This window comes from Rhodoferax sp. U11-2br (assembly GCF_018619435.1).
In the GTDB taxonomy this organism is placed as follows: domain Bacteria; phylum Pseudomonadota; class Gammaproteobacteria; order Burkholderiales; family Burkholderiaceae_C; genus Rhodoferax.
On record NZ_JAHFZF010000034.1, the window covers coordinates 1 to 48,649 of the forward strand.

General features: G+C 60.6%; 38 protein-coding genes. 26 read left to right on the forward strand and 12 right to left on the reverse strand.

The genetic code is table 11. The annotated features are described in order from the left end of the window. Positions 1-372: mannonate dehydratase (locus KKO72_RS17690; RefSeq protein WP_214936525.1), on the forward strand; the 372-nt coding region annotated here is incomplete at its 5' end. Between the two features lie 117 nt (positions 373-489). Here KKO72_RS17690 and KKO72_RS17695 read toward each other — a convergent pair. The 5 genes from KKO72_RS17695 to glpD are packed head-to-tail and all read right to left on the reverse strand — an operon-like array spanning position 490 to position 7,349. Continuing rightward, positions 490-2,913, reverse strand: coding sequence for a TIM-barrel domain-containing protein (locus KKO72_RS17695; RefSeq protein WP_214942040.1), 2,424 nt, complete (start codon positions 2,911-2,913; stop codon positions 490-492). A gap of 13 nt (positions 2,914-2,926) precedes the next feature. Continuing rightward, positions 2,927-4,231 (reverse strand): TRAP transporter large permease, encoded by a 1,305-nt coding sequence (locus KKO72_RS17700; protein ID WP_078364239.1) that lies wholly within the window; start codon positions 4,229-4,231, stop codon positions 2,927-2,929. Continuing rightward, complete coding sequence (locus KKO72_RS17705) at positions 4,228-4,758, reverse strand: TRAP transporter small permease (protein ID WP_078364238.1); 531 nt, start codon at positions 4,756-4,758, stop codon at positions 4,228-4,230. The genes KKO72_RS17700 and KKO72_RS17705 overlap by 4 nt, the downstream gene beginning before the upstream one ends. An 18-nt stretch (positions 4,759-4,776) precedes the next feature. Then, positions 4,777-5,742, reverse strand: coding sequence for a TRAP transporter substrate-binding protein (locus KKO72_RS17710; protein ID WP_214942043.1), 966 nt, complete (start codon positions 5,740-5,742; stop codon positions 4,777-4,779). A 56-nt stretch (positions 5,743-5,798) separates the two neighbouring features. Continuing rightward, positions 5,799-7,349: a glycerol-3-phosphate dehydrogenase gene (gene glpD / locus KKO72_RS17715; protein WP_214942046.1), complete on the reverse strand. Its 1,551-nt coding sequence runs from the start codon at positions 7,347-7,349 to the stop codon at positions 5,799-5,801. Between the two features lie 133 nt (positions 7,350-7,482). Here glpD and KKO72_RS17720 point away from each other — a divergent pair, with 133 nt between their 5' ends. The 13 genes from KKO72_RS17720 to KKO72_RS17780 all read left to right on the forward strand — a co-directional run bounded on the left by KKO72_RS17720 (position 7,483) and on the right by KKO72_RS17780 (position 23,380). Next, positions 7,483-8,253 carry a DeoR/GlpR family DNA-binding transcription regulator gene (locus KKO72_RS17720; protein WP_214942049.1) on the forward strand — a complete coding sequence of 257 codons (771 nt, stop codon included), beginning with the start codon at positions 7,483-7,485 and terminating at the stop codon, positions 8,251-8,253. 24 nt (positions 8,254-8,277) lie between these two features. Further along, a complete protein-coding gene (gene glpK, locus KKO72_RS17725) occupies positions 8,278-9,771 on the forward strand; it encodes a glycerol kinase GlpK (protein WP_214942053.1) in 1,494 nt (497 codons plus the stop codon). Between the two features lie 374 nt (positions 9,772-10,145). After that, positions 10,146-11,363 (forward strand): multidrug effflux MFS transporter, encoded by a 1,218-nt coding sequence (locus KKO72_RS17730; protein ID WP_214942057.1) that lies wholly within the window; start codon positions 10,146-10,148, stop codon positions 11,361-11,363. Between the two features lie 27 nt (positions 11,364-11,390). Further along, the gene (locus tag KKO72_RS17735) at positions 11,391-11,762 is read left to right on the forward strand and encodes a hypothetical protein (protein WP_214942060.1); all 372 of its coding nucleotides are present in this window, start codon (positions 11,391-11,393) and stop codon (positions 11,760-11,762) included. A gap of 69 nt (positions 11,763-11,831) precedes the next feature. Further along, a complete protein-coding gene (locus tag KKO72_RS17740) occupies positions 11,832-13,691 on the forward strand; it encodes a hypothetical protein (RefSeq protein WP_214942063.1) in 1,860 nt (619 codons plus the stop codon). A gap of 255 nt (positions 13,692-13,946) precedes the next feature. After that, entirely contained in the window at positions 13,947-14,777 is an 831-nt protein-coding gene (gene imuA / locus KKO72_RS17745) for a translesion DNA synthesis-associated protein ImuA (RefSeq protein ID WP_214942065.1), read from the forward strand. Further along, positions 14,741-16,279 (forward strand): DNA polymerase Y family protein, encoded by a 1,539-nt coding sequence (locus KKO72_RS17750; RefSeq protein WP_251140750.1) that lies wholly within the window; start codon positions 14,741-14,743, stop codon positions 16,277-16,279. The genes imuA and KKO72_RS17750 overlap by 37 nt, the downstream gene beginning before the upstream one ends. Before the next feature lie 155 nt (positions 16,280-16,434). Next, on the forward strand, positions 16,435-17,637 hold the full coding sequence (locus tag KKO72_RS17755) for an ROK family protein (protein WP_251140751.1): 1,203 nt from the start codon (positions 16,435-16,437) through the stop codon (positions 17,635-17,637). After that, a complete protein-coding gene (locus KKO72_RS17760; protein ID WP_214942068.1) occupies positions 17,634-19,121 on the forward strand; it encodes a sugar ABC transporter ATP-binding protein in 1,488 nt (495 codons plus the stop codon). Before KKO72_RS17755 ends, KKO72_RS17760 begins: the two co-directional genes overlap by 4 nt. After that, positions 19,102-20,106: an ABC transporter permease gene (locus KKO72_RS17765; RefSeq protein ID WP_214942071.1), complete on the forward strand. Its 1,005-nt coding sequence runs from the start codon at positions 19,102-19,104 to the stop codon at positions 20,104-20,106. Before KKO72_RS17760 ends, KKO72_RS17765 begins: the two co-directional genes overlap by 20 nt. A 69-nt stretch (positions 20,107-20,175) precedes the next feature. Then, complete coding sequence (locus tag KKO72_RS17770) at positions 20,176-21,138, forward strand: substrate-binding domain-containing protein (protein WP_214942074.1); 963 nt, start codon at positions 20,176-20,178, stop codon at positions 21,136-21,138. An 80-nt stretch (positions 21,139-21,218) separates the two neighbouring features. Next, positions 21,219-22,226, forward strand: a complete 1,008-nt coding sequence (locus KKO72_RS17775; protein ID WP_214942076.1) for a sugar phosphate isomerase/epimerase — start codon at positions 21,219-21,221, stop codon at positions 22,224-22,226. After that, positions 22,223-23,380: a Gfo/Idh/MocA family protein gene (locus KKO72_RS17780; protein WP_251140752.1), complete on the forward strand. Its 1,158-nt coding sequence runs from the start codon at positions 22,223-22,225 to the stop codon at positions 23,378-23,380. The genes KKO72_RS17775 and KKO72_RS17780 overlap by 4 nt, the downstream gene beginning before the upstream one ends. Before the next feature lie 86 nt (positions 23,381-23,466). Here KKO72_RS17780 and xylB read toward each other — a convergent pair whose 3' ends face one another. Then, positions 23,467-24,912 carry a xylulokinase gene (gene xylB / locus KKO72_RS17785; RefSeq protein WP_214942080.1) on the reverse strand — a complete coding sequence of 482 codons (1,446 nt, stop codon included), beginning with the start codon at positions 24,910-24,912 and terminating at the stop codon, positions 23,467-23,469. Between the two features lie 24 nt (positions 24,913-24,936). Further along, positions 24,937-26,088 (reverse strand): ROK family transcriptional regulator, encoded by a 1,152-nt coding sequence (locus KKO72_RS17790; protein ID WP_214942083.1) that lies wholly within the window; start codon positions 26,086-26,088, stop codon positions 24,937-24,939. A gap of 679 nt (positions 26,089-26,767) precedes the next feature. On the opposite strand from KKO72_RS17790, the gene xylA reads away from it, so the two are divergent. The 6 genes from xylA to KKO72_RS17820 all read left to right on the forward strand — a co-directional run bounded on the left by xylA (position 26,768) and on the right by KKO72_RS17820 (position 38,489). Next, positions 26,768-28,081: a xylose isomerase gene (gene xylA, locus KKO72_RS17795; RefSeq protein ID WP_214942086.1), complete on the forward strand. Its 1,314-nt coding sequence runs from the start codon at positions 26,768-26,770 to the stop codon at positions 28,079-28,081. A gap of 187 nt (positions 28,082-28,268) precedes the next feature. Further along, positions 28,269-29,408 (forward strand): sugar-binding protein, encoded by a 1,140-nt coding sequence (locus tag KKO72_RS17800; RefSeq protein WP_214942089.1) that lies wholly within the window; start codon positions 28,269-28,271, stop codon positions 29,406-29,408. A 175-nt stretch (positions 29,409-29,583) separates the two neighbouring features. Beyond that, positions 29,584-31,101, forward strand: a complete 1,518-nt coding sequence (locus KKO72_RS17805; protein WP_214942091.1) for a sugar ABC transporter ATP-binding protein — start codon at positions 29,584-29,586, stop codon at positions 31,099-31,101. Between the two features lie 56 nt (positions 31,102-31,157). Then, positions 31,158-32,306, forward strand: a complete 1,149-nt coding sequence (gene mmsB, locus KKO72_RS17810) for a multiple monosaccharide ABC transporter permease (protein WP_214942094.1) — start codon at positions 31,158-31,160, stop codon at positions 32,304-32,306. Between the two features lie 50 nt (positions 32,307-32,356). Continuing rightward, entirely contained in the window at positions 32,357-35,566 is a 3,210-nt protein-coding gene (locus tag KKO72_RS17815; protein ID WP_214942097.1) for an error-prone DNA polymerase, read from the forward strand. Positions 35,567-35,657: 91 nt separating this feature from the next. Then, on the forward strand, positions 35,658-38,489 hold the full coding sequence (locus KKO72_RS17820) for a bifunctional diguanylate cyclase/phosphodiesterase (protein ID WP_214942100.1): 2,832 nt from the start codon (positions 35,658-35,660) through the stop codon (positions 38,487-38,489). Here the strand turns inward: KKO72_RS17820 and KKO72_RS17825 are convergent. Both KKO72_RS17825 and metK read right to left on the reverse strand, forming a co-directional pair. Further along, on the reverse strand, positions 38,486-39,076 hold the full coding sequence (locus KKO72_RS17825) for a lysophospholipid acyltransferase family protein (protein WP_214942103.1): 591 nt from the start codon (positions 39,074-39,076) through the stop codon (positions 38,486-38,488). The two genes, KKO72_RS17820 and KKO72_RS17825, sit on opposite strands and share 4 nt — an antisense overlap. A gap of 29 nt (positions 39,077-39,105) precedes the next feature. Then, entirely contained in the window at positions 39,106-40,287 is a 1,182-nt protein-coding gene (metK, locus tag KKO72_RS17830; protein WP_214942106.1) for a methionine adenosyltransferase, read from the reverse strand. Between the two features lie 194 nt (positions 40,288-40,481). On the opposite strand from metK, the gene KKO72_RS17835 reads away from it, so the two are divergent. Beyond that, positions 40,482-41,321, forward strand: coding sequence for a lysophospholipid acyltransferase family protein (locus tag KKO72_RS17835; protein WP_214942118.1), 840 nt, complete (start codon positions 40,482-40,484; stop codon positions 41,319-41,321). Positions 41,322-41,376: 55 nt separating this feature from the next. After that, positions 41,377-42,246, forward strand: a complete 870-nt coding sequence (locus KKO72_RS17840) for a lipid A biosynthesis acyltransferase (RefSeq protein ID WP_214942121.1) — start codon at positions 41,377-41,379, stop codon at positions 42,244-42,246. 50 nt (positions 42,247-42,296) lie between these two features. On the opposite strand, the gene yihA is transcribed toward KKO72_RS17840, so the two are convergent. Continuing rightward, positions 42,297-43,031 carry a ribosome biogenesis GTP-binding protein YihA/YsxC gene (gene yihA / locus KKO72_RS17845; RefSeq protein WP_251140753.1) on the reverse strand — a complete coding sequence of 245 codons (735 nt, stop codon included), beginning with the start codon at positions 43,029-43,031 and terminating at the stop codon, positions 42,297-42,299. Between the two features lie 72 nt (positions 43,032-43,103). On the opposite strand from yihA, the gene KKO72_RS17850 reads away from it, so the two are divergent. The 3 genes from KKO72_RS17850 to KKO72_RS17860 all read left to right on the forward strand — a co-directional run bounded on the left by KKO72_RS17850 (position 43,104) and on the right by KKO72_RS17860 (position 45,599). Next, on the forward strand, positions 43,104-43,730 hold the full coding sequence (locus KKO72_RS17850) for a cytochrome c (protein WP_214942124.1): 627 nt from the start codon (positions 43,104-43,106) through the stop codon (positions 43,728-43,730). Between the two features lie 211 nt (positions 43,731-43,941). Next, positions 43,942-44,940, forward strand: a complete 999-nt coding sequence (msrP, locus tag KKO72_RS17855) for a protein-methionine-sulfoxide reductase catalytic subunit MsrP (RefSeq protein ID WP_214942139.1) — start codon at positions 43,942-43,944, stop codon at positions 44,938-44,940. Continuing rightward, positions 44,940-45,599 carry a sulfite oxidase heme-binding subunit YedZ gene (locus KKO72_RS17860; RefSeq protein ID WP_214942142.1) on the forward strand — a complete coding sequence of 220 codons (660 nt, stop codon included), beginning with the start codon at positions 44,940-44,942 and terminating at the stop codon, positions 45,597-45,599. The genes msrP and KKO72_RS17860 overlap by 1 nt, the downstream gene beginning before the upstream one ends. A 65-nt stretch (positions 45,600-45,664) precedes the next feature. Here the strand turns inward: KKO72_RS17860 and KKO72_RS17865 are convergent, their stop codons facing one another. Next, complete coding sequence (locus KKO72_RS17865; protein WP_251140754.1) at positions 45,665-45,898, reverse strand: lipoprotein; 234 nt, start codon at positions 45,896-45,898, stop codon at positions 45,665-45,667. Positions 45,899-45,912: 14 nt separating this feature from the next. On the opposite strand from KKO72_RS17865, the gene cyaY reads away from it, so the two are divergent. After that, complete coding sequence (gene cyaY / locus KKO72_RS17870) at positions 45,913-46,245, forward strand: iron donor protein CyaY (protein ID WP_214942157.1); 333 nt, start codon at positions 45,913-45,915, stop codon at positions 46,243-46,245. A 27-nt stretch (positions 46,246-46,272) separates the two neighbouring features. Here the strand turns inward: cyaY and KKO72_RS17875 are convergent, their stop codons facing one another. Beyond that, positions 46,273-48,531: a penicillin-binding protein 1A gene (locus KKO72_RS17875; protein ID WP_214942176.1), complete on the reverse strand. Its 2,259-nt coding sequence runs from the start codon at positions 48,529-48,531 to the stop codon at positions 46,273-46,275. Positions 48,532-48,649: the final 118 nt, after the last annotated feature.

Here is a 48,649-nt window from a genome sequence, read left to right on the forward strand (position 1 = left end):
TCCTCCAACGGCCTGACCCTGTGCTCAGGCTCGCTGGGTGCGGACCTGTGCAACAACATCCCGTCGTTGGTCAAAGAGTTTGGTGGCCAGGGTCGTATCCACTTTGGTCACTTGCGCAACGTCAAGGTCGAACCCGATGGCACCTTCTACGAGTCCACCCACAACTCCTGTGATGGCTCGCTGGACATGGCGGCCATTGTCAAGGCCTACCACGATGTGGGTTTTGAGGGTTACTGGCGTCCTGACCATGGCCGCATGATCTGGGGTGAGACGGGCAAGCCCGGTTATGGCTTGTATGACCGCGCCTTGGGGGCGGTCTACCTCAATGGCTTGTGGGAAGCGGTGAGTAAATACACGCCGGCTAAGGTCTGACAACAGAAAGCCGCCACGCCGGGGTGAACCGGTGTGGCGGCTTCTTTAAAAGTGATAGCTGCTAGCCCTTTATGGATAAGGGCTAGCAGCTATTTTTATATCAAGGTCCCTGAAATTTCACGCACCGGTCGCTGCCAGACGCAGTGTGAGGTAACGCCAGGCTCCCTGACTGGTTTCCGACAGCAGCGTGGCGCCTTCGACCGCAACCGAGCGCGGGTCCGCTTGCGGTATCAGGAGCGTCACCTCATTGGATACGGGTGGTTTTTGCCCAGACTTGGCTATCTGGATACGTAGCGCCTCAGCATCACATTGGACGGCCAATGTCCACAAGCCGAACTGGCCTTGTTGATAAGCCTGGCTGTGGCCGTCGTCCTCAAAACATGTGGCTTCGAACGCCCCGGTCTCCAGAGGAAACACTTGGAAGCCTCGCACATCGGCCGTTTGCCCAAAATGCACCGGCGCCAGGTTCAGCGGGATGGCACAGCCTGCACGCGCCAGCAAAGGTGGTGTGCTGCTGTCCAGCGGTGCCGCCAGCGTGAGCCATTGGCCACCGTGGTGGCGTTGGCCGCTCCAGAAATCCAGCCAGTCGCTGCCAGCGGGCAGCCAGAGACGCCGGTCCGTGGCACCTGGCTCCACCACCGAGGCCACCAGCAGATTGGGTCCGAGCAACATGTCGTCGTTTTCGGCCCAGGTCTGCGCGTCCGCCGGAAAGTCGTGGAAGGTCGGGCGGATCATCGGCTCGTAAGCCGAGTGGGAGCGCCACAAGAGGTGGTACAGGTAGGGCGTCAGGCGCACCCGCAGGGCGATCAGTTCACGGATGCGTGCCGTGATCTCGGGGTACATCCAGGGCTCATTCACCGTGCCGTCGTCGTTCCAGGAATGGATGGAAAAACGCGGCAGGAAAATGCCGTTCTGTACCCAGCGCAGTAACAGTTCGGGTCCGGGTGCTGGCCCGGAGAATCCTCCAATGTCATGCCCGGTATTGGACACGCCAGAGAGCGCCAGACCCAGGCCCATTCGGATGTTGAAACGCAACGTGTCCCAGCTGGTGTAGTTGTCACCCGACCAAGTTTGCACATGGCGCTGCATGCCCGGCGTGCCCGAGCGCGAGATCAGCCAGGGCCGCTCCTCAGGCGCAAAAGCCTGCTGCGCCTGGTGGGAGGCCTGCATCATCAGCAGGGTTTGCAAGGACCTGGCCTCGACCGCCGGGCGTGGCTCACCGAAACCAAACATGCGGGCCTGGGTGCTCCAGATTTCGTACTCGTTGTTGTCGTTCCAGGTGGCGGCGATACCGGTCTCCAACAGGCTCTCGGTCACGCGTTCTTTCCACCAGCTGATGGTGGCCGGGTTGGTGAAGTCCAGGTAGGCACCAGTGTCGTCCCAGAACTGCACGGCTGTGGGTTGACCATCGGGGTCCTGGATCAGCAAGCCAGCTTCGGCTGCTTCGGCAAAACGCGGGTGGTCGTGCAAGAGCGCGGGTTTGATGTTGGCACACAGGCGAACACCTTTTGCCAGGTAACTGGCGGCAAACCCGGACGGGTCGGGAAACTTGTCGCGGTTCCAGTGGAAGACGTAACGTTTGCCACCAATCGAGGTGTAACCCGAGGACAGATGGAAAGACTCACAGGCGATGTCGTGTTCCTGGCAACGCGCCAGAAACTCACCCATGCGTTCCTGGGCGTTGGGCGCATCGGTGTAACTCATGGTCGAGCCCGAGTAGCCCAACGAAAATTTCGGCGCAAACACCGGTCTGCCGGTCAGCCAGGTGTAGCGCTGGGTGATAGCGGCCGGGCCGTCGCCTGCGATGAAATAGAGGTCCAGGTCGCCATGTTCGGCCACAAAGTAGCGGTAGTGGCCGTGGTAGTTGTCCATTTCCTTGCCCATGTCGAACACACACTCGGACAAGGTGTCGTAGAACAGGCCAAAACAAACACCGCTGCTTGGCTTGTGGGTCAGGTAAAACGGGATGTGTTTGTAGAGCGGGTCGGTGCTGCGGGCGTCGTAACCCATTGGGTCCAGGTTGCACATCTGGTAACGCTGACCGGCGCGGTTGGCCAGGCCGGTGCGCTCGCCCAGGCCAAAGTACATCTCACCGCGTTCGCGCTGCAGGTAGTGGTAAACACGCTGGTCCCACCAGCCAAAGTTGTAGGCCTGGGTCGGTCGGTCATTGGCCGCAGCTTGCCAGACACCACTCCGTTTGACCTCCCAGCGGCAGAACAGGCCTTTGAGCTGGATGCTCAGGCGCAGGTCGCGGGTGGTGACCGTCAGGGTGTCGGCATCCTGGGCCAGCTCAAAGTCTGGCAGCGCAAAACCCGAGAGGTCAAAGCGGTCACGGCCCTCGGCCGCAATGTCGTCCAGACCGGGCGCAATGGCCCAGGTGCGGGGAAAGTGCAGGGTGGCATCGGGCAACACCAGCAGACGGACGATGTCGTGTTCGAGCACAAACACATGGGCCAAGGCACCCTCGGCGCTACGCAGCACCAGATGGTTGCCGCTGCTGGCAGGATCGAGTGAAAAAAGAGGAATTTGGTCAAGTCTCATGAGGGGAGTCCAGTTAGCCAATCTTGCCCAGTACCACTTGAGGTAGCCACAGGGACAGTGCCGGGATGTAGGTGACCATGCACAAGGCCACGATCAGGAAGAAGAACATCGGCATCAATGGTTTGGTGAGTTGCGCCAGTGTCACATTGGCCATTCGGGCGGCCACAAACAGTGTGCTGCCCACCGGGGGGGTGGCCAGGCCGATGCACAGGTTGAACGTGATGATGATGCCGAAATGCACCGGCGAGATGCCGAGCTTCATCGCCACTGGCAAGAAGATCGGTGTAAAGATCAGCAAGCCCGGCGTGATGTCCAGGAAAGTTCCCAGCAGCAGCAACAACACGTTGAACAGTGTCAGCAGCACGTAGGGGTTGTCCGAGAAGTTGGTGATGGCGTCACTGAGTACGGTGATCGAGCCGGTGCTCGCCAGCAGCCACGACATCGTCATGGACACACCCACCATCAGCATCACCACAGCAGTGCCGACGGCAGCATTGAGCATCGCATCGAACAGCTTTTTCCAGGTCAGGCTGCGGTACAGCAGACTGAGGATCAGGGTGTAGGCTGCAGCGGCACCGGCGGCCTCCGTGGCGGTGAAGATGCCACCCACGATGCCTCCCATGATGATCAGCACCATCGTCAGCGCAGGCAGCGCGCGCCAGAATGTCAGCAGCGCTTCTTGACGGGTGTATCTGTGCACATCATTGGGCAGGTCGCCGCGTTTGGCCAGGATGTGTATCCAGACCATGATCGACAGAGCCATCAGGATGCCAGGGATGTACCCGGCCACAAACAGCACATCCACCGGTGTGCCGCCCGAAATCAGCGAATAAATGATCAAAGCGCCTGAAGGAGGAATCAGCAAACCACAGGGGGAGGCCGCCACATTGGCTGCGGCGCAGATCGGCATGTTGTAGCCCGCCTTGCGTTGCAGCGGCGACATGGTCGAGCCGACGCTGGCGGCACTGGCCACAGCCGAGCCCGAGATGGCGCCAAACAGTGCATTGGCCACCACCGAAATCTGTGCCAGAGAACCTGGTAACCAGCCCACCAGCACCTTGGCCAAGTCAATCAGTCGCAGCGCAATGCCACCAGTGTTCATGAGGCCCCCGGCCAGGATGAACAAGGGAATGGCCACCAGCGTGAAACTGTCCAGGCTGGACGCGACCCGCTGGGCCGACACGATCAAGGCGGTGTCAATCGACGGGGTCACGGTGAACAGCGCCAGCACCGTACCAATGCCGATGCAGAAACTCACCGGCACACCAAAGAACAACAACAGCGTGAACACCACGCCCAGAATCATCAGCGCGTTCATGCGGCCAACTCCTTGTTCACATGTTCAATCGCTTCTTCCACCTCATTGGCGCGCCTGAAGCTGGCGGGATTCACAAGAATCGCAATCTCGTAGAACACGATGCATGCCCCCGCGATCGGAATACAACTGTAGACGTAGCCCATCGGTACCTCCAGCGTGGCGGAGAACTGCTCCACCTGAAAGGCGCGCAGCACCAGTTTGAGCCCGCCATACAAGAACACCGTCGCCGAGAAGGCCAGCACCAGGGCTGCCACAGCACGCATGTGGGTCAACAGGGCCTGGCCCTGCAACTTTTCGGCCAGCATGTCGTAGGCCATGTGCTCCAGCCTGCCACAGGCGTAAGCCGTTCCGAGCAGGCTGAGCCAGATCACTGCAAACCGTGATACTTCCTCCGTGAAGATGGACGGGTTACCCAGCGCGTAGCGGCTGATCACCTGCCAGATCACACACAGCGCCAGCACGGTGAAGGAAATGATCAAACCCGCCTGCAACAGGCGGTCGATCACGGTTCGTAGCAATCTCATCATGATGTTTCTCTGAGTGGTTTACCGAGTGGCTGCAATCTGATCGAGCAAACCGGCGATACGTGCGTTCTTGCGCTCTTCATCCAGCATCGGCTTGACCTTGTCCACAAACGGTTGTTTGGCTGGGGTGCTGAACTTCACGCCCATTTTTTCTGCAGCAACCGCTTCGGTCTTTTCGGCTTCAGCCCACAGACCACGTTGGTACACAAACGATTCGTGGGCGGCGGAGCGCAGCGCATCTTGCAAAGGTTTCTTCAAGCTGTCCCACTTGGCGGTGGAGATCACCAGCACATCAGGCACCATTTGGTGTTCGGTCTGCGAGAAGAACTTGCTGACTTCACCGTGGCGGCCGGTGGTCAGGGCGGTGACGTTGTTCTCGGCGCCATCCACCACACCGGCTTGCAACGCGGGATACACCTCACCCCAGGCCATGGGGGTGGGGGATGCACCCAGCGCTTGGATCATTTTGATCGTGGTTGGGCTTTGTTGTACGCGGATCTTCATGCCTTTCAGATCATCAGGCGTGTTGATCGGCTTTTTGGCGTAGAAGCTGCGAGCACCCGAGTCATAAAAGGTCAGGCCGATGAAGCCACGGTTCTTGGATGCGTTCAGGATCGTTTCACCGACCTGGCCGTCGAGCACCTTGAAGAAGTGGTCCTTGTTGCGGAACACGAAGGGCAGGTTGAACACCTTGTATTCCGGGGCAAAGGTTTCCAGCGGCGAGGCGCTGGCCTTGGTCATCTCGAGAATGCCGTTTTGCACCTGTTCCAGCGTTTCACGTTCCTGGCCGAGGGTGCCGTTGGGGAAAATCTTGATCTCGAGTTCGCCGTTGGACTTTTGCTTGGCTAATTCGGCAAAACGCACCATGGCCAGATGCACCGGGTGTTTGTCATTGAGACCGTGTGCCAGCCGCAGTGTCTCGGCCCAGGCGCCGCTGGTGCCAAGTCCGACCAGCACCAGGGTGGCAGCAAGTTTTGTCAGTTTCATCGCAAAATCTCCTTCGTGATAAGCGCCCGTGGGCGGGGTTTGGGAAATGGTAAAAATCAATTGGGGCCGGATGTCGGCCAGTGTTGTTGGCACCAGCTCGCCACCTGCTGGCGCTCTGTCTCAGTCAGGTGCAGGCCCAGTTTGCTGCGTCGCCACAACACATCGTCAGCGCAACGCGCCCACTCGTGCTGGTGTAGATAGTGCAGTTCGGCCTCGAACAAGCCTGGAGCGACTTGCTGGCCCAAGGCACCGACCTTCAGGAAGGTCTGCAGCCGCGAACCATACGAGCGCAACCAGCGCTGCAATAACGCCGGGGGCAGTTCCGGGTGCTGGCGTACCAGCATCTCCAGCGCATGTGGCATGTCCTTTACGGAACCGGCCGGTAACTCAAGTCCTTTGCACAGGTCCGCACCCGGCAAACTGGCGTGCGCGGTCCAGGCTGCATTGCCTGCACCCAATGCCGCACACAGGCGGTCGGCAGCCTCTTCGGCGAGTTTGCGGAAGGTGGTGATCTTGCCGCCCCACACCGACATCAGAGGGGCGGCTTGGGTGTCGAGCTCTAGTTCGTAGTCGCGTGTGACGGCCGAAGCGTCGGTGCCTTCGGCCGCATCGAGTAGGGGCCTGACGCCGGAATAACTCCAGACCACATCTTGCTCGCGAATGGGCTTTTGGAAGTAGCGGCTGGCCTGCTCACACAGGTAGCTGACTTCGTCCTGGTTGATGTGCACCGCATCCAGACCACCGTGGTACTCAATGTCGGTGGTGCCGATCAGGGTGAAGTCACGCTCATAGGGAATGGCGAAGATGATGCGCCGGTCGGCGTTCTGAAAGATGTAGGCGTAGTCGTGCTCAAACACTCTGGGCACCACAATGTGGCTGCCCTTGACATGCCGCAACGAGCGCACCGCTTTGTGTTGTGCGCTGTCACGCAGAAACTGGCTGGCCCAGGGGCCTGTGGCGTTTACCACCGCGCGGGCCTGCACGGGCTCGATGTGTCCATCCCGATGACGCAAGTTCACCTGCCAGCCGGTGTCTCCAGTGCGTTGCACCTGGGTCACCTCGCAGCGGGTGCAGATGCGGGCGCCGTGTTCTGCCGCATCCATGGCCAGCAGCACCACCAGGCGCGCATCATCGACCCAGCCGTCGGAGTACTCAAAACCCTGTTTGAAACGGCTCTGCAGTGGTGCACCAGCCGGGTGTTGGCGCAAATTCAAGCCGCGCGAACCGGGCAGCAGCTCGCGCCGTGCCAGATGGTCATACAGGAACAGGCCGATGCGGATCATCCAGGCAGGGCGCATGGCGGGATCGTGTGGCATGACAAAACGCAGCGGCCACATGATGTGGGGGGCACTGCGCAGCAACACTTCACGCTCGGCCAGGGCCTTGCGCACCAGCCCGAACTCATAGTATTCGAGGTAGCGCAGGCCACCATGTATCAGTTTGGTTGAGGCTGACGAGGTGTGTGCGGCCAGATCATCTTTTTCGGCCAACAGCACCGACAGACCACGACCGGCCAGGTCGCGCGCGATGCCTGCGCCGTTGATGCCACCGCCAACCACCAGCACGTCATAACTGGCTGTGGGAGATGCCCTTGGGTGATCATTCATGGGTTCGTATCAAATTCGTTTACGTTCGTTATTGGAGTCATTTTTTAAAAATCGAACAATAGGGAAAACCCTAGAGCCTAAAACGAAGCTTTTCAACGATAGTACGTGCCATGGTCTGTGTTCTGGGCTGTTTATGAACTTCAATCCGAATCCTCGTCAGTTCTCCATGCTCAGCAAGGTGCAGGAGCTTGGTTCGGTCAGTGTCGAGGCGCTGGCCGAGCAGTTTGGGGTCACCCTGCAGACGGTTCGCCGTGACGTCAAGCTGCTCTCAGATGCGGGCTTGTTGTCACGGTTTCATGGCGGCGCCCGTCTGCCCAGTTCCACCACCGAGAACATCGCCTACCGTCAGCGCAAATTGCTCAACGATGCCGCCAAACACCGCATCGCCTGCGCCGTGGCTGACGCGGTGCCGGACGGCTGTTCGCTGATCATCAACATCGGCACCACCACCGAAGCGGTGGCCCGCGAGCTGCTGCGCCGCAAGGACCTGCGGGTGATCACCAACAACCTCAATGTGGCCACCATCCTGGCGGCCAACCCGGGTTTTGAGGTGATTGTGGCGGGGGGCGTGGTGCGCTCGCGTGACAACGGCATCGTGGGTGAGGCCACGGTGGATTTCATCCGCCAGTTCAAGGTCGACATCGGCCTGATCGGCATCTCCGGCATCGAGGCCGACGGCACATTGCGTGACTTTGACTACCGGGAGGTGTCGGTGGCGCGGGCCATCGTCGAGCGCGCGCGTGAGGTCTGGCTGGCTGCCGACCACAGCAAATTCAACCGCCCCGCCATGGCGGAGGTGGCGCGCATCGACCAGGTGGATGTGCTGTTTACCGACCTGGCTCCGCCATCACCTTTTGACACACTGCTTGACGAAGCCGGTGTGCGTTGTGTCATCACTCCCTGATCTACTTTTTCTTTTCACGTCACCATGACCTACCTTTTGGCCCTGGACCAGGGCACCTCCAGCTCACGCAGCATTGTTTTTGACCGCGCCGGTCGCGTGGTGGCCTCGGCCCAGCGTGAGTTGCGCCAGATTTACCCCCAGCCTGGCTGGGTGGAGCATGACCCGATGGAGATCTGGGCCAACCAGCTGGCCACCGCCAAAGACGCTTTGTTGCGCGCGGGCATCAGTGCCTCCCAGGTCAAAGCCATCGGCATCACCAACCAGCGCGAAACCACCGTGGTCTGGAACCGGCGTACCGGTGTGCCGCTGCACCAGGCCATCGTCTGGCAGGACCGCCGCACCGAGCCCGATTGCCAGCGTCTGCGCGACCAGGGCCAGGCGGCCAATATCCAGGAGCGTACCGGCCTGGTGCTGGACGCCTACTTTTCCGGCACCAAGGTGGGCTGGATCCTGGACCATGTGCCGGGTGCACGCGCCGCAGCCGAGTGTGGTGAACTGGCTTTTGGCACCATCGACAGCTGGCTGCTGTGGCAGTTGACCGGCGGGCGGGTGCACGCCACCGATGTCAGCAATGCTTCCCGCACCATGTTGTTCAACATCCGCACCGGCCAGTGGGACCCGGAGCTGCTGAACCTGCTGCAGGTGCCGCCTCAGTTGCTGCCGCAGGTGTTTCCTTCTTCGCATGTGTTTGGCGAAACCGATGCCAGCCTGTTTGGGCAGTCGATCCCGATTGCCGGTATCGCCGGTGACCAGCAAAGTGCGTTGTTTGGGCAGGCCTGTTTTCGAAAGGGTCTGGCCAAGAACACCTATGGCACGGGTTGTTTTTTGCTGATGCACACCGCAGACCAGTTACAAACCTCGGGCAACGGGTTGATCAGCACCCGCGCCGCGCAGGTGGGCGTTGGCCCGCAATACGCACTGGAGGGCAGTGTGTTTATCGGTGGTGCGGTGGTGCAGTGGCTGCGTGACGGCCTGCGTGCGATTGACTCCAGCACGGCGGTGCAAGCTCTGGCGCAAAGTGTGCCGGACTCGGGCGGGGTGGTGTTTGTGCCGGCCTTTACCGGTCTGGGCGCACCGTACTGGGAGCCTGAGGCGCGCGGTGCCATTGTGGGTCTGACACGCGGCACCGGCCTGGGGCACATTGCCCGCGCCGCGCTCGAGAGCATCGCTTTTCAAAGCGCCGCACTGCTGGGCGCCATGGGGCGCGATGCGGCGGCGGGGCAAAGTGCCCCGATCACCGAGTTGCGGGTGGACGGTGGCGCCTGCGTCAACGACCTGCTGATGCAGTTTCAGGCTGACCTGCTCGGTGTGCCGGTGGTCCGGCCCAAGGTGGTTGAGACCACCGCGCTGGGTGCGGCTTATCTGGCGGGCCTGGGCACCGGGGTGTACCAGACGCTGGAAGAGCTGGAGTCCCTGTGGCAGCCCGAGCGCACCTTTTTGCCCACCATGTCGCCCCAGCGCGCTGCTGAGTTGATGGCGCAGTGGGAGCACGCGGTGCGCCAAGCCACCCTGGCTTGAGTTGGCTCAGGTGGCGCAGCCCACGCGCCATTTCAAAATAAGTAGCTACAGGCCCTTTATTCATAAGGGCTGAAAGCCATTTTGAGTGCTATTTCAGCGGGTGTGGCGGTGTTGCTGGTGGTAGTGCTAAAGTCCGTGCTCCCCGTGGCTTGACGGCAGCCTTGGCGCCCAGACCACCCATGGTGCAGACCGGGCGGCTTGCACCTTTGGTGGCCTCGAACCGAGCAAGCTGCTTGTTCTACCTAGCCCAGGGGGCGCCTCCTCGCGTTCTTTCTGTCACCCAGGCACCGGCCCAGCCGCCGGTCCCCAACTCTTGTTGTTTCTGATGTTGTGTTCTCTCTGTTTATGCGCTGTCTTGCCGGAAGTGGCCTCTGATGAATCCTGACGCACACCACATCTGGCAGGCGCCACGCTGGGCGCTGGCGGTGCTGCTGGCCATGCTGGGCATGCTCGGGCCGTTTTCGATTGACACCTACATCCCCGCGTTTTCGGGCATTGCCGCGTCCCTCAACGCCACGCCGGTGCAGATGCAGCAGACGCTGTCGGCCTATCTGTTCGGTTTTGCCTTCATGAGCCTGTTCCATGGGGCGCTGTCTGACAGCGTCGGGCGCCGGCCAGTGGTGTTGTGGGGGCTGGCAGCTTTCACCTTGGCCTCGATGGGCTGTGCGCTGTCTCAAAGCATTGGCCAGTTGGTGTTTTTCCGCGCGGTGCAGGGGCTGACCACCGGCGCGGGCATTGTGGTTTCACGCGCGGTGGTGCGTGACATGTTCCCGCCTGCGCAGGCGCAAAAGGTGATGAGCCAGATCACCATCTACTTTGGTGTGGCACCGGCGGTGGCGCCGATGATTGGCGGGGTGTTGTTTGCCCACCTGGGCTGGCACAGCGTGTTCTGGTTTCTCACCGGGGTCGGTGTGTTTCTGTGGCTGGCCAACTACCGCTTGTTGCCCGAGACGCTGCACCTGAGCCACCGTCAACCGCTCAAGATCAGCAACCTGATGCAGGGTTACTGGCAGCTCGGGCGTGATCCGCGTTTCTTGTTGCTGTCGCTGGCCAGCGGCATCCCGTTCAACGGCATGTTTTTGTATGTGTTGTCGGCCCCGGTGTTTCTGGGCGAGCATCTGGCCCTGCCGCCCACGCAGTTTTTCTGGTTTTTTGTGCTCACCATCAGTGGCATCATGAGTGGCGCCTGGGTCAGTGGTCGTATGGCCGGGCGGATTGCCCCCAAACGCCAGATCCGCAACGGCTTTGTGATCATGCTCAGCATGGCGGTACTGAATCTGCTGGCCAATACGCTGTTCACCGCCCATGCGGCCTGGGCCATGTTCCCGATTGCGATTTTTTCCTTTGGCTGGGCGGTGATGGTGCCGGTGGTGACGCTGCTGGTGCTGGACCTGCACCCGGACCGCCGGGGCATGGCCTCGAGCCTGCAGGCCTTTGTGGGCTCCAGCGCCAACGGTCTGGTGGCCGGGGTGATTGCGCCGCTGGTGATGCATTCCACCGTCGGGCTGGCGGCCACCTCGCTGGCGCTGTTGTCGATTGGCCTGGTGGCCTGGGTGTTGCTGCGTCGGCGCTGGGCGAGCATCGGTGCCTGACCCCGGATCTTGAAGCAGGGCCATGACATGACGCAGATGCTGCCGCTGTTGCTGCTGCTGAGTGCCTCGATGGGCTTGGGCTTGTGGATGGGCTGGCAGTTTCTGCGCCGCCTGGGCAGCAACCCGATCCACATCGGCTTTCACCTGATCCTGGGGGTGGTGGGGCTGGAGATGGTGGTGATGTTGTTGCGTGGTGCACCCGACGGCAGTGTCGTCGCCGCTGGTGCGCTGGGCAAATCGACTGCACTGGTGTTGGCCACTGCGGTCATCACGGGGTTTGCCACCTCGGTGCTGGCACGGCGCTGGTCACGCCAGGGGAGTGCCTGGGTGCTGGCCATCCACGCTTTGCTGGGGTCCGCCGGGTTTGTGCTGTTTTTGGCCTGGGCTTTTGTTTTGTAGTTCACGCAGGGTTACCGGGTGCGAGACAGGCACTAATATCTGGGGCATCCCATCACACAAGGAGCCATTGTGGCCACTGACTCTCATCCATGGCGTTTTTTTCGGGCAGGTGGTTTTGACCAGGTGCAACTCGACACAGCAGCCGACCTGCTGGCGCTGAGTGAGCTGGACCAGAAACTCTGGGTCGCCTTGTCGTGCCCGGTCAAGGGCATCGAGTTTGACGCCCGCAGCCTGCAGTTCATCGACAGCGACAACGATGGCCATGTGCGGGCGCCCGAGTTGTTGGCCGCCATCCGCTGGGCCCATGGCCGTCTGCTCAACCCCGAGCTGCTGGTGCAAAAGTGCGAGGGTGTGCCCATTGCCCAGATCCGTGATGATGACGAATCCGGCAAGTTGATCAAAGCCGCCGCATTGGTGCTGGCCCGCGAACTCGGCAAGACCGAGTCCGATGTGCTGACCGTGGCCGAGGCCAGCGCCGCCCAGGTCAGCCACGCGACACGTGCGCTGGCCGCATGGGAAGCCGATGGCCATGACGCGCTGCCGCTGGGCGACGCCACCGCCGCTGCCCATGCGCTGGTGACTGAGCTCGATGGCAAGGTGCAGGACTATTTCACCCGCTGCCAGCTTGCCGCCTTTGATGAACGTGCTGGTGGTGTGCTCAATGCGTCTGAAGACGCGCTCAAAGCCCTGGCCCCCGCCAGCCTGCAGACCAGCAGCCCAGGCATCAGCGACCTGCCTTTGGCCCATGTCACCTCAGACGCTGTGTTGCCCTTGACCCGTGGCATCAACCCGGCCTGGGCAACACGCATCCAAGCCCTGCGCGACACCGTGGTGACGCCGCTGCTCGGTGCGCAAGACCAGCTCAGCCCGGTCGACTGGCAAAGCATCCAGAGCAAATTGGCCAGTTACACCACCTGGCTGGCGGCCAAACCCGACCCCTCGGCTGAGGGCGACGGTGTGCGCGACCTGGAACAACTGGCCCGTTATGTGCGCGACCTGCAGCCGCTGGCCAACAACTTTGTCGCGTTTCGCGACTTCTACACCCGCCAGGGCAAAGCCACCTTCCAGATCGGCACGCTGTACCTCGACGGGCGTTCGTGTGAGTTGTGTGTGGCGGTCAACGATGCGGCCAAACATGCCGCGCTGGCGGGCCTGTCCCGGCTGTGCCTGGTGTATTGCGACTGTGTGCGCGGGGCAGACAAACTCAGCATCGCCGCCGCCTTCACTGCGGGCGACTCGGACCAGCTCATGGTCGGGCGCAATGGTGTGTTTTACGACCGCCAAGGCCGTGACTGGGACGCCACCATCACCAAGATCATTGACCACCCGATCAGTCTGCGCCAGGCGTTCTGGTCACCTTACAAACAGGTGGCGCGCGCCGTGGGCAGCCAGATGCAAAAACTGGCCGCCAGCAAAGCCAAAGCGGCGGATGACAAACTGGTGGGCGCGGCTCTGAGCGCCAGCACCAAGGCCGCCGCAGGTGATGCTGCCAAGGCGCCACCGCCGCCGCCGTTTGATGTGGGCAAATTTGCCGGTATTTTTGCCGCCATCGGGCTGGCGCTGGGTGCGGTCGGCACCATGGCGGTGTCGGTGGTCAGTGGGCTGTTTTCGCTGGCTTGGTGGCAGTGGCCGCTGGTGGTGTTGGGGGTGATGTTGCTGATCTCGGGGCCTGCGGTGTTGCTGGCCTGGTTCAAGTTGCGCGCCCGCAACCTGGGCCCGATCCTGGACGCCAATGGCTGGGCCATCAATGCACGGGCGCGCATCAACATCCCGTTTGGCACTTCGCTCACGCAGATTGCGCAGCTGCCTGCCAACGCCCAGCGCAGCCTGAGCGACCCCTACGCCGACAAACCGTCGAGCTGGCCCTACCTGGTGCTGATGCTGGTGGTGGCCGTTGGGGTGATGTGGTTTTTGGGCTGGTTGGGCTAAATCGGCGCTTGTTTCCACCCAGCGGGATGGGGTGACGGCCAGGGTGGCGCCCTGGACCCGGTTTGTATGAAAAAGAGCTGCTAGCCCTTATTGGGAAAGGGGTAGCAGCTCTTTTTTTGGTAGTGGCTGTGTGACCGTTTCGCCTCTGGCTGAGCTGCTTGGCCTGCAACCCAGGCGCTTGTGGCTGGGTCGAGAGCAGGGCTGAAGCACCTTAAAATACTGTTCATGCATACAGTATTTGGTGTCTAATACCCCATGGCCCTGTCTTCTGTTTCCACCCTGCTTGAGCGCTTTGGCGACGCCGTGTGGCGCGCGGACGCCCTGGCCGAGGCTGCCAGTGCCGACGGCGGTGTGTTGCCCAGTGGCCATGCGCTGCTGGATGCCCAGCTGCCTGGTGGTGGCTGGCCGCTGGGGGCGCTGAGTGAGGTGTTGCAGGCGCCCGGGGATGCCGCCGAGTGGCGTCTGCTGCTGCCAGCCTTGTCCACGCTGAACCGCAGCGTGGTGCTGGTGGGGGCGCCACATCTGCCGTTTGGCCCGGCGCTGGCGGCGCAGGGGCTGGATCTGCGCCGCCTGGTCCAAGTGCAAGCGAGCACCGTGGCGCAGCGTCTGTGGGCGGCCGAGCAGGCGCTGCGTTGCAGTGAGGTGGCGGCTTTGCTGGTCTGGTTGGCGCAGGTGCGCTCTGAGCATCTGCGGCGTTTGCATCTGGCGGCGCAGGCCCACCGCTGTTTGTTGTGTGTGTTTCGCCCGGTCAGCGCGCAGGGCGAGTCTTCCCCTGCGGTGTTGCGGCTGCTGCTGGGGGCGGCAGCTGGGCCGCCAACCGCGTCAAGCCCGGACGATGACTTGGCAGTGCAGATCCTCAAACGGCGTGGCCCGCCGCTGGCCGAGGTGTTGCAGCTGCCAGCCCGGCCTGTGACGCTGAGTGCCTTGTTGGCGTTCAACGCTGTGCCGCTGGCGTCTGCTGCGGGCTGGGTTGAACCACCCCGGTCTGTTGTGTCTGGTACCGGAGCCCTTCACCGGGGACACCCCCACACCCTGGCTGGAGCCTGTTTATGCACTGGATCGCCTTGTGGCTGCCGCCTGAGTTAGCCGCGCCGGGCCGCAGCAGGGAGGAGGCTCGGCCTGTGGCTGCAACGTCATCGGGCACGCATGGGGCACCCGTGGCTGAGGGGGCTGACTTGGCCGACCCGCTCACCGCCCTGGGCTGGTGGGCGCTGCAGTTCACCCCCAAGGTGGTGTTGTCCGGCGGCGCGGTGCTGCTGGAGGTGTCGACCAGCACCCGGCTGTGGGGTGGCCAGGCCGCGCTGTTGCGCCATATTTGTGAGTCAAACAAGCCGGTAGTCCTTGTGTACTATGGGCAAGGTGATACATCTTTGGTAGCGCTTGCGCGGGCGCAGCATCCGCCACAGCCGCCGCTGATGCCGGACCAGTTGCCGCTGAGCAGTCTGGCAGCGGCCCAGCCGCATCTGGCCACGCTGGCGCGTCTGGGTTGCCGCCGCTGGGGCCAGTTGCGGGCCTTGCCGCGTGCCGGTGTGGCAAGGCGTTTTGGTGCGGCGCTGGTGGATGCGCTCGACCAGGCCTACGGCTTGCGCCCGGATGTTTACCCCTGGCTGAGCCTGCCCGAGGTGTTTGAGGCGGCGCTGGAATTGCCCCAGCCCGTGGACAGTGCGCTGGCCTTGTTGTTTGGCGCGCGCCGCCTGTTGGCGCAACTGCAGGTCTGGCTGCAGCTGCGCCAGCGCGGAGTGCTGGCGGTGGAGCTGGGTTGGTTGATGGATGTGCGCCGCAACACGGCGACACAGGGGGCACTGGTGCTGCGCAGCGCCGAGGCCAGTGCCGACACCAGCCACCTGCTGCGCCTGCTGGCCGAGCGCCTGGGCCAGCTCACGCTGCCCGCGCCGGTGTTGTCGCTGCGCCTGCGCTCGCTCGAAACCCAGGCGTTGCAGGGGCAAAGCGCCAGCCTGCTGCTTGAAGACCAAGCCCAGGGCGACAGTCTGGCTCAGCTGCTCGAGCGTCTGAGTGCGCGACTCGGTGTCCACAACGTGTTGTGTCTGTTGCCACAAGCCGACCACCGGCCCGAACAGATGCAGCGCTGGCGCCCAGCGGCTGGTGGTGTATCGGCGGCCATCATGGGCCAGCATCGGGCACCCAGGAAGACTTCGGAAAAGATAGTGATAAGCCCTTGTGGTACAGGGGCTGGAGGCCAAAATAGCTCAAACATGGCCGATAAGAGAGCCCCTGTGCCAACGGGGTGGGCCACGGCCCTGTACCCCACCTGGCTGCTGGCCGAGCCTTTGCCGCTGCGGGTGGTCCAGCAGCAGCCGCATTACCAGGGGCCGCTGACCCTGCTGGCGGGGCCGCAGCGGCTGGAGGCCGCCTGGTGGGCGGTGTTGCGGCCAACCGGGCCGTCTGCTGAGCGCCCTGACCCCGGACCACAACCTCAGGTTGCTGGCGAGGCACCACCGCCCTCTGGCCCCGTTGTTTTGCGCGACTACTTTGTGGCGCGCAGTCCCAGCTCACCCCTGTTGTGGATCTATCGCGAGCGGCTCAGCAGTGCTGCGCCCGCCTGGTTTTTGCATGGGGTGTTTGGCTGACTTGGCCGAGAGGCTTTCGCCCTTTGTACGGGTTTGGGTGTTTTTGATCTTTGACCAAATTTAGGTCTAACTTAGGCCTTGTTTAGCCTAAGTGGTGATCCTATGATCGATCAGAGCCTCACAAGAATGGGGCCAGAGCCGATAGGAGACAAACTTTGGCACACTGGGACACACTGTCTGTTGACGAGATCAGCATCCTGCAAACCATTTTCTGGTCGGCGGGTGTGTCTCGTTATGAACTCTCGCATCGGCTGGCCTATTCAAAAAGCAAGACCAACAGCTTGGTGGCCTCCCTGCTCGATCAGGGGCTGCTGGACGAGGTGGGGCTGCTCAACTCCAACGGCGGACGCCGCGCCGAGACGCTGCAAGTCAGCGGCGGGCTGGGTGTGCTGTTGTGTGTGGACCTGGGCGCCACCAGCCTGGACTTGGCGGTGATGAAACCCGATTTGACGGTGTTGGCCCAGATTGCTGAACCCCTGGACGTGCGGCGCGGCCCAGGTGATGTGATGTCACGGGTGCGGGTGCTGATGCGCCAGATGCTGGCCCAGTGCGGCGCCACCGCCAAGCAGGTCATCGGCATTGGTGTGGGGGTGCCGGGGCCGATCGACTTTGAGAGTGGCCAGCTGGTCAATCCGCCGCTGATGCCCAACTGGGACGGTTTTTCGATCCGCGACTACCTGCGTGAGGAATACAGCGCCCCGGTGTTTGTGGACAACGATGTCAATCTGATGGCGCTGGGTGAGTTGTGGCGCCTGCAACGCAGCCTGCAGAACTTTCTGGTCATCAAAGTGGGCACCGGCATTGGCTGCGGCATCGTCTGCCATGGCGAGGTGTACCGGGGGGCCAACGGCTCAGCCGGTGATGTGGGCCACATTTGTGTGGACACCGCCGGGCCGCGTTGCCACTGCGGCAATCTGGGCTGTGTGGAAACCATGGCCGCTGGCCCGGCCATCAGCCGCCTGGCGATCGAGGCCGCACAGTCGGGCCACAGTGAGCTGTTGGCGGCCTGTCTGGCCGACAAAGGGCAAATCACCCCCGAAGACGTTGGCCAGGCCAGCCGCAACGGTGACGCCGCTGCCAACCACATCATCCAGCACACCGGCAACCTGATCGGGCAGATGCTGGCGTCCGTCGTGAATTTTTTCAACCCCTCACATGTGTTCATTGGGGGTGGCATCACCCGCATCGGCCCGTTGTTGTTGGCATCGGTGCGCCAAAGTGTTTACCAGCGTTCACTGGCCTTGTCGACCCGGCATCTGGAGATCCAGTACACCCCGCTGGCTGAGCAGGCTGGTCTGGTGGGCGCCGGGGTGTTGGCCATGCAAGAGACGCTGAAAAGCAAGGGGAAACGCGCATGAGTGTCGACGTTGAATTCGACCAGGTGGTCAAACAATTTGGCCCGGTGCAGGTCTTGCACGGGGTGAGTTTCAAGCTGCAGGCCGGGCGCACCGTGGGCCTGATCGGTGAGAACGGCGCTGGCAAGTCGACCTTGATGAAAATCCTGTCCGGCTTTGAGTCGATCAGCAGCGGCAGCATGCGCATCAACGGCCAGCCGATGGTGTTTGCCAGCTCGCGCCAGGCCGAGGAGCAGGGCATTGTGCTGATCCACCAGGAGTTCAGCCTGGCCGACGACCTGACGATTGCCCAGAACCTGTTTCTGGGCCACGAGAAAAAACGCGGCTGGCTGCTGGACGAGGCCAGCATGCAGGCCGAGGCGGCCCAGGTCATCGCCCAGGTCGGTTTGCAGGCCGACGTGACCACCCGCGTGCGCAACTTGATCGTGGCGGAAAAGCAGTTGGTGGAGATTGCACGCGCCCTGTTGCGCCGGGCCCGCCTGCTGATCATGGATGAGCCCACCGCCACCCTGACCCCGGGCGAGACCAAACGCCTGTTTGCGCTGATGGCGCAGCTCAAGGCCGATGGTGTCACCCTGGTCTATATCTCACACAAGCTCGACGAGGTGCAGCTGGTGACCGACGAGGTGGTGGTGATGCGCGACGGCCAGTTTGTGGCGCGTGAAGCCACCGCTAACCTGACGCGCCAGCAGATGGCCAGCCTGATGGTCGGGCGCGAACTGGCCAACCTGTACCCGCCCAAGGCGCCGCATTTGCCCTCCGCCACGCCGGCGCTCAAAGTCACCGGCCTGACGGTGCCAGGCTGGGCCGAGGACGTGAGTTTTGAGGTGCATCCGGGTGAAATCCTGGGTTTTGCCGGGCTGGTGGGCGCCGGGCGCACCGAGTTGTTTGAAGGCCTGCTGGGCCTGCGCCCACGCAGCGCCGGGCAGATTGAACTGCAGGGCCGGGTGGTCGATTTACGCAGCCCACGCGCGGCCGACCAACAGGGTCTGACCTACCTGAGTGAAGACCGTAAGGGCAAAGGCCTGCATGTCAACCTGGGCCTGCGCGAGAACCTGACGCTGATGACCTTGCAACGTTATGCCCACCCGCTGCTGGACATCACCGCTGAAAAAGCCGCGCTCCAAACCGCTGTGGACGACTACGGCATTCGCACCGGCAGCCTGAACAACCGCGCATCGTCGCTCTCGGGCGGCAACCAGCAGAAGCTGGCGCTGGCCAAGGTGTTGCACCCGAACCCGAAGGTGGTGGTGCTTGACGAACCGACACGCGGGGTGGACGTGGGCGCCAAAAGCGACATCTACACGCTGATCCAGCGTCTGGCCCGTGAGGGCTTGGCCGTCATCGTCATTTCCAGTGAGCTGCTGGAGCTGATTGGTCTGTGCCACCGCGTGGCGGTGATGCGCAGTGGTCGGCTGCAAGCCGTGCTTGAAGAAAACCAGTTAACCGAACAGGAGTTGATCACCCATGCCACAGGAACCCACTAAAGCGCTGCCCACAGCGCAGGCTGCCACCCCCTGGCTGGGCCGTTTACAGGGCCTGGGCCCGGTGATTGGCCTGGTGCTGCTGTGTGTGGCCGGCACTTGGCTTAACAGCAATTTTGCCACCCTGGACAACGCCATGAATGTGCTGACCCGCACCGCTTTCATCGGCATCATTGCGGTGGGCATGTGTTTTGTGATCGTCTCGGGCGGTATCGACCTGTCGGTCGGCTCGATGGCGGCACTGATTGCAGGTAGCGTCATCTTGACCATGAACGCGCTGGCGCCGATGGTGGCCTCACCGGTGCTGATTGTGGTGCTGGGTATGGCGCTGGCGCTGCTGCTGGGTGCGGCGTTTGGCCTGGCGCATGGGCTGTTGATCACCAAGGGCCACATCGAGCCCTTTATCGTGACCCTGGGCACCCTGGGTATCTACCGCGCTTATTTGACCTATTTTTCCAACGGTGGCGCGATCACCTTGGACAACGACCTGAGCGACGTTTACAGCCCGGTCTATTACGCCAGCGTGGCTGGCATTCCGATCCCGGTGCTGGTGTTTCTGGTGGTGGCGCTGCTGGGGGGGCTCATCCTGAACCGCACCGCTTTTGGCCGCTATGTGCAAGCGATTGGCTCCAATGAGCAGGTGGCGCGTTATGCCGCTGTGGATGTGGACTTGGTGAAGATCCTGACCTATGTGTTGCTGGGTGTCTGCGTTGGCATTGCCACCCTGCTGTATGTGCCGCGCCTGGGCTCGGCCACCCCCACCACCGGGCTGTTGTGGGAGCTGGAAGCCATTGCGGCGGTCATCGTTGGTGGCACCTCGTTCAAGGGCGGCTCGGGCAGCATCACCGGCACCGTGGTGGGTGCGGTGCTGCTCTCGGTGATCAGCAACATCCTGAATCTGACCAGCATCATCAGCGTTTACCTAAACGCGGCGGTGCAAGGCTTTGTGATCGTCGGCGTGGCTTTCACGCAGCGAGGCCGGCGCTGACCCGTTTGCCATTTTTCCCAACCCCGGTAGCAGGACGCTACTTTTTTCCAACCTCAGGAGATCGTCAACATGAAAACCATCACCCGTAGATTAGCCTTGACCGCTGTGGCCCTGGCGGCCCTGGCCAGTGCGCCGAGTTTTGCGGCAGAGAAAGTGGTGTTGGGTGTGGCCATTCCGGCTGCCACCCACGGCTTCACCGGCGGCATCGTGTTCTGGGCCAACCAGGCCAAGAAGGACTTGGAAAAAGCCCACCCCGACCTGCAGGTCATCGTCAAGACCGCCTCCGGCGCGCCCGAGCAGGCCAACCAGTTGCAAGACCTGCAGACCGTCAACAAGATCAATGCGTTGGTGATCTTCCCGTTTGAATCTGCCTCGCTGACCAAGCCCGTGGCGCAGGTCAAGAGCAAAGGTGTGTATGTCACCGTGGTCGACCGTGGCCTGACCGACACCAGCGCACAAGACGCCTACATCTCGGGTGACAACACAGCGTTTGGCAAGATCCCGGCCGAATACCTGGCCAAAACCATGGGTGGCAAGGGCAACCTGGTGGCGATGCGCGGTATTGCCACCACACTGGACAACGAGCGTATGGACGCGTTCAACAGCGTGCTCAAAGCCCACCCTGACATGAAACTGCTGGACGCCAAATACGCCAACTGGAACCGCGACGACGCGTTCAAGGTGATGCAGGACTACCTGACCCGCTTCAAACAGATCGACGCGGTCTGGGCCGCTGACGACGACATGGCTGTGGGTGTGCTCAAAGCCATTGACCAGGCCAAACGCACCGACATCAAAATCGTGTTTGGTGGCGCCGGTGCCAAGGGCATGATCAAAACCTTGATGGACGGCAAGGACCCGCGCATCCAGGCCAATGTTTCCTACTCGCCCAAGTTCATCTATGACGCGATCAAACTCACCGCCGAGGCTCGGCTTAAAGGTGAGAAGCTGCCCGCCACCTACATCATCCCGTCGGTGCTGATCACCAAGGACAACGCGGCGCAGTTCTACTTCCCGGATTCACCGTTCTGAGTCTTTGGTAAAAGCGGCTGCTAGCCCTTATAGATAGAGGGCTAGCAGCTATATCCTGTATAGCATAAGGAGGTTTGGTCATGGCACGCCCCGTCACACTGTTTACCGGCCAGTGGGCCGATTTGCCCCTGCAGGAGCTGGCGCCGCTGGCCAAAAGCATGGGCTACGACGGGCTGGAGCTGGCCTGCTGGGGCGACCATTTCAACGTCCAGCAAGCGCTGGCAAGTCCGAGCTACCTGCGCGACAAACAGGCCCTGTTGTCCAGCCACGGCCTGCAGTGCTTGGCCATTGGCAACCATCTGGTGGGGCAGGCGGTGTGTGACCTGATCGACGAGCGCCACCAGTCGATCTTGCCAGCCCATGTCTGGGGTGATGGTGATCCAGAAGGCGTGCGCCAGCGCGCGGCCACCGAGTTGCAGGACACCGCGCGTGCTGCGGCACGGTTCGGTGTCAAAACCGTCACCGGATTCACCGGCTCGTCCATCTGGCACAGCCTGTACGCCTTTCCGCCAACATCCCAGGCGTTTTGGAACAAGGGGTTTGCTGACTTTGGCCAGCGTTTTGCCCCGATCCTGGCGGTGTTTGACGAGCAGGACGTGAACTTTGCGCTGGAAGTGCACCCCACCGAGATTGCCTTTGATACCGCCACCAGCCAGCGCGCCCTGGCGGCAGTGCAGGGCCACCGCCGCTTCGGCTTCAACTTCGACCCCAGCCATCTGGCCTACCAGGGCGTGGACTACATCCGCTTCCTGCGGACTTTTCCAAGCCGTATTCACAACGTGCACATGAAAGACGTCTGGTGGGGCAGGGGGGACGGTTCGGTCGGCGTTTTTGGCGGGCACACCTCCTTTGGGGATGCCCGGCGCCACTGGGATTTCCGCAGTGTCGGGCGCGGGATGGTGGACTTTGAATCCATCATTGTGGCCCTCAATGACATTGGCTACACCGGCCCCTTGAGTGTGGAGTGGGAAGACAGCCGCATGGACCGGGTGCACGGCGCTACCGAGAGTGCGACCTTTTGCAAACGGCTGGACTTCAAACCCGCCGTTGGTGCGTTTGACGCGGTTTTTGCCAAAGACAGATCATGAGCGCAGCTTCAAGAAAACTGCGCTACGCCATGGTCGGCGGTGGGCGCGATGCTTTTATTGGCGCGGTGCACCGCAAAGCCGCTGCGCTGGACGGCCAGATTGAACTGGTCGCTGCTGCCTTGTCGAGCCACCCGGACAAGGCCCGTGCCTCGGGCCGCGACCTGTTTCTGGCCGAGGATCGCAACCACGGCAGCTGGCAGGACCTGCTGGCTGACGAACTCAAACGCCCACCCGAGGAGCGCATCGACTTTGTCTCCATCGTCACACCCAACCACCTGCATTACCCGGTGGCCCTGGCGTTTGTGGAGGCCGGCTTCAACGTGGTGTGTGACAAACCCCTGGTTCACACCCCTGAGCAAGCGCAGACCCTGGTGCAAACCGTGGCACGCCAGAACACAGTGTTTGGCGTCACCTACAACTACACCGGTTACCCGATGGTGCGCCAGATGCGCGAGATGGTGCGCAGCGGTGTGATTGGGGATGTGCGTAAGGTCATCGTTGAGTACCACCAGGGCTGGCTGGCCACCGCCGTGGAAGCCTCCGGCAACAAACAGGCGCTGTGGCGCACCGACCCTGCCCAAAGTGGTCTGGCGGGTGCCTTGGGAGACATTGGTTCACATGCCGAAAACCTGCTGGCCAGCGTGACCGGGCTGGAGGTCGAAGCCATTTGCGCCGACCTCGGCACCCTGGGCGCCGGGCGCAGTCTGGACGATGACGTCAACCTCTTGCTGCGCCTGCGTGGTGGGGTGCGTGCTGTGCTGGTGGCTTCCCAAATTTGTGTGGGCTGTGAAAACGACTTGCGCCTGCGGGTGTTTGGCAGCACCGGCACCCTGGACTGGCGCCAGGAGCAACCCAACCAGTTGTGGCACCTGCCTTTGGGTGAGTCGGCGCGTCTGCTGACCCGCGGCTCGGTCGGGCTGTGCGCCGCTGCTGCGCAGGCCACCCGGCTGCCGACCGGGCACCCGGAAGGGTTCATTGAGGCCTTTGCCAATATCTACTTGGGTGTGGCTGCGGATATTCGGGCCAGACTGGACGGCAACCAGGCCACCACGGCGGATTACCCACGGGTGGAAGATGGCGCGCGTGGTGTGTATTTCATCAACAAGGTGCTGCAGTCATCCCACTCGCAAGACAAATGGACGCTGTGTGACTGAGTAGCGGCTGTCGGTTGCCTCCAAAAAAATAGCACCAAACCCAGAATTTACCTGGGCTTGGTGCCAATTTTGTGGTGATGTGTCGGTCAGCGTTTGTACAAAGCCCTGAACTGCGCATAACGCGGCATCAGCACCTCTTGCTCAGCCGCGTCAGGGGTGTAGGTGGCTTCGACGGCAGGGGTCAGGCACACCGCGTGTGGGTCGGCACCGGTGGCCAGCCAGCCCAGGCGCGCCGCACCCAGAGCGCCACCCACGGTGGAGCTTGCATGGGTGACGATCTCGATGTTCAGCGCCGAGGCCAGTTGTTGTGCCCACATCGCGCTGCGCGAGCCGCCGCCCACCAGCGACAAACGTTGCACCGTGCTGCCAGCGGCCTTGAGTGCGGCCAGGCCGTCGTTCAGGCCGAAAGTCACACCTTCGATCACCGAATAACCCAGGCGGGTGGCGTCGGTTTCGAAGTTCAGGCCATGGAAACTGCCGCGCACATTGGCGTCGTTGTGGGGGGTGCGTTCACCGGCCAGGTACGGCAAGAACAGCGGGGCGGCAGCGCGCTCGGCCAGTGTCAGGGATGCCGCCTGATTCGCCAGTGCGCCTTCGTTGGCGACGCCGAGCAGGTGGGTCACCCATTGCAGCGCGCTGGCAGCAGACAGCATCACGCTCATCTGGTGCCACTGACCGGGGATGGCGTGGCAGAACGCATGGGTGGCACTGGCCGCATTGGGCTGGTAAGACGGGGTCACGACAAACAACACACCGCTGGTGCCCAATGACAAAAAGCCTTGTCCGGCCTGGACGGCGCCCATGCCGACCGCGCTGGCGGCGTTGTCGCCCGCGCCACCGGCCACCAGCACGGTTTTGGACAGTCCCAGCAACTGGGCGACCTCGTTTGTGAGGGTGCCGCTGGCCTGGCTGCCTTCCACCAGACGCGGCATGTGTGCCTGCGTGAAGCCGGTCAGGGCCAGAAGTTTGTCAGACCAGGCGCGTTGTTGCACGTCCAGCCACAGGGTGCCGCTGGCGTCGGACAAGTCGGTGACGTAGTCGCCGGTCAGCATCAGGCGCACGTAATCCTTGGGCAGCAACACCTTGGTAACTTGCTTGAACAGCTCGGGCTCATGGCGTGCCACCCAGCGCAATTTGGGGGCGGTGAAGCCGGGCATGGCCAGGCTGCCACCCAGTTGTGCCAGTTCAGGCAACTCGGCCATCATCTGCACACACTCCTCGGAGCAGCGGGTGTCGTTCCACAAAATGGCGGGGCGCAGAACGCGGTCTTGTGCGTCCAGCAACACCGCGCCGTGCATCTGCCCGGACAGGCCGATGGCGCGCACGGCAGCATATTCAGCGGAATGGGTTTGCCGCAGTTCGCCCAGCGCGGCCTGGGTGGCGGTCCACCAGTCTTGCGGGTTTTGTTCGCTGTGGCCCGGGTGGGGGCGCGACACGGTGAGCACCGAGCCTGCCGAGCCGATGACGCGGTGTGAGGTGTCAAGCAGGACGGCCTTGACTTCTGAGGTGCCGATATCGATACCGAGAAACATGAAGATTGCTCCAGAGGGTTGGGTTTAGGGGTGGGTGGCGTCGTAGGCCACATTGGTGGCATAACCGGTGGGTGCTTGCATGGGCCTGAGTTGGCGGTGCAACACCAGCGCAGCCGCGCCCACGGCCGAGGCCAGCAACCCGTAACGCGCCGGGCGCACGGGCGGGGCAGGCATGCGGGCACCGTCCGAATAGGTTTTCAAGGTTTCCTGGGCGCGGGTGATCAAGCCCGGGTACTTGGCGCACGAGGGGCCGCCCACGATCAGCACGCTGGGGTCGAAGGTGGTCCAAAGGTTGGCCAGAACCACCCCCAGATAGTTCCCGCCACTGCTGGGGTCGATGAGTTTGTCCAGGATGCGCGCGCCAAAGAAGGTCTCCGCACAACCGCGGCGCCCACAGGAGCACAGGGGCCCGTTGATCTGCAGGATGCCGTGCCCAATTTCACCGGCGCCACCGTACTGGCCGGTGAACAGCCGGTCATTGAGCACAATGCCGGCGCCGACCCCCACGTCGCAGGTGACAAAAATCAGCGAATCGCTGGCGTGGCCTTCGACAAACTCGTATTCACTTAGCGCGGCCGTGTCGGCTTCGTTTTGCACGTACACCGGCATCGGCGGCAGCTTGACCTGTTTCAGCGCGGCGGTGAAAAGGGGCAAGAAGTCGACATTCCACCAGCCCAGGTTGGACGCAAAATGCACCTTGCCCGTGGTTTCGTCAAACGCACCCGGCAGCCCAACACCCAGCCCCGTCAATTGCAAGCCCCATGACAGCAGCAGTTCATGGGCGCGGGCGACCAGGTAAGCGATTTGCTGGCACACCTCGACCGGCTCCATGCCCTGTCTGGGCTCTTCTGTGGACCACAGGATTTTTCCAGCCAGGCTGACACACGCAACCCGCAGCACATCGACCGCCACTTCCACCCCGACCAGCGCACGCGTGCGGCCATCAATTTGCAGCGGGGTGGAGGGTCGTCCCGCGCCTTTGGCGTTCACGGTGTCGCTCTCGGTGATCCAGGCCTCATCAATCAGTTCGCGCACCAGCAGGCTGACGGTTGATTTGGTGAGGCCACTTTCCTGGGCCAGCTGCGCACGCGACAAGCCAGGCTGAATCCGCAGCAGTCTGAGTAACACGCTGCGGTTGATGCGTTTGACGAGTTGCTGGTCGCCGGTGGTTTTCATGGCCGGCCATCCTGGTGCAAGCGGCTTGCCCGCTGATGTGGGTGCCTGCAGGCCGCGCTGTGATGCCACACGACGGTCATACCAAGGCACCACAATGGCTGGCGCATTGGGCCGGGCTCGGCGCTTGTGTGGTACCCCCCGATCCTGGGTGGCGATTCGACCTGAGTTTGCAGAGTTGACATGACAGAGTTCACCGGAAGCAGCGGAGGTGGGCCACCTCCAGAGGGGCTTGTGGCTGGGGCTATGAAATTAGTTTGATTGGCAAACTATTGTCCACATGTTGGTCCAGGCAAGACATCAGGGTTTACCCTGTGGCGATGGCTTGCCGGTCTTGTCCTCTGGTTATGGCTGTATCGCGTCAGCCAACAGCGATTTTTTTGCTAAAAATGGGGGGTGAAAGTGTCAATAACGACCCCAAAAAAGGGGATTTATGACGTGTCACATGTTTGTTTTTCAAAAAACTAACGTACTAGGGTTTACACCTATATGTATCAGTGATCAAAAAAATAGAATTAATTCGTTGTTCGAACTAAAAGCGGATGACGCATGGGTTTTTGGCAAGTGTGGATGAGTTTTTTTCGAAGCGATCAATCGCGCGACAGACCCGCTTTTGTAACCCGCGCCTGAACGAGATATTTATCAGACGACAGGCACATTGTTTAATTTCTGGAGAACTGACTTGGCAAGCTATTTCAAAGACATCGCGCCGATCCGCTATGAAGGCGTGGACAGCACGAACCCCCTGGCATTTCGTCACTACAACCCAGAGCAGATCGTGCTTGGCAAGTCCATGAAGGAGCAGCTGCGTTTTGCAGTCTGTTACTGGCACAGTTTCTGTTCGACAGGCTCTGACCCGTTTGGTGGCAGCACCTTCGAGCGGCCCTGGTTTGAAGGTGGCACGGCATTGCAATTGGCTGAGAAAAAAGCCGAAGAGTCGTTTGACTTTTTCAGCAAACTGGGTGCGCCCTATTACTGCTTCCATGACCGCGATGTGGCGCCCGAGGGTGCTACGCCCCAGGAGAGCCGCAGCAACTTCTTGCACATGGTGGACATTCTGGCGAAACACCAAGAACGCACCGGGCTGAAGTTGCTCTGGGGCACCGCCAATCTGTTCAGCCATCGGCGCTTCATGGCTGGTGCCGCGTCCAACCCCAATCCTGAGGTGTTTGCCATGTCGGCCGCACAGGTGCGCGACGCGATGGACGCTACGCTGAAACTGGGTGGCGAAAACTATGTGTTGTGGGGTGGGCGTGAAGGCTACGAGACCTTGCTCAACACCAACATGGCGCATGAGTTTGACCAGATGGCGCGTTTCCTGAACATGGTGGTGGAGTACAAACACAAGATCGGCTTCAAGGGCGCAATCCTGATTGAGCCCAAACCCAGAGAGCCGTCCAAACATCAGTACGACTTTGACACCGCCACCGTCTATGGACTGCTGGCCCGTGCAGGTCTCGAAAAAGAGGTGCAAGTCAACATCGAAGCCAACCACGCCACTTTGGCTGGTCACAGCTTCGAGCACGAAGTGGCCACCGCTCTGGCGCTGGGCATCTTCGGCAGCCTGGACATGAACCGCGGTGACCCGCAGTTGGGCTGGGACACCGACCAGTTCCCCAACAACGTGCCTGAGCTGACACAAACCCTCTACTACATTTTGCAAGCGGGCGGCTTCAAGACCGGTGGTTGCAACTTCGACGCCAAGGTTCGTCGCCAGTCACTGGACGCGGCAGACCTGTTCCATGGCCACATTGGTGGCATGGATGTCTGCGCCCGGGCCCTGCTGGCTGCCGAAAAAATGATCCAGGACGGACGTTTGGCAGAGGTGGTGGCACAGCGTTACGCAGGCTGGAGCCAGCCGTGGGCGCAGGATGTGCTGGCCGGTAAAACCAGCCTGGATGCTCTGGCTGACAAGGTGTTGCAGGACAACCGCGATGTATTGCCCGTGTCGGCACGGCAAGAGTATCTGGAAAATCTGGTGAACCGGTTTGTTTGATCTTTGCGGGGTCGCTGCTTGAACAGATTGGTGTTTAATCAGCAGCCCCTGTGATGGGTCATCTTGTGAGTGTTTTCTTTGAGTGACGGTGTTTTGCCGAAGCTGAGAAGGCGCTCACGGGAGACAGGAACAGACGGTCATTTTGAAGTGTGTTTTTGAATGTGCAAATATTTACCAGGAGATTGATATGAGAAAGAGTGTTTTCACCTTGACATTGATTGCTGCCGCTATGGGTTTGTCCGCTTGCGGCAAAAAAGAGGAGGCCCCTGCACCCGCACCGGCAGCTCCCGCAGCGGCCCCTGCGCCCGCTGTCCTGGTTGGTTTGGCCATTCCTGAAACACACGTCGAGCGTTGGGTCGGTGATGCCGAATACATGAAAAAAGACCTTGAAGCCATGGGCTACAAGGTGGATGTGGCCTTCGCTGACGCTGACCAATCCAAACAAAACAAACAAATCGAAGACATGGTCACCAAAGGTGCCAAAGCCATTGTGGTGGGTTCGGTGACCGAAGCCGCCGCCCAGGCTGTGGAATCTGCGAAAAAAGCCGGTGTCCAGGTCATCTCGTATGACCGCCTGATCACCGGTACCGACGCGTATGACTACTACCTGACTTTCGACAATTTCAAGGTCGGTCAATTGCAAGGTCAGGCCATCAAGGACGCTTTGGCGCTGGATACCGCCAAGGGCAAAAACATCACCTTGTTTGCCGGTTCACCCACCGACAACAATGCGCGCTTCTTCTTTGATGGCGCCATGGATGTTCTGAAGCCTTTCGTGACCAGTGGTGCCCTGAAGATTTGCGGCCCGGCGCCTACCAATTCTGCAGACGCGACCTGGTCCAAGATCACGACCGAAGGCTGGGCTGCCGACAAGGCCAAGGCACGTATGGAAACCCTGTTGTCCGGCGCCTGCAAGTCGGTCAAGCTGGATGCCGTGCTGGCCCCCAACGACACATTGGCACGCTCAATCATTGGTGCGCTGGAGCAAGATGGCAAATACAAGACCTTGCCTGTGATCACCGGTCAAGACGGTGAGTTGTTGTCCGCCAAGTGGATCATGGAAGGCAAACAAACCATGACCGTCTTCAAGGACACCCGTGTGCTGGCCAAGGGCACGGCCGAAGCGGTGGACAGCATCATCAAGGGTGCGGCCGAGCCCACGCTGACAGTGAAAGCCCGTGTTGACACCACCACCTACAACACCGGCAAGAAGGTTGTGAAGTCCTTCCTGCTGGAGCCTGTGGCGGTGACCAAAGACAACCTGACCAAAGAGCTGGTTGACAGCGGTTTCTACACAGCTGACGCTGTGGCTAAAGGCACCAAATAGTCACCCACTGAAGGGTGGTTAGACACGACTGCGTCTTGTACCCACAAGGCGCAGTCGACGGTCCTCCGATGAGGACAGAAGCTGCATGTGCGCACGAGGTCGTTGGATACGGACTGCGCATGGTCAAAATGCGCTGTCTCTGCTGACCACCGGTCTGACCATCCAAAAGACAACCATGGACAAGATCTTAGATATCAAGGGCATGCGAAAAACCTTCGGTCCGGTGGTTGCGCTGGACTGTGTGGACATGCAGGTCACACGCGCCAAAATCCACTTCATCGTGGGTGAAAACGGTGCTGGCAAATCGACCATGATGAAGGTCCTCAGCGGCGTCTACCCGTATGGGAGCTACGAAGGCCAGGTGCTTTACGAAGGCAAGGAATGCAAATTCAAAAGCCTCAAGGAAAGTGAAAACGAAGGCATTGTCATCATCCATCAGGAGTTGGCACTGTCACCTTATCTGTCAATTTACGAGAATCTGTTCCTCGGCAATGAGCGTAAAAAGGGCTTGTTGATCGACTGGGAGCAAACCTACATCGACGCCAAGGCGGTGATGGAAAAGGTGGGCGTGCACGAGGACTTGGCAACACCCGTCAACAAACTCTCGGTGGCCAAGCAGCAGTTGCTGGAAATTGGCAAAGCCCTGTCCAAAAACGCCAAGCTGCTCATCCTGGACGAGCCAACCTCCTCCTTGAACGAAGATGACAGCAGCAATTTGCTCAAGCTGTTGTTGAGCCTGAAAGAGCAGGGTGTGACGATCATCATGATTTCACACAAGCTCAATGAAGTGATGGCGATTGCCGATGAAATCACGATCATCCGCGACGGCCAGACGGTGGAGCGGGTGGACTTGTTGACCCACAAGGTCGACATCAACTACATCGTCAAATGTATGGTCGGGCGTGAGCTGACCTCGATGTACCCGGCGCGTGTGCCGCAGATTGGTGAACCCATCCTCAAACTGACGAATCTGACCGTCAAACACCCGATTTTCAGCGACCGCGTCATCATCAACAACGCCTCGATGGAGGTGCGCCATGGTGAGATCGTCGGGCTAGCGGGTCTGGTGGGATCGGGTCGCACCGAGCTGATGCTGACCATCTTCGGACGCTCCCTGAGTCCGAATGTCGAGGGTGACATCTGGTTCGATGGCCAGAAGGTGGCATTCAAAAGCGCCAAGGAGGCGATTGCCCACCAGATGATTTATGTCTCGGAAGACCGCAAGGAACTGGGCTTGGTCCTGATTCAGACCATCAAGAACAACAGCACCTATTCGTCGCTGCCCCGGCTGTCCAAGTTCAGCCTGATCGACAAGTACAAGGAAATCGAAGAGAGCGAAAAATACCGCGCTGCCTTACGTATCAAAACCCCCAACATCGACCAGATTGTGGGCAATTTGAGCGGTGGCAACCAGCAAAAAGTGGTGCTGGCCCGATGCCTGATGGCCGAGCCCAAGCTGCTGATCATCGACGAGCCCACACGCGGTATTGATGTGGGTGCCAAAAACGAAATCTACAAAATCATGAATGACTTTGTGGCCAAGGGCAACAGCATCATCATGATTTCATCGGAGTTGCCGGAAGTGCTGGGCATGACCGACCGCGTCTATGTGATGGACAAAGGCCGCATCAAGGGTGAACTCAAAACCTCAGAAGCCAGCCAGGAAGCCATCATGAAACTGGCGGTGGCTTAAACCCCAAGCGGTGACTCGTCGGACGCCCCATAAAAATCATTCAAGCGAAACCCATCATGTTCAAAATCATCAAACAGAACCAGAAACATTTCTCGATGTACATGGTTTTGCTGCTCATCTTCACGGCCTTCGGGTTCATGACAGATTTTGTCAACTTCACCCCACGCAACATCACCAATCTGGTGATCCAGAACAGCTACATCCTGGTGCTGGCCATCGGCATGGTGCTGGTCATCATCACCGGCAAGATCGATTTGTCGGTCGGTGCCACGGTGGCCTTCACCGGGGCCATGGCGGCCATCGTCTACAACGCCACCAATGGCAGCATGTTGCTGTCGCTGGCCGCCTGTATGTTGGCGGGGGCAGCCATTGGCGCCTTTCAGGGTTATTGGGTGGCGTACCTGAAGGTGCCCGCTTTCATTGTGACGCTGGCGGGCATGTTGGGTTTTCGCGGCTTGACCTATGTGCTCACCAGCATCAAGCCGGTGGGTCTGATGGATGACGAGTTCAAAAAAGTGGCCAGCGGGTTCATTGAGCCAAGCTTCATGGATGGCAAGGTGCTGGCCCTGGTGGTGGGGGTGGTGTTCCTGCTCATCATGGTGGTGATGGACATCCAGAACCGCAGAACCCGCTCACGACTGGGTTTTGATGTGTTGCCGATGTCGCTGTTCATCGTCAAGAACGTGTTCATCAGTGTCATCATCTTCTGGCTGTTCTACAAGTTTTCGATGGACCGCGGTATTCCAAACGTGATTGTCATCATCGGTTTGCTGGTGATTGCCTTCACCTTCATGATGAATAACACCGTGTTTGGTCGCAGCATCTATGCGATTGGTGGCAATGCCAAGTCGGCCAAACTCTCGGGCATCAACGCCGAGCGTGTCGAGTTTTATGTGTTTGTCATCATGGGGGTCATGGCTGCCATCTCCGGCCTGATCTTCACCGCCTACATGAACCAGGCCATGCCGCAGGCAGGCAACATGTTTGAGTTGGATGCGATTTCCTCGGTGTTCATTGGCGGCGCCAGTGCCACCGGCGGTGTGGGCACCATCATCGGCTCGGTCATTGGTGGCCTGGTGATGGGGGTGATCAACAACGGCATGTCACTCATGAACATGGGTGCGGAATACCAGCTGGTGGTCAAGGCCCTGGTCTTGCTGTTGGCCGTCTGGTACGACCTGCAAAACAACAAAAAATCCGCCTGAGCCAAACAGCCTCACAATACTGTATTTAAAAACAGTATTGTGAGGTCTTCATGTCTTCTCCTGCCTCGGCGCAGGCGGCAGCCCGGCTGCCTTCAGACGGTGCTTATGCCGAGCTGTATTGCCTGAGCAACTTCAGCTTTCAGCGCGGCGCCTCCCACCCCGAAGAACTGGTTGAACGCGCCCACACGCTGGGTTATGCGGCGCTGGCGATCACTGACGAGTGTTCGGTGGCCGGTGTGGTGCGAGCCCACCTGGAGGCCAGGAAGTGTGGGCTGCGGTTGCTGCCTGGCGCCAGCTTCACCGTGCCTTTGGGGGACGCGTCGCCTGGTGTGTCCTTTACTCTCATCGCCTTGCCGCGTGATCTGTCGGCCTGGGGTGATCTGTGTGAATTCATCACCAACGCGCGGCGCAGTGCGCCCAAGGGCCAGTACCACGTGTGCTGGCCAGATCCGGCGTGGGCCAACTTGCGTGGTTGTGAAGTGATTCTGTGTCTGTTAGATGCTATGTCATTAGAAGCATCAAGCGTTTTATGTATAAGGGCTAGAGGCCTGTTTAGTACACATCTCTGGCTCGGCGTGACGCAGCTTCTGCAGACCCGGGACCGGGTGTTGTTGCACAAACTCAGTCAGCTTTCCCGGCTCACGCGTGTGCCCCTGCTGGCGGTGGGTGAGGTGCTGATGCATGTGCGTTCACGCAAACCTTTGCAGGACGTGGTCACAGCCGTGCGCCAGGGCCAGCCGCTGGCTGACTGTGGCTTGGCCTTGTTGCCCAACGCGGAGAACCACTTGCGTGCCCGTGAGCGGCTGCTGCAGCTGTACCCGCGTGAGCTGCTGGCCAATACCCTCAGCCTTGCCGCGCGCTGCACGTTCAGCCTGGACGAACTGCGTTATCACTACCCGCTGGAGGCGGTGTTACCCGGTCTGAGCCCCGAGCAGACCCTGCGCCAGTTCACCTTGGAAGGTGCGGCCCGGCGTTACCCGGCTGGTGTGCCCCCCGATGTGCAGCAGCAACTGGCCCACGAGCTGGCGCTGATCAGCGAGCTGCATTACGAGATGTATTTTTTGACGGTGCACGACATCGTCACGTTTGCCCGGTCTCAGGGCATTTTCTGCCAAGGGCGTGGCTCGGCGGCCAATTCGGCTGTGTGTTATTGCCTGGGGGTGACCGAGGTGGACCCGGCACGCAGCAGCCTCTTGTTTGAACGTTTTATCAGCCGGGAACGGCACGAGCCGCCCGACATTGATGTGGACTTTGAACACCAGCGCCGCGAAGAAGTCATCCAGTACATCTACACCAAATACGGGCGCGAGCGGGCCGCGCTGACGGCGGTGGTGAGCAGCTACCGGCCGCGCAGTGGCTTGCGGGATGTAGGGCGGGCACTTGGTATCGACGAAGCCTTGATCACCGCGCTGGCGCGGGAGCACCCCGGCATGTACTCACGCACGGTGTTGTCGGAGCGGCTGCAGGCGGCGCTGGACCGGCTGGACCCGGGTTTTGTCACACCGCCAGAGCAGCTGCTGGCGCTGTGGCTGGACCTGAGTGCGCAGATACAGGGTTTTCCGCGGCACCTGAGCCAGCATCCCGGCGGGTTTGTGCTGACCCAGGGGCCACTGACCCGGCTGGTGCCGGTGGAAAACGCGGCCATGCCGGATCGCTCGGTGGTCCAGTGGGACAAGGATGATCTGGACGCCATGGGCTTGCTGAAAGTGGATGTGCTGGCCCTGGGCATGCTCAGCGCCATCCGCCGTTGCCTTGAACTGGTCAGCAATCGGCGGGGTCAAGAGTTTCAGATGCAGGACATCCCGGCGCATGACGACGCCACCTTTGACATGATCTGCCGCGCCGACACCGTGGGGGTGTTTCAGATCGAGAGCCGCGCCCAGATGAGCATGCTGCCGCGACTCAAACCACGCTGCTTTTATGACTTGGTGGTGGAGGTGGCTATCGTGCGCCCGGGGCCGATTCAGGGCGGCATGGTGCACCCGTACCTGAAGGCGCGGGCGCATCCGGACCAGGTGGTCTACCCGAGCAAGGCGCTCGAGGCAGCGCTTGTGCGTACCCTGGGCATCCCGATTTTTCAGGAACAGGTGATGCAGATTGCCATGATCGCTGCCGATTTCACGCCGGGCGAGGCCGACGATTTACGTCGCTCCATGGCCGCCTGGAAACGCAAGGGTGGTGTGCACAAGTTTCACGACCGGCTGGTCAAGCAGATGTTGCACAACGGGTATGACGAAACCTTCGCTGAAAACATCTTCAAACAGATCGAAGGGTTTGGTGAATACGGTTTTCCGGAGAGCCATGCCGCCAGCTTTGCTTTGCTGGTGTGGGCCAGCTGCTGGCTCAAACAACATGAACCAGCTTGTTTTCTGGCAGCTTTGCTCAACAGCCAACCCATGGGGTTTTATGGGCCATCTCAGTTGGTGCAGGACGCCCAACGCCACGGGGTGACCGTGTTGCCGGTGGATGTGTTGCACAGCCACTGGGCGTGTGTGCTGGCGCCTTCTGGCGCCGCTGAGTCGCTACCCGGTCCGCGCCAACAGCCTGCAGTGCGTCTGGGGCTGCGTCTGGTGACTGGTCTGAGCCAGCAGGCGGCCACCCGCATCACACAAGCACGTCACAGCCAGCTGTTCACCAGCACCGAAGACCTGGCCCTGCGAGCCGGGCTCGATACAACCGAGCTCAGCGCCCTGGCCAGTGCCGATGCTCTGGCCAGTCTGTCAGGCCACCGCCGACAGCAGGTTTGGCAGGCCAGTGCCTTGCAGTCTGCGCCAGAACTGCTGCGCAACGCTCCGATCCATGAAGGTCCGCTGCTGTTACCCGCCGCTTCCGAAGGCGAAGAGGTGCGCTTTGATTATGCGGCAGTTGGACTCACTTTGCGCTCTCATCCCTTATCCCTTTTGCGTCAGAAGCTATCAAACTTGAAGCTTTTGACAGCCAGCCAATTGCGTGCCTTGCCGCATGGCCGCCTGGTGCGGGCCTGCGGCCTGGTCACCATGCGGCAAAGTCCCGGCACGGCGCACGGGGTCACCTTTGTCACGCTGGAGGACGAAACCGGCACCGTCAACGTGATTGTCTGGAAAGCCCTGAAAGAGCGCCAGCGCAGCGAACTCTTGCACGCCCGCTTGTTGGTGGTGCATGGCACCTGGCAGCGCGATGTGGACAGTGGTGGCCAAGTCTGCCATGTGGTGGCTGGCCATCTGCGAGACCTGACTCCCATGCTGGGCGAATTGCCCACCAGCAGCCGGGATTTCCATTAAAGCCGGGCATACTCGGTGAATGGGGTGCTTTGTCCGGCATATTGCTGGTAATCTGCGCTCTGTCACCCAAAAAGATCACGCCAGCACCGAGATGCGCGCTTTCACCCTGACCCGCTACTTTTCCCTATTGTCTTTTGGGCTATTGTTGTTGGCAGGTGTCCTGCTGGGAACCCTGGTCCGGCAGCAGGAACTGGCCCAGATGGAGCGCACCGCGATTGAGCGCAACATCAGCGCCTCCTACTTGCTGGGCAACTTCTTGCAGCAGGATATCCAACGTTTGACACAGATATCGGCTGGCAAAACACCTCAGGACTTGCAGGCACTGCCTGAGCTTGCAGAGTTGAAAACCAAACTCAGGGTTTGGCTGCGTGGCTCCGACATTGTCAAGGTCAAGATCTACAGCCGGGAGGGGCTGACGCTGTTTTCGACCGAAGCAGCGCAGATTGGTGAGGACAAGAGTCGCCATGTCCGATTCCTCTCTGCACGTGCAGGTCAGGTGGTCAGCGATTTAGTCCACAGTGATCAATTTGCGGGCCCCGAGGGGATGCTGCTCAATGTGGATCTGATGTCGAGTTATGTGCCGGTTCAGCACAACGGGCAGCTGGTTGCCGTTTTTGAGCAGTACCAGGATGTCACCCGGCTGATTCAGCGCATCGAACACTCCCTGTGGCGGGTGGGTGGCTTGATCGCCGCTGTGTTTGTGTTGCTGTATGTGGTGCTGGTGACTTTGGTGCAACGTGGTCAGCACTCCTTGACCGTCCAGAAAGCCTTGCTGGAGGAGGCCAACCGGGTGCTTGACCAGCGGGTGGCCGAGCGCACCCGGGAACTCACGGCCAGCGAAGCGCAGCTGCGTGAGAGTGAAGCCCGGTTTCGCAGCTTGACCGAAATGTCGTCCGACTTTTACTGGGAAAGTGACGCCCAGCACCACTTCACCAAACGGACCTTCAGTGCACGCGAAGCTGCCGACCCGGTGTTTTGTCAGACCATTTTCCTGGGCCGTTTGATCTGGGACGTGACAACTATCCTGCCCGATGCCAAAGCCTGGCAGGCCCACCGGGAGATGATGCATGCCCATCTGCCGTTTCGTGGCTTCGAGGTGGCACACCAGGGCGCCAACACAACGCTTTTGTATGTGAGTGTCAGCGGTGACCCGGTGTTTGATGCCTCCGGTGCATTTGTTGGTTATCGGGGCGTGGGGCGAGACATCACACAACGCAAACAAGCCGACACCGAGTTGCGCATCGCCGCCACAGCCTTTGAGTCACAGCAGAGTACCTTGGTGGCCGATGTCCATGGGATTGTCCAGCGTGTCAACCAGGCACTGACCGAGTCCACCGGCTACAGCGCGCAGGAGATTGTGGGGCAGCCTGCAGCCATTCTGCGCTCAGAACGGTTGAGCGCCGACTTTTACGCAGCCCAGTGGGCCAGTGTCGAGCAGACTGGGAAGTGGCAGGGTGAAGTCTGGACCACCCGCAAAAACGGCGAGGTCTTTCCGCAGTGGTTGTCGATTTCTTCGGTCAAAGATGAGCAGGGGGTGGTGACCCATTACATCGGCAATTACATTGACATTTCGGCGCAAAAACAGGCTGAGGAGGAGGTCAAGAAACTGGCGTTTTTTGACCCACTGACGGGCCTGCCCAACCGTACCCTGCTGCGTGACCGCCTGCAGCAAACCGCCGCAGCCAGCGCGCGCTCGGGTGGCTGCTGTGCGGTGCTGTATTTGGATCTGGATAACTTCAAGACCCTCAATGACACCCAGGGACACGCCAGTGGCGATCAGTTGTTGCAGTGGGTGGCGGCCCGGTTGGTGGACAACCTGCGCCAATGTGACACCGTGGCGCGTATTGGCGGCGATGAGTTTGTGGTGGTGTTGCCGCAGCTGGAGGCGCGCAACCAGGAACTGGTGGCTATCGATGTGGAGCTGGTGTGCCAGAAGTTGCTCCAGGCGCTGGCCCGGCCCTATGTGTTCGCCCACACCGACTTCTACAGCACGGCCAGCATGGGCGTTACGTTTTTTGACGGGCAAGAGACATCGGTGGACGATGTGCTCAAACAAGCGGACATGGCGATGTACCAGGCCAAAAGCCTCGGGGGCAACACCTTTGCCTTTTTTGACCCGGTCATGGAGTCGGTGGCGCTGTCCCATGCCCGGTTGGAGGTTGATTTGCGCCAGGCGATCCAGTCAGGGCAGCTGGAACTGTATTACCAGCCCCAGGTATCCGGCAGCAGTGGGCGCATTGTGGGGGCAGAAGCCTTGCTGCGCTGGCAGCATCCGCAGCGCGGTCTGGTACCCCCCGGTGACTTTGTGCCCCATGCCGAGCGCACCGGTCTGATCCTGCCGCTGGGGCAGTGGGTGCTGGAGCAGGCCTGTGTGCAGCTGGCGGCTTGGGCCCATCAGCCCGAGATGAAGGACTTGGTGTTGGCGGTGAATGTCAGCGCCCAGCAGTTCAAGGCCATCGATTTTGCGGAACAGGTTCTGGCCACGCTGGCGCGTACCGGTGCCCAAGCCAGGCTGCTCAAGCTGGAGCTGACCGAGAGTATTTTTGCTGGTAACATTGATGAGATTGTGGGCATGATGAACCAGCTCAAGGGCCAGGGTGTCGGCTTTTCGCTGGACGACTTTGGCACCGGTTATTCGTCGCTGGCCTACCTGAGTCGCTTGCCGTTGGATCAGTTAAAAATCGACCGATCCTTTGTCGCCAACATCGAGTCAGATAACAACAACGTTGCTATCTGCGCTGCCACCATCGGTCTGGCACACAGCCTCAAGCTCAAGGTGGTGGCCGAAGGTGTGGAGAACGAGGCCCAGCGTTACTTCCTGAGCACGGTGCACCGATGTGACCTGTTGCAGGGGTATCTGTTCGGTCGACCACTCCCGATTGGCGGGTTTGAAGACCTGCTGCGGTCCTGGCCGTCCGCTTAATCGGCCTGGAATTGCGCCGCGTTTTTACCTTTGAAGGGCGCGTAAAACGCCTTGATGCTGCGCATGTCGGCTTCCAGATCACCGGTCGGGTAAAACAGGGGCCCCAGGCCGCTGACCTTGCGGCTGTAGTCCATGTAGGCCATCACGATCGGCACCTGAGCCGTCTGGGCGATGTGGTAGAAACCGGTTTTCCAGTAGCGGGTCTTGCTGCGTGTGCCTTCGGGCGGCACGATCAGCTGTAGCGCGCCGTGTGCCTTGCTGATGGCATTGGCTGAGGCCGCGACGAGGTTGTTGGCTTTGGATCGGTCCACCGAAATGCCGCCCAGCCAGCGCATCAGACCCCCAAAGGGAAAACGGAAGATGCTGGCTTTGCCCATCCAGTGCACATTGAGCCGCAGGACAAAGGCCACCATCAAGGTGTAGGGCAGGTCCCAGTTGCTGGTGTGTGGCGCAGCAATGAACACACTTCGCTGCGCCTCGGGGGGCAAGCTGCCCAACACCCGCCAGCCTGCCAGCTTGAGGTAGCTCAGTGACAGCCAGCGACACAGCGCATTGACCACCGGCGTGGTGAAGATGGTGCGCTGCATGCGGGCTGGTCTGGGCTCAGGAACCGTTTTTACAGACCGGCGGCGTCGCGCAGTGCGGCGGCCTTGTCGGTGCGTTCCCAGGTGAACTCGGGTTCCTCGCGGCCAAAGTGGCCGTAGGCTGCGGTCTTCTCGTAAATTGGACGCAGCAGGTCAAGCATCTGGATGATGCCCTTGGGGCGCAGGTCAAAGTGCAGGTTCACCAGTGCGGCGATTTGTTCATCCGGGATCACGCCGGTGCCTTCGGTGTAGATGGTCACGTTCATCGGTTTGGCCACACCGATGGCGTAGGCCACCTGCACCTGGCACTGGCGTGCCAGACCGGCTGCCACCACGTTCTTGGCGACGTAACGGGCCGCGTAGGCTGCAGAACGATCCACCTTGCTCGGGTCCTTGCCACTGAAGGCGCCGCCGCCGTGGGGGCAGGCGCCGCCGTAGGTGTCGACAATGATCTTGCGGCCGGTCAGGCCACAGTCACCTTGCGGGCCACCGACGACAAAACGGCCGGTCGGGTTGATCAGGTACTTGGTGTCTTCGGTCAGCCATTCCTTGGGCAGCACGGGTTTGATGATTTCTTCGCGCACCGCCTCGTAGAATGCGTCGGTCATCTTGTGGCCCAGGCTGTATTCCGGGGCGTGTTGGCTCGACAGCACCACTGTGTCGATGCTGTGTGGCTTGCCATCGACATAACGCATGGTGACCTGGCTCTTGGCGTCCGGGCGCAAGAATGGCAGGCGGCCGTCCTTGCGCAGCTGTGCCTGACGTTCCACCAAGCGGTGGGCGTAATAAATGGGCGCGGGCATGAGCTCGGGCGTCTCATTGCAGGCGTAACCAAACATCAGGCCCTGGTCGCCTGCACCGGTGTTCAGGTGGTCGTCCGAGGCGTGGTCCACACCCTGGGCAATGTCATTGCTTTGTTTGTCGTAGGCCACCAGCACCGCGCAACCCTTGTAGTCGATGCCGTACTCGGTGTTGTCGTAGCCAATGCGTTTGATGGTGTCGCGTGCCACCTGGATGTAGTCGACATGGGCATTGGTGGTGATTTCACCGGCCAGCACCACCAGACCGGTGTTGGTCAGGGTTTCGGCAGCGACACGGCTGCGCGGGTCCTGGGTGAAGATGGCGTCCAGAATCGCGTCGGAGATCTGGTCAGCCACCTTGTCGGGATGGCCTTCAGAGACGGATTCGGAGGTGAAGAGAAAGTCGTTTGCCATGAAAAAAGCTCCTAAGAAAAGTTAACAACCTTTTTTGCGTTGCTTTTGGCTTGGGGAGCTTTCGGCGAACGCTTTAGCAGATGTGTCAACGTGTTGACAAGGCACAATGGCGACCCGTGTGGGGCTGCTGCTTGTGTGTGTCGCCCTGCAAGTAGTTCCGTAACTCAGCGACAGTGTCTAGTTTAGCTCACACCATGACCTTTTTTTTCAAATGGCTGTCCAGATTGCCCCTGCGCTGGCTGCAGGCGCTGGGCTGGTTGCTCGGTTGGCTGGTGTTTGCGGCATCAGGGATCTATCGGCGCCGTTTTGTGGCCAATGCAGACCAGGCCGGCATGGCCAGGTCGGACTGGTTGGCCGCAGTGGGGGAGAGTGGCAAGCTGGTGGCCGAGTTGCCGCGTTTGTGGCTGGGACGCCCGGTTCCCGTGTTGTGGGATGGCGCCGAGCATGTGGAGGCCGCCTTGGCCCGGGGCTCTGGCGTGGTTTTTTTGACACCGCACCTGGGCTGCTTTGAGATCACCGCGCAAGCCTATGCGCAGCGTTATGGCCAGACCGTCCAGCCGATGACGGTGCTGTTTCGCCCGCCGCGTCAGGCTTGGCTGCGGGCGGTGGTGATGGCCTCGCGCCAGCGCCCGGGTTTGCTGACCGCACCCACCACGCTCTCAGGTGTCAAACAACTGATCAAGGCCCTGAAAAAGGGTGAAGCGGTCGGTCTGTTGCCCGACCAGGTGCCGCCGCAGGGCATGGGGGTGGTGGCCCCGTTTTTTGGACGTGACGCGTACACCATGACCTTGTCGGTGCGGCTGGTGCAACAGACCGGTGCCACGGTGCTGTTGGCCTGGGGTGAACGCTTGGCCAGGGGACAGGGTTACCGGGTGCATGTGGAGCCTTTGCACGAAGCGTTGCCGTCGGATCTGAATCAGGCAGCCACTGCCGTCAACCAGGCCATGCAGCGTCTGATTGTGCAGTGCCCTGCACAATACCTGTGGGGCTACGCGCGCTACAAACAGCCGCGTGAGATGGCGCACACCTCATGAAAAAACGCTGTCTGTTGTTGATCTGTTGTCGCTGCCCCTGGCGGGAGCTGGCCCCATGCTGAGCCGTTTGAGTTTGCTGCTGATGCGGGCCCTGTCGCCCTTGCCGCTGGCCTGGGTGCGCGCGCTCGGGCTGGTGCTGGGTGGTTTGTTGTATCTGGTCGTGGCACCACGCCGACGGATCGTCAGAACCAATTTGCGCCTGTGTTTTCCGCAACTGAGCGAGGCAGAGTGCCGCCAGTCGACGAGGCGGATGTTTGTCTATTTTGCGCAGGCCTGGTTGGACCGCAGCTGGCTCTGGCATGGTGCGCCGCAGCGGGTGCGCGACCGTTTGAAGCTCACAGGTGATGTGCAGGCCTTGGCTGGCAATGAGCCCGTGGTGATTTTCGCGCCGCATTTTGTCGGGCTGGATGCGGGCTGGACTGCGCTCACCCAGCAGTTGCCGCGCCACTTCACCACGATTTACACCGACCAGACCAACAAAGTGATGGACGCCTGGATTCTGGCCGGGCGCCAGCGTTTTGGCGCCAGCCACCTGTTTGGGCGCGCCGATGGTGTCAAGAGCATTGTGGCGGCGCTGCGTGCGGGTGACCCGTTGTACCTGCTGCCTGACATGAACTTTGGCCTCAATGAGTCGGTGTTTGTCCCGTTTTACGGGGTGAGTGCGGCCACGGTGCCGAGCCTTTCACGTTTTGCCAAACTCGGGCGCGCCAAGGTGGTGCCGGTGATTACCCGGTTGATCCCTGCGGGCTACAGCGTGGAGGTGTTGCCGGCCTGGTTAGACTTCCCCAGCATGGATGCCACGGCGGATACGGCGCGCATGAATGCCGAGTTGCAGAACTACATCAACACCATGCCCGAGCAGTACTACTGGGTGCACAAACGCTTCAAGGACCGACCACCGGGGGAGGCTGATTTTTATCGATGAATTGACCTGTGGCCCTTATTTTAAAAGGGTTTGCAGCTATTGATTTGATATCAATTGGCTGGGGTGCTTGATGCGACGGCTGCCGCAGCGCTGGTGGCCTCGGGGTGTGCCCATTGCCACAGCAAGGTGGCAACGTCCTCAATGCCCTGGCGTTTGGTGGCTGAAAACAACCGGACCTCACCACCGCCTGCCTGCAACTTCATGATCGACAGGGCCTTGGTCTGCTCCGAGCGGGTCAGTTTGTCCGCCTTGGTCAACACCACCAGAAACCTCAGGCCTTCTTCCACCCGGGGGCGCACCACGTCGAGCAGGATCTCGTCGAGTTCGGTCAGTCCATGGCGCGGGTCACACATCAGCACAATGGCTTTCAGGTTCTCACGCGTCACCAAATAGTTGGCCATGACCTGTTGCCAGCGGATTTTGTCCTGCTTGGGCACGGCGGCGTAGCCGTAGCCGGGTAAATCGGCCAGCACCGCGTCGGTCACACCCTGTTTGCCCAAAGAAAACAGGTTGATGTGTTGTGTGCGGCCTGGTTTTTTGGAGGCAAACGCCAGCTGCTTCTGCTGTGTCAAGGTGTTGATGCAGGTCGACTTGCCAGCGTTCGACCGGCCGACAAAAGCGATCTCGGGCACGCTCAGGGGCGGCAGAAAATGCAGCTGAGGTGCGGTGGTCAGGAATTTGGCCGTGTGCATCCAGCCCAGTGCCTCGGCAGCGGTGATGCCTGTGGTGACAGGTGCGGCGACACTCAGCAATTTGGGGTCGGCAGGGCTGGTTTGAATGGTCATGGGGGCAATCTAAAGCAATCGAGCATTGTAGAATCAAGTGGTTTTTGTACTCACGACTTGTCCGGGATCTCTATGAAGCTCATCTCCTCTGTGTTGGTCGCTGCATCGCTGGCTATGTCGGCGGTGTCTGGTTTTGCGCAAGAGGCTGCTGCGGCAGCCAAGCCGGATTTGGCCAAAGGTCAAGCCAGCTTTACCACGGTGTGTGTCGCCTGTCATGGACCAGATGGCAACTCTCTGGTGCCAGATTACCCCAAGCTGGCCCAGCAACATCCCGAGTATCTCGTCAAACAGTTGCAAGAGTTCAAGGCTGGTAAACGTCAAAACCCCGTGATGTTGGGTTTTGCGTCGACGTTGAGTGACGATGACATGAAGAACATCGCCTACTGGGTGACCACCAACAAGGCCGCCCCTGGCACCGCCGCCGATGCCGACTTGATTGCGCAGGGCAAACGCATTTACCTCGGAGGTGTGCTGGACCGCAACATCCCGGCCTGTGCGGGCTGCCATGGCCCGGCTGCGGCGGGCATCCCGGCTCAGTACCCACGCCTCAAAGGTCAACAAGCCAATTACGTGGTGACGCAACTCACCACCTTCCGCAGCGGTGAGCGCAACAACAACCTGCAAATGACCGGTGTGGCGGCCAAGCTCAATGACCGCGAGATCAAGGCGGTGGCGGAGTACGTGGCCAGCCTCAAGTGAGGCTGTCGGTGCCCAGGGCTTGAACAAGCCCGGTGGCTCCGCCAAAAAAGCAGTCGCCGACAGGTGGGCTGCTTTTTTTTTCGCCCTCAATCTTTTGGCTTTGGCCTGGCGTGGGCCGTGTCTTTACCAACCCTTGACCAACAGGGGTGAAACTATTTGTGCGTAAATCTTTCTGACAGACCTCTCTTCGCTTTCCCAAAGGACTACCGGCATGTTGATCAAAAGTGACTCCCAAGGCTTTGTGCACCCCATTGCCAGCGACATCACGCCGCTGTCGGCCTACCAATCGCGTCGCAACATGATCCGCCTCATGGCCAGCGGGGTGGCGGGGGCGGCCCTGGCCAGCTGGGCCGGACGTGAAGCGCTGGCACAGGCCTGGGCACCACCCGGCAAACACGCGGCGCTGGCGGCCATCAAGAGCACCACGCCGGGTGCGCTGACCATGGAAAAAGTCACCGATTACAAAGATGTCAGCAGCTACAACAACTTTTATGAATTTGGCGTCGACAAGGCTGACCCCGCGCAGTACGCCCAGGCCTTGCCCACCAGCCCCTGGCATGTCGAGATCGAAGGCCTGGTGAAAAAACCGGGCCGGTATGCGCTGGAAGATTTGCTCAAGCTCAGCGCCCAGGAGGAGCGCATTTACCGCCTGCGCTGTGTCGAGGGCTGGTCGATGGTGATCCCGTGGGTGGGGTACTCGCTGTCGGCGCTGATCCGCAAAGTGGAGCCGCTGGGCAGCGCCAAGTATGTGGAGTTTGTGACGCTGGCCGACCCCAAAACCATGCCGGGTGTGCGCTCGCGGGTGCTGGACTGGCCGTATGTGGAAGGTTTGCGCCTGGACGAGGCCATGCACCCGCTGACCTTGCTGGCGTTTGGCATGTATGGCGAGGTCTTGCCCAAACAAAGTGGTGCACCGCTGCGCTTGGTGGTGCCCTGGAAATATGGCTTCAAAAGTGGCAAGAGCATTGTCAAGATCCGCTTCACCGAAAACCAGCCACAGACCGCCTGGAACAAGGCCGCCGCGAACGAGTACGGCTTCTACTCCAACGTGAACCCGGCGGTGGACCATCCGCGCTGGAGCCAGGACACCGAGCGCCGTATCGGGGAGGACGGGCTCTTCACCAAAAAGCGCAAAACCCTGATCTTCAACGGCTACGAGGCCCAGGTCGGGCAGCTGTACGCGGGCATGGACCTCAAGAAGTTCTTCTGATGGTGACCGTGGTGCCCACCCGGCGCTGGGCCGCAGGTGTCAACGCGTTGTGTCTGCACCCCTGGAGCAAACCGCTGCTGTTTGGGCTGATGTTGCTGCCGCTGTGTGTGCTTGTGAGCGCGGCAGTCTTTGATCAACTGGGTGCGAACCCGGCCCAGGCCCTGGTGCGCAGCACCGGCGACTGGACGCTGCGTGCACTGTGTCTGGTGCTCGCTTTGACACCCTTGCGAGTGAGTTTGCAGCTGCCTGCCTTGGCGCGCTGGCGGCGCATGCTGGGACTGTTTGTATTTTTTTACGCCAGCCTGCACCTGCTGTGTTACAGCTGGTTTGACATGGGGTTTGAATTGCTGGACATCGCGCGCGATATTCCCAAGCGCCCTTTTATTCTGGTGGGTTTTGCTGCGTTTGTGCTGTTGTTTGCGCTGGCGCTCACCTCACCCCATCGGGTGGTTCGGTGGATGGGCGGCAAAAACTGGCGGCGTCTGCACCAGCTGGTGTACGCCGTGGCCGGCTTGGCGCTGCTGCATTTTTTTTGGATGCGCGCTGGCAAAAATGATGTGGCCGAGGTGTGGGTCTACACCTTCATCCTCAGCCTGTTGCTGGGCTGGCGTCTGGTGCGTGTGCTCAAATCTTTAAAGAAAGTGTCTCTAGCCCTTTAAATAGATGGGTAGATTGCTATTGATTAAAGAGCGTTGGATGGCTGATTCGCTCTTGCCTTGACCGGTCAGGGTGCTGCGACAGGCTGGCTGCTGGCCTTGGCTGGTGCAGTGGCCGTATCCGTATCCGTAGGAGCGGGCCGTGAGAAGACCTGGGGAACCAGAGACTCAGGCAGCGTGGCCCGATGGGTCCCAGCCGGGGGGGTGGGCAGGTACAAGGCGCCGGTTTGACCGCAGGCAGACAATAGCGACACCGTGGCTGACAGGGCCAGGGCCCGGACTAGAATTTGTTGGAACAACATGATGTGGAATTGTAATGAACGATGCTGAATTTATGGACCAGGCGGAACGTGTGCTCAAAGCCGTGGAGGCCAGCTGCGACCACATCAACGACGCGACCAACGCGGACATCGACAACCAGCGCACGGGCGGCATGGTGACGCTGGTGTTTGCCAACCACAGCCAGATTGTGATCAACCTGCAAAAGCCTTTGCAGGAGATCTGGCTGGCCGCCAAGAGTGGTGGTTACCACTATCAATTTGATGGCAGACAGTGGATGGATACCAAGGGTCAGGGCGAGTTTTTTGCCTCATTGTCGCGTTTTGCCAGCGAACAGTCAGGCAGCCCTCTGGTGTTCGCGGCGAGCTAGCTGCTGAGGCTGTTGCCGCAAGGTCGTCTAGTTTTTAAACAGGTCGAGGATTTTCTTTTTCTCGTCCGCTACCGGCATCGGAATCACCTGCGTGGTCTCAGTCGCCTTGCCGCCACCTTCTAATCCCAGCGTGGCAATGCCAGTGGACTTGGTGTATTCGTTGAAGAACCACTCCCCGTCGATGTTGACCACACCTTCTGGCACCGGCAGCTCGGCCACGGGCACATTCTTGAGGGCTTGTGTCATGAACTCAATCCACACCGGCAAGCTCAAGCCACCCCCAGTTTCCCGGCTACCCAGTTTGCGTGGCGTGTCGTAGCCGATCCAGGTGATGGCGGCCAGGGTGGGCTGAAAACCCGCAAACCAGGCATCCATGGAGTCGTTGGTGGTACCGGTCTTGCCGAACAGATCAGGCCGCTTCAACTTGGCTTGTGCTGATGCTGCGGTGCCCGACCGCGCCACCTCTTGCAACAAACTGTCCATCACAAAAGCATTGCGTGCGTCGATGGCACGCACTGATTCATCAAGCACCGGCGCCGGCGTCTGGGCCAGAACCTTGCCTTTTTGATCGGTGATTTTGGAGACGATCCAGGGGTTGACGCGGTAGCCACCGTTGGCAAACACAGAGTAGGCCGTGGCCATTTGCATCGGTGTCACCGAGCCTGCGCCCAGCGCCATGGTGAGGTAGGGGGGGTGTTTCTCTGCATCAAAGCCAAAACGTGTCACCCATTGCTGGGCATTTTGTGCGCCAACGACCTGCAACACCCGGATGGAGACCATGTTCTTGGACAAGGCCAGGGCGCGGTGCAAGGGCATCGGACCTTCAAACTTGCCGTCGTAGTTCTTCGGTTCCCAAGGCTGTCCACCTGTGACGCCAGCGCTGAAAAAGAGCGGGGCATCGTTGACGATGGTGGCCGGCGTCACGCCGTTTTCAAGCGCGGCAGAATAAATAAAGGGCTTGAAGCTCGAACCCGGCTGGCGCCAGGCCTGGGTGACGTGGTTGAACTTGTTTTTCTCGAAATCAAAACCACCGACCAGTGCCCGGATCGCTCCGGTTAGGGGGTCAATCGCCACAAAGGCGCCTTCGACTTCAGGCAACTGGGTGATCTCCCAGGTGGACTTGGGCGTCTGGACAATACGGATCACCGCTCCCCGGCGGATCTTGATGTTGGAGGGGGCTTTGTCGGACAAGCCTGATTGCGCAGGTTTGAGGCCGTCACCGGTGATCTCGACGATGTCACCGTTTTGGCGGATCGCCTTGATCATCTTGGTGTTGGCGTCCAGTACCACGGCGGACAACACATCACCGTTGTCAGGATGCTCCAGCAGCGCCTCGTCAATCACATCCTCGGTGCCTTGGGCGTCCTGCGGCATGCTGACAAACTTCTCCGGGCCCCGGTACACCTGCCGACGTTCGTAATTCATGATGCCCCGACGCAGGGCCTGGTAGGCGGCGATCTGGTCGGCCGCCCGCAACGTGGTGTAGACGTTCAGCCCACGGGTGTAGGTCGAGTCGCCATACTGGGCGTAAATCAGCTGACGCACGGTTTCCGTGAAGTACTCGGCGTGCACTTGGGTGCTGTCAGCTGAGGATCTGATCTTCACCACCTCTTGCTTGGCGATCTCGGCCTGATCGGGGGTGATGAAGCCGTTCTCAAGCATGCGTTGGATGATGTAGAGCTGGCGTGTTTTGGCACGTTTGGGGTTGTTGATGGGGTTGTAGGCCGAGGGGGCTTTGGGCAAACCCGCCAGCATGGCGGCTTCTGCCACGCTGATGTCCTTCAACTGCTTGCCAAAATAGGCCTCGGAGGCGGCAGCAAAACCATAGGCGCGGTTGCCGAGAAAAATCTGGTTCATGTAGATCTCAAGAATCTGGTCCTTGCTCAGCAAGTGCTCCATCTTGAAGGTCAACAAAATCTCGTAAATCTTGCGGGTGTAGGTTTTTTCAGACGACAGATACACATTGCGCGCCACCTGCATGGTGATGGTGGACGCCCCCTGGCTCTTGATCTGTCCCAGATTCGCCAGCGCGGCACGTGCCACACCAATGTAGTCCACCCCGCCATGCTGGTAAAAACGGGCATCTTCGATGGCCAGCACCGCATCTTTCATGACTTTGGGGATGTCTTGAATCGGCGTCAGATGGCGCCGTTCCTCGCCAAACTCCCCAATCAGAGTCCCTTCTGCCGAAAAAACGCGCAGCGGCAATTTCGGGCGGTAGTCAGACAACTCCGAGACATCGGGCAGATTGGGGTAGGCCATCGCCATGGCGATCGCCACAATCATCAACAGCGAAGCCAGTGCGGCCAGCAGCACACCGCCCACCAGCAAAGGCAGCTTGACAGCCCAGTGCATCGGGCGGCGTTTTTTGGGGGGAGCCGTCTTGGGGGCAACGGGGGCTGTC

Excerpts from the sequence above, each read along its gene's own strand:
- KKO72_RS17695 (WP_214942040.1), bottom strand. The coding sequence starts at position 2,913 with ATGAGACTTGACCAAATTCCTCTTTTTTCACTCGATCCTGCCAGCAGC.
- KKO72_RS17700 (WP_078364239.1), bottom strand. The coding sequence starts at position 4,231 with ATGAACGCGCTGATGATTCTGGGCGTGGTGTTCACGCTGTTGTTGTTC.
- KKO72_RS17705 (WP_078364238.1), bottom strand. The coding sequence starts at position 4,758 with ATGATGAGATTGCTACGAACCGTGATCGACCGCCTGTTGCAGGCGGGT.
- KKO72_RS17710 (WP_214942043.1), bottom strand. The coding sequence starts at position 5,742 with ATGAAACTGACAAAACTTGCTGCCACCCTGGTGCTGGTCGGACTTGGC.
- glpD (WP_214942046.1), bottom strand. The coding sequence starts at position 7,349 with ATGAATGATCACCCAAGGGCATCTCCCACAGCCAGTTATGACGTGCTG.
- KKO72_RS17720 (WP_214942049.1), top strand. The coding sequence starts at position 7,483 with ATGAACTTCAATCCGAATCCTCGTCAGTTCTCCATGCTCAGCAAGGTG.
- glpK (WP_214942053.1), top strand. The coding sequence starts at position 8,278 with ATGACCTACCTTTTGGCCCTGGACCAGGGCACCTCCAGCTCACGCAGC.
- KKO72_RS17730 (WP_214942057.1), top strand. The coding sequence starts at position 10,146 with ATGAATCCTGACGCACACCACATCTGGCAGGCGCCACGCTGGGCGCTG.
- KKO72_RS17735 (WP_214942060.1), top strand. The coding sequence starts at position 11,391 with ATGACGCAGATGCTGCCGCTGTTGCTGCTGCTGAGTGCCTCGATGGGC.
- imuA (WP_214942065.1), top strand. The coding sequence starts at position 13,947 with ATGGCCCTGTCTTCTGTTTCCACCCTGCTTGAGCGCTTTGGCGACGCC.
- KKO72_RS17750 (WP_251140750.1), top strand. The coding sequence starts at position 14,741 with ATGCACTGGATCGCCTTGTGGCTGCCGCCTGAGTTAGCCGCGCCGGGC.
- KKO72_RS17760 (WP_214942068.1), top strand. The coding sequence starts at position 17,634 with ATGAGTGTCGACGTTGAATTCGACCAGGTGGTCAAACAATTTGGCCCG.
- KKO72_RS17765 (WP_214942071.1), top strand. The coding sequence starts at position 19,102 with ATGCCACAGGAACCCACTAAAGCGCTGCCCACAGCGCAGGCTGCCACC.
- KKO72_RS17770 (WP_214942074.1), top strand. The coding sequence starts at position 20,176 with ATGAAAACCATCACCCGTAGATTAGCCTTGACCGCTGTGGCCCTGGCG.
- KKO72_RS17775 (WP_214942076.1), top strand. The coding sequence starts at position 21,219 with ATGGCACGCCCCGTCACACTGTTTACCGGCCAGTGGGCCGATTTGCCC.
- KKO72_RS17780 (WP_251140752.1), top strand. The coding sequence starts at position 22,223 with ATGAGCGCAGCTTCAAGAAAACTGCGCTACGCCATGGTCGGCGGTGGG.
- xylB (WP_214942080.1), bottom strand. The coding sequence starts at position 24,912 with ATGTTTCTCGGTATCGATATCGGCACCTCAGAAGTCAAGGCCGTCCTG.
- KKO72_RS17790 (WP_214942083.1), bottom strand. The coding sequence starts at position 26,088 with ATGAAAACCACCGGCGACCAGCAACTCGTCAAACGCATCAACCGCAGC.
- KKO72_RS17800 (WP_214942089.1), top strand. The coding sequence starts at position 28,269 with ATGAGAAAGAGTGTTTTCACCTTGACATTGATTGCTGCCGCTATGGGT.
- KKO72_RS17805 (WP_214942091.1), top strand. The coding sequence starts at position 29,584 with ATGGACAAGATCTTAGATATCAAGGGCATGCGAAAAACCTTCGGTCCG.
- mmsB (WP_214942094.1), top strand. The coding sequence starts at position 31,158 with ATGTTCAAAATCATCAAACAGAACCAGAAACATTTCTCGATGTACATG.
- KKO72_RS17815 (WP_214942097.1), top strand. The coding sequence starts at position 32,357 with ATGTCTTCTCCTGCCTCGGCGCAGGCGGCAGCCCGGCTGCCTTCAGAC.
- KKO72_RS17820 (WP_214942100.1), top strand. The coding sequence starts at position 35,658 with ATGCGCGCTTTCACCCTGACCCGCTACTTTTCCCTATTGTCTTTTGGG.
- KKO72_RS17825 (WP_214942103.1), bottom strand. The coding sequence starts at position 39,076 with ATGCAGCGCACCATCTTCACCACGCCGGTGGTCAATGCGCTGTGTCGC.
- metK (WP_214942106.1), bottom strand. The coding sequence starts at position 40,287 with ATGGCAAACGACTTTCTCTTCACCTCCGAATCCGTCTCTGAAGGCCAT.
- KKO72_RS17835 (WP_214942118.1), top strand. The coding sequence starts at position 40,482 with ATGACCTTTTTTTTCAAATGGCTGTCCAGATTGCCCCTGCGCTGGCTG.
- KKO72_RS17840 (WP_214942121.1), top strand. The coding sequence starts at position 41,377 with ATGCTGAGCCGTTTGAGTTTGCTGCTGATGCGGGCCCTGTCGCCCTTG.
- yihA (WP_251140753.1), bottom strand. The coding sequence starts at position 43,031 with ATGACCATTCAAACCAGCCCTGCCGACCCCAAATTGCTGAGTGTCGCC.
- KKO72_RS17850 (WP_214942124.1), top strand. The coding sequence starts at position 43,104 with ATGAAGCTCATCTCCTCTGTGTTGGTCGCTGCATCGCTGGCTATGTCG.
- msrP (WP_214942139.1), top strand. The coding sequence starts at position 43,942 with ATGTTGATCAAAAGTGACTCCCAAGGCTTTGTGCACCCCATTGCCAGC.
- KKO72_RS17860 (WP_214942142.1), top strand. The coding sequence starts at position 44,940 with ATGGTGACCGTGGTGCCCACCCGGCGCTGGGCCGCAGGTGTCAACGCG.
- KKO72_RS17865 (WP_251140754.1), bottom strand. The coding sequence starts at position 45,898 with ATGTTGTTCCAACAAATTCTAGTCCGGGCCCTGGCCCTGTCAGCCACG.
- cyaY (WP_214942157.1), top strand. The coding sequence starts at position 45,913 with ATGAACGATGCTGAATTTATGGACCAGGCGGAACGTGTGCTCAAAGCC.
- KKO72_RS17875 (WP_214942176.1), bottom strand. The coding sequence starts at position 48,531 with ATGATTGTGGCGATCGCCATGGCGATGGCCTACCCCAATCTGCCCGAT.